Source organism: Pseudomonas sp. ZY71 (genome assembly GCF_036542145.1).
GTDB lineage: Bacteria > Pseudomonadota > Gammaproteobacteria > Pseudomonadales > Pseudomonadaceae > Aquipseudomonas > Aquipseudomonas koreensis_A.
The window spans coordinates 4,874,636-4,930,532 of the sequence record NZ_CP144274.1 but is presented as its reverse complement, the minus strand read 5'-3'; the positions used below and the strand labels follow the sequence as shown (position 1 = coordinate 4,930,532).

59 protein-coding genes (2 of these 59 cut by a window edge) are annotated in these 55,897 nt (G+C 59.8%); 53 read left to right on the top strand and 6 right to left on the bottom strand.

Features of this window, described 5'->3' with window-relative positions:
* From VY732_RS21830 to VY732_RS21775, 12 genes are all read left to right on the top strand, one after another.
* Nucleotides 1–2,110: the 3' portion of a DNA internalization-related competence protein ComEC/Rec2 gene (locus VY732_RS21830; protein ID WP_331691741.1), read on the top strand. The gene continues 125 nt to the left of window position 1, outside the view; only the last 2,110 of its 2,235 coding nucleotides appear in the window; its start codon lies beyond the left edge, outside the window; the stop codon is at nucleotides 2,108–2,110.
* Between the two features lie 101 nt (nucleotides 2,111–2,211).
* Nucleotides 2,212–2,847, top strand: coding sequence for a MotA/TolQ/ExbB proton channel family protein (locus VY732_RS21825; RefSeq protein WP_038364506.1), 636 nt, complete (start codon nucleotides 2,212–2,214; stop codon nucleotides 2,845–2,847).
* Nucleotides 2,844–3,272, top strand: a complete 429-nt coding sequence (locus VY732_RS21820) for an ExbD/TolR family protein (RefSeq protein ID WP_007908223.1) — start codon at nucleotides 2,844–2,846, stop codon at nucleotides 3,270–3,272. The genes VY732_RS21825 and VY732_RS21820 overlap by 4 nt, the downstream gene beginning before the upstream one ends.
* Entirely contained in the window at nucleotides 3,272–4,282 is a 1,011-nt protein-coding gene (lpxK, locus tag VY732_RS21815; RefSeq protein WP_331691740.1) for a tetraacyldisaccharide 4'-kinase, read from the top strand. Before VY732_RS21820 ends, lpxK begins: the two co-directional genes overlap by 1 nt.
* A gap of 21 nt (nucleotides 4,283–4,303) precedes the next feature.
* Nucleotides 4,304–4,489 carry a Trm112 family protein gene (locus tag VY732_RS21810; RefSeq protein ID WP_011060103.1) on the top strand — a complete coding sequence of 62 codons (186 nt, stop codon included), beginning with the start codon at nucleotides 4,304–4,306 and terminating at the stop codon, nucleotides 4,487–4,489.
* The gene (gene kdsB / locus VY732_RS21805) at nucleotides 4,486–5,250 is read left to right on the top strand and encodes a 3-deoxy-manno-octulosonate cytidylyltransferase (protein ID WP_077574085.1); all 765 of its coding nucleotides are present in this window, start codon (nucleotides 4,486–4,488) and stop codon (nucleotides 5,248–5,250) included. The genes VY732_RS21810 and kdsB overlap by 4 nt, the downstream gene beginning before the upstream one ends.
* Nucleotides 5,250–5,714, top strand: coding sequence for a low molecular weight protein-tyrosine-phosphatase (locus tag VY732_RS21800; RefSeq protein ID WP_102900035.1), 465 nt, complete (start codon nucleotides 5,250–5,252; stop codon nucleotides 5,712–5,714). The genes kdsB and VY732_RS21800 overlap by 1 nt, the downstream gene beginning before the upstream one ends.
* The gene (murB, locus tag VY732_RS21795) at nucleotides 5,711–6,730 is read left to right on the top strand and encodes a UDP-N-acetylmuramate dehydrogenase (RefSeq protein WP_331691739.1); all 1,020 of its coding nucleotides are present in this window, start codon (nucleotides 5,711–5,713) and stop codon (nucleotides 6,728–6,730) included. Before VY732_RS21800 ends, murB begins: the two co-directional genes overlap by 4 nt.
* 312 nt (nucleotides 6,731–7,042) lie before the next feature.
* Nucleotides 7,043–7,513 (top strand): (2Fe-2S)-binding protein, encoded by a 471-nt coding sequence (locus VY732_RS21790; protein ID WP_077574083.1) that lies wholly within the window; start codon nucleotides 7,043–7,045, stop codon nucleotides 7,511–7,513.
* Nucleotides 7,510–9,831 (top strand): xanthine dehydrogenase family protein molybdopterin-binding subunit, encoded by a 2,322-nt coding sequence (locus tag VY732_RS21785; RefSeq protein ID WP_331691738.1) that lies wholly within the window; start codon nucleotides 7,510–7,512, stop codon nucleotides 9,829–9,831. Before VY732_RS21790 ends, VY732_RS21785 begins: the two co-directional genes overlap by 4 nt.
* Nucleotides 9,831–10,811 (top strand): XdhC family protein, encoded by a 981-nt coding sequence (locus tag VY732_RS21780; RefSeq protein ID WP_331691737.1) that lies wholly within the window; start codon nucleotides 9,831–9,833, stop codon nucleotides 10,809–10,811. The genes VY732_RS21785 and VY732_RS21780 overlap by 1 nt, the downstream gene beginning before the upstream one ends.
* Complete coding sequence (locus tag VY732_RS21775) at nucleotides 10,808–11,404, top strand: nucleotidyltransferase family protein (RefSeq protein WP_331691736.1); 597 nt, start codon at nucleotides 10,808–10,810, stop codon at nucleotides 11,402–11,404. The genes VY732_RS21780 and VY732_RS21775 overlap by 4 nt, the downstream gene beginning before the upstream one ends.
* A 270-nt stretch (nucleotides 11,405–11,674) precedes the next feature.
* Here the strand turns inward: VY732_RS21775 and rne are convergent, their stop codons facing one another.
* The gene (gene rne, locus VY732_RS21770; RefSeq protein ID WP_331691735.1) at nucleotides 11,675–14,911 is read right to left on the bottom strand and encodes a ribonuclease E; all 3,237 of its coding nucleotides are present in this window, start codon (nucleotides 14,909–14,911) and stop codon (nucleotides 11,675–11,677) included.
* A 699-nt stretch (nucleotides 14,912–15,610) separates the two neighbouring features.
* Here rne and rluC point away from each other — a divergent pair.
* From rluC to sppA, 3 genes are read left to right on the top strand one after another with little or no spacing between them, the layout of a single operon-like run.
* Complete coding sequence (gene rluC, locus VY732_RS21765) at nucleotides 15,611–16,570, top strand: 23S rRNA pseudouridine(955/2504/2580) synthase RluC (RefSeq protein WP_034155359.1); 960 nt, start codon at nucleotides 15,611–15,613, stop codon at nucleotides 16,568–16,570.
* Nucleotides 16,557–17,219, top strand: a complete 663-nt coding sequence (locus VY732_RS21760) for an HAD-IA family hydrolase (RefSeq protein ID WP_077574078.1) — start codon at nucleotides 16,557–16,559, stop codon at nucleotides 17,217–17,219. The genes rluC and VY732_RS21760 overlap by 14 nt, the downstream gene beginning before the upstream one ends.
* Before the next feature lie 24 nt (nucleotides 17,220–17,243).
* Nucleotides 17,244–18,233 (top strand): signal peptide peptidase SppA, encoded by a 990-nt coding sequence (sppA, locus tag VY732_RS21755; protein WP_331691734.1) that lies wholly within the window; start codon nucleotides 17,244–17,246, stop codon nucleotides 18,231–18,233.
* Nucleotides 18,234–18,327: 94 nt separating this feature from the next.
* Here sppA and VY732_RS21750 read toward each other — a convergent pair whose 3' ends face one another.
* Complete coding sequence (locus VY732_RS21750) at nucleotides 18,328–18,906, bottom strand: Maf family protein (protein ID WP_331691733.1); 579 nt, start codon at nucleotides 18,904–18,906, stop codon at nucleotides 18,328–18,330.
* A gap of 105 nt (nucleotides 18,907–19,011) precedes the next feature.
* On the opposite strand from VY732_RS21750, the gene VY732_RS21745 reads away from it, so the two are divergent.
* From VY732_RS21745 to VY732_RS21615, 27 genes are all read left to right on the top strand, one after another.
* A complete protein-coding gene (locus VY732_RS21745) occupies nucleotides 19,012–19,539 on the top strand; it encodes a YceD family protein (protein ID WP_007908248.1) in 528 nt (175 codons plus the stop codon).
* Between the two features lie 13 nt (nucleotides 19,540–19,552).
* On the top strand, nucleotides 19,553–19,735 hold the full coding sequence (rpmF, locus tag VY732_RS21740; protein ID WP_003179396.1) for a 50S ribosomal protein L32: 183 nt from the start codon (nucleotides 19,553–19,555) through the stop codon (nucleotides 19,733–19,735).
* Nucleotides 19,736–19,739: 4 nt separating this feature from the next.
* The gene (gene plsX, locus VY732_RS21735; protein ID WP_116030446.1) at nucleotides 19,740–20,750 is read left to right on the top strand and encodes a phosphate acyltransferase PlsX; all 1,011 of its coding nucleotides are present in this window, start codon (nucleotides 19,740–19,742) and stop codon (nucleotides 20,748–20,750) included.
* A gap of 123 nt (nucleotides 20,751–20,873) precedes the next feature.
* Nucleotides 20,874–21,812, top strand: a complete 939-nt coding sequence (gene fabD / locus VY732_RS21730) for an ACP S-malonyltransferase (protein WP_331691731.1) — start codon at nucleotides 20,874–20,876, stop codon at nucleotides 21,810–21,812.
* A 16-nt stretch (nucleotides 21,813–21,828) separates the two neighbouring features.
* A complete protein-coding gene (fabG, locus tag VY732_RS21725) occupies nucleotides 21,829–22,572 on the top strand; it encodes a 3-oxoacyl-ACP reductase FabG (protein ID WP_008086267.1) in 744 nt (247 codons plus the stop codon).
* A gap of 196 nt (nucleotides 22,573–22,768) precedes the next feature.
* Nucleotides 22,769–23,005: an acyl carrier protein gene (gene acpP / locus VY732_RS21720; protein ID WP_003175607.1), complete on the top strand. Its 237-nt coding sequence runs from the start codon at nucleotides 22,769–22,771 to the stop codon at nucleotides 23,003–23,005.
* Nucleotides 23,006–23,116: 111 nt separating this feature from the next.
* Nucleotides 23,117–24,361: a beta-ketoacyl-ACP synthase II gene (gene fabF / locus VY732_RS21715; protein WP_122604995.1), complete on the top strand. Its 1,245-nt coding sequence runs from the start codon at nucleotides 23,117–23,119 to the stop codon at nucleotides 24,359–24,361.
* Nucleotides 24,361–25,176: an aminodeoxychorismate lyase gene (gene pabC / locus VY732_RS21710; protein WP_116030447.1), complete on the top strand. Its 816-nt coding sequence runs from the start codon at nucleotides 24,361–24,363 to the stop codon at nucleotides 25,174–25,176. Before fabF ends, pabC begins: the two co-directional genes overlap by 1 nt.
* A gap of 3 nt (nucleotides 25,177–25,179) precedes the next feature.
* Nucleotides 25,180–26,355 (top strand): endolytic transglycosylase MltG, encoded by a 1,176-nt coding sequence (gene mltG, locus VY732_RS21705; RefSeq protein WP_116030448.1) that lies wholly within the window; start codon nucleotides 25,180–25,182, stop codon nucleotides 26,353–26,355.
* Between the two features lie 19 nt (nucleotides 26,356–26,374).
* The gene (tmk, locus tag VY732_RS21700; RefSeq protein ID WP_116030449.1) at nucleotides 26,375–27,007 is read left to right on the top strand and encodes a dTMP kinase; all 633 of its coding nucleotides are present in this window, start codon (nucleotides 26,375–26,377) and stop codon (nucleotides 27,005–27,007) included.
* Nucleotides 27,000–27,983: a DNA polymerase III subunit delta' gene (locus VY732_RS21695; protein ID WP_250605979.1), complete on the top strand. Its 984-nt coding sequence runs from the start codon at nucleotides 27,000–27,002 to the stop codon at nucleotides 27,981–27,983. Before tmk ends, VY732_RS21695 begins: the two co-directional genes overlap by 8 nt.
* 42 nt (nucleotides 27,984–28,025) lie before the next feature.
* Nucleotides 28,026–28,382: a PilZ domain-containing protein gene (locus tag VY732_RS21690; protein WP_077574070.1), complete on the top strand. Its 357-nt coding sequence runs from the start codon at nucleotides 28,026–28,028 to the stop codon at nucleotides 28,380–28,382.
* A gap of 15 nt (nucleotides 28,383–28,397) precedes the next feature.
* Nucleotides 28,398–29,189: a TatD family hydrolase gene (locus VY732_RS21685; RefSeq protein ID WP_077574069.1), complete on the top strand. Its 792-nt coding sequence runs from the start codon at nucleotides 28,398–28,400 to the stop codon at nucleotides 29,187–29,189.
* Nucleotides 29,190–29,540: 351 nt separating this feature from the next.
* Nucleotides 29,541–30,179: a TetR/AcrR family transcriptional regulator gene (locus VY732_RS21680; RefSeq protein ID WP_007908276.1), complete on the top strand. Its 639-nt coding sequence runs from the start codon at nucleotides 29,541–29,543 to the stop codon at nucleotides 30,177–30,179.
* A gap of 137 nt (nucleotides 30,180–30,316) precedes the next feature.
* On the top strand, nucleotides 30,317–31,285 hold the full coding sequence (locus VY732_RS21675) for a GTP 3',8-cyclase MoaA (RefSeq protein WP_077574068.1): 969 nt from the start codon (nucleotides 30,317–30,319) through the stop codon (nucleotides 31,283–31,285).
* Nucleotides 31,286–31,455: 170 nt separating this feature from the next.
* Nucleotides 31,456–32,061: a DUF4823 domain-containing protein gene (locus VY732_RS21670; protein WP_007908280.1), complete on the top strand. Its 606-nt coding sequence runs from the start codon at nucleotides 31,456–31,458 to the stop codon at nucleotides 32,059–32,061.
* A gap of 15 nt (nucleotides 32,062–32,076) precedes the next feature.
* Nucleotides 32,077–32,637, top strand: coding sequence for a DUF1285 domain-containing protein (locus VY732_RS21665; RefSeq protein ID WP_053122580.1), 561 nt, complete (start codon nucleotides 32,077–32,079; stop codon nucleotides 32,635–32,637).
* Nucleotides 32,638–32,829: 192 nt separating this feature from the next.
* On the top strand, nucleotides 32,830–33,546 hold the full coding sequence (locus tag VY732_RS21660; protein WP_331691722.1) for a FadR/GntR family transcriptional regulator: 717 nt from the start codon (nucleotides 32,830–32,832) through the stop codon (nucleotides 33,544–33,546).
* Nucleotides 33,547–33,678: 132 nt separating this feature from the next.
* On the top strand, nucleotides 33,679–34,554 hold the full coding sequence (locus VY732_RS21655; protein WP_331691721.1) for an SMP-30/gluconolactonase/LRE family protein: 876 nt from the start codon (nucleotides 33,679–33,681) through the stop codon (nucleotides 34,552–34,554).
* Nucleotides 34,555–34,825: 271 nt separating this feature from the next.
* Complete coding sequence (locus tag VY732_RS21650; RefSeq protein ID WP_331691720.1) at nucleotides 34,826–35,644, top strand: SDR family oxidoreductase; 819 nt, start codon at nucleotides 34,826–34,828, stop codon at nucleotides 35,642–35,644.
* Nucleotides 35,645–35,780: 136 nt separating this feature from the next.
* Entirely contained in the window at nucleotides 35,781–36,785 is a 1,005-nt protein-coding gene (locus VY732_RS21645; protein WP_064120360.1) for a substrate-binding domain-containing protein, read from the top strand.
* A 53-nt stretch (nucleotides 36,786–36,838) separates the two neighbouring features.
* A complete protein-coding gene (araG, locus tag VY732_RS21640) occupies nucleotides 36,839–38,383 on the top strand; it encodes an L-arabinose ABC transporter ATP-binding protein AraG (protein WP_331691719.1) in 1,545 nt (514 codons plus the stop codon).
* Between the two features lie 12 nt (nucleotides 38,384–38,395).
* The gene (araH, locus tag VY732_RS21635; protein WP_042704903.1) at nucleotides 38,396–39,364 is read left to right on the top strand and encodes an L-arabinose ABC transporter permease AraH; all 969 of its coding nucleotides are present in this window, start codon (nucleotides 38,396–38,398) and stop codon (nucleotides 39,362–39,364) included.
* Nucleotides 39,365–39,798: 434 nt separating this feature from the next.
* Nucleotides 39,799–40,512, top strand: coding sequence for a GntR family transcriptional regulator (locus VY732_RS21630; protein WP_212621310.1), 714 nt, complete (start codon nucleotides 39,799–39,801; stop codon nucleotides 40,510–40,512).
* Entirely contained in the window at nucleotides 40,509–41,507 is a 999-nt protein-coding gene (locus tag VY732_RS21625) for an ADP-ribosylglycohydrolase family protein (protein WP_331691718.1), read from the top strand. Before VY732_RS21630 ends, VY732_RS21625 begins: the two co-directional genes overlap by 4 nt.
* Before the next feature lie 199 nt (nucleotides 41,508–41,706).
* Nucleotides 41,707–43,173 carry a purine-cytosine permease family protein gene (locus VY732_RS21620; RefSeq protein WP_116030460.1) on the top strand — a complete coding sequence of 489 codons (1,467 nt, stop codon included), beginning with the start codon at nucleotides 41,707–41,709 and terminating at the stop codon, nucleotides 43,171–43,173.
* Nucleotides 43,166–44,098, top strand: a complete 933-nt coding sequence (locus VY732_RS21615; RefSeq protein ID WP_331691717.1) for a PfkB family carbohydrate kinase — start codon at nucleotides 43,166–43,168, stop codon at nucleotides 44,096–44,098. Before VY732_RS21620 ends, VY732_RS21615 begins: the two co-directional genes overlap by 8 nt.
* A 143-nt stretch (nucleotides 44,099–44,241) precedes the next feature.
* Here the strand turns inward: VY732_RS21615 and VY732_RS21610 are convergent, their stop codons facing one another.
* From VY732_RS21610 to VY732_RS21595, 4 genes are all read right to left on the bottom strand, one after another.
* Entirely contained in the window at nucleotides 44,242–44,499 is a 258-nt protein-coding gene (locus VY732_RS21610; RefSeq protein ID WP_331691716.1) for a hypothetical protein, read from the bottom strand.
* A gap of 44 nt (nucleotides 44,500–44,543) precedes the next feature.
* Nucleotides 44,544–44,885: a hypothetical protein gene (locus VY732_RS21605; RefSeq protein WP_008085503.1), complete on the bottom strand. Its 342-nt coding sequence runs from the start codon at nucleotides 44,883–44,885 to the stop codon at nucleotides 44,544–44,546.
* Between the two features lie 82 nt (nucleotides 44,886–44,967).
* Nucleotides 44,968–46,164, bottom strand: coding sequence for an MFS transporter (locus VY732_RS21600; protein WP_331691715.1), 1,197 nt, complete (start codon nucleotides 46,162–46,164; stop codon nucleotides 44,968–44,970).
* 109 nt (nucleotides 46,165–46,273) lie between these two features.
* A complete protein-coding gene (locus tag VY732_RS21595; protein ID WP_331691714.1) occupies nucleotides 46,274–46,927 on the bottom strand; it encodes an HD domain-containing protein in 654 nt (217 codons plus the stop codon).
* A gap of 227 nt (nucleotides 46,928–47,154) precedes the next feature.
* On the opposite strand from VY732_RS21595, the gene VY732_RS21590 reads away from it, so the two are divergent.
* From VY732_RS21590 to VY732_RS21540, 11 genes are all read left to right on the top strand, one after another.
* Nucleotides 47,155–47,634: a GNAT family N-acetyltransferase gene (locus VY732_RS21590; protein WP_007908312.1), complete on the top strand. Its 480-nt coding sequence runs from the start codon at nucleotides 47,155–47,157 to the stop codon at nucleotides 47,632–47,634.
* 159 nt (nucleotides 47,635–47,793) lie between these two features.
* Entirely contained in the window at nucleotides 47,794–48,456 is a 663-nt protein-coding gene (locus tag VY732_RS21585) for a hypothetical protein (RefSeq protein ID WP_331691713.1), read from the top strand.
* Nucleotides 48,453–48,947 carry a PAAR domain-containing protein gene (locus tag VY732_RS21580; protein ID WP_034155333.1) on the top strand — a complete coding sequence of 165 codons (495 nt, stop codon included), beginning with the start codon at nucleotides 48,453–48,455 and terminating at the stop codon, nucleotides 48,945–48,947. The genes VY732_RS21585 and VY732_RS21580 overlap by 4 nt, the downstream gene beginning before the upstream one ends.
* 5 nt (nucleotides 48,948–48,952) lie before the next feature.
* Complete coding sequence (locus VY732_RS21575; RefSeq protein ID WP_110720357.1) at nucleotides 48,953–49,681, top strand: alpha/beta hydrolase; 729 nt, start codon at nucleotides 48,953–48,955, stop codon at nucleotides 49,679–49,681.
* Complete coding sequence (locus tag VY732_RS21570) at nucleotides 49,678–50,211, top strand: hypothetical protein (protein WP_331691712.1); 534 nt, start codon at nucleotides 49,678–49,680, stop codon at nucleotides 50,209–50,211. The genes VY732_RS21575 and VY732_RS21570 overlap by 4 nt, the downstream gene beginning before the upstream one ends.
* 30 nt (nucleotides 50,212–50,241) lie before the next feature.
* Nucleotides 50,242–51,156 carry a hypothetical protein gene (locus VY732_RS21565; RefSeq protein WP_331691711.1) on the top strand — a complete coding sequence of 305 codons (915 nt, stop codon included), beginning with the start codon at nucleotides 50,242–50,244 and terminating at the stop codon, nucleotides 51,154–51,156.
* A gap of 89 nt (nucleotides 51,157–51,245) precedes the next feature.
* On the top strand, nucleotides 51,246–52,235 hold the full coding sequence (locus VY732_RS21560) for a 2-dehydro-3-deoxygalactonokinase (protein ID WP_331691710.1): 990 nt from the start codon (nucleotides 51,246–51,248) through the stop codon (nucleotides 52,233–52,235).
* A gap of 19 nt (nucleotides 52,236–52,254) precedes the next feature.
* Nucleotides 52,255–52,875 carry a 2-dehydro-3-deoxy-6-phosphogalactonate aldolase gene (locus tag VY732_RS21555; protein ID WP_116030467.1) on the top strand — a complete coding sequence of 207 codons (621 nt, stop codon included), beginning with the start codon at nucleotides 52,255–52,257 and terminating at the stop codon, nucleotides 52,873–52,875.
* 61 nt (nucleotides 52,876–52,936) lie between these two features.
* Nucleotides 52,937–54,085, top strand: coding sequence for a galactonate dehydratase (gene dgoD / locus VY732_RS21550; RefSeq protein ID WP_064391479.1), 1,149 nt, complete (start codon nucleotides 52,937–52,939; stop codon nucleotides 54,083–54,085).
* Between the two features lie 170 nt (nucleotides 54,086–54,255).
* Complete coding sequence (locus VY732_RS21545; RefSeq protein WP_331691709.1) at nucleotides 54,256–55,566, top strand: MFS transporter; 1,311 nt, start codon at nucleotides 54,256–54,258, stop codon at nucleotides 55,564–55,566.
* Nucleotides 55,567–55,627: 61 nt separating this feature from the next.
* Nucleotides 55,628–55,897 carry the 5' end (the start) of an IclR family transcriptional regulator gene (locus VY732_RS21540; RefSeq protein WP_034155326.1) on the top strand. Its footprint extends 534 nt past the window's final position, so the window shows 270 of its 804 coding nt (coding positions 1–270); it begins with the start codon at nucleotides 55,628–55,630; its stop codon lies off the right edge, out of view.

Below are 55,897 nucleotides of genomic sequence, written 5' to 3'. Positions count from 1 at the left end.
CTATCCGTTGGCGTTTTTGCTGTTTGGCTTCTCGTGGGCCAGCGTCGGTGCGCAATGGGCGTTGAATGATCGTTTGCCGACTGAACTGGATGGCGAAACCCGCTGGCTCGAAGGGCAGGTCGTCGGCTTGCCGCAGAGCGCCGAGGGTGTGGTGCGTTTCGAGCTGGCGGATGCGCGCTCGCGTCATGAAAAGCTGCCATCGCTGATGCGCCTCGCCTGGTACGCCGGGCCGCCGGTCAACAGTGGCGAGCGCTGGCGCTTGGCGGTCAAGCTCAAGCGTCCCGGTGGTTTGCTCAACCCGGACGCTTTCGATTACGAGGCTTGGCTGCTGGCGCAACGCATCGGTGCGACGGGCACGATCAAGGATGGTCAACGTCTGAGCGATGCGCGTTGGGCCTGGCGCGACAGCATTCGTCAGCGCTTGCTTGCAGTGGATGCGCACGGTCGGGCCGGTGCTCTGGCCGCGTTGGTGTTGGGCGATGGATCCGGGCTCAGTCGTGAGGATTGGCAGATTCTGCAGGACACCGGCACCGTGCACTTGTTGGTGATTTCCGGCCAGCACATCGGCTTGCTGGCGGCTGTTATGTATTGGCTGGTCGCAGGGTTGGCGCGATTTGGCCTGTGGCCATTGCGTTGGCCGTGGCTGCCATGGGCCTGTGGGCTGGCGTTCGCGGCAGCGTTTGGTTATGGCCTGCTTGCCGGGTTCGATGTGCCGGTGCAGCGGGCCTGCGTGATGGTCGGGCTGGTGCTGTTGTGGCGGCTGCGCTTTCGCCATCTGGGGGCATGGTGGCCGTTGCTGCTGGCGTTCAATGGTGTGCTGTTGCTGGATCCGCTTGCCAGTTTGCGTCCAGGTTTTTGGCTCTCGTTTGCGGCGGTGGCCGTGCTGATCTTTACTTTTGGCGGTCGTTTGGGCGCGTGGCGCTGGTGGCAGACCTGGACGCGGGCGCAATGGTTGATCGCGATCGGCTTGTGCCCGGTGTTGCTGGCGCTGAACCTGCCGATCAGCCTCAGCGGGCCGCTGGCCAATCTGCTCGCAGTGCCCTGGGTCAGTCTTGTGGTGTTACCGCCGGCGCTACTGGGGACGGTGTTGTTGCCTGTTCCTTATGTCGGCGCCGGCCTGCTGTGGCTGGCCGGCGGTTTGATCGACGGACTGTTTCGCGCGCTGGCAATGATTGCCGGGCATTGGCCGGCGTGGATCGCACCCTCGCTACCCGCTTGGGTCTGGGCCATTGGCAGCCTCGGCGCCGTGTTGTTGCTGTTGCCGCGCGGCGTGCCGATGCGTGCACTGGGCTGGCCACTGTTGTTGCTGCTGGCCATGCCACCCCGCGAGCGATTGGCCGAAGGCCTGGCCGATATCTGGCAGCTCGATGTTGGCCAAGGCCTGGCAATCCTGATCCGTACCCGCCATCACTCGCTGTTGTATGACGCGGGGCCACGCTTTGGCGATTTCGATCTCGGCGAACGGGTGGTGTTGCCCGCGTTGCGCAAACTCAGCGTGGGAGACCTCGATCTGATGCTGCTCAGCCATGCGGACGCCGATCACGCGGGTGGTGCGCTGGCGATCATGCGCGGTTTGACCATTGCGCAAGTGATCAGCGGCGATCCGGCGCCACTGCCCGCGCAATTGGGCGCCGAAGCCTGCGAAAGCGGCCGGCAATGGCAGTGGGACGGCGTGCGTTTTCAACTCTGGCAGTGGGCGGACGCCGGCGACAGCAATCAGCGTTCGTGCGTATTGCAGATCGAGGCCAATGGCGAGCGCCTGTTGCTGACTGGCGATATCGACACCCACGCCGAACGCTCGCTGCTCGACAGTCCGCTGGCCGTGCCGACGCAATGGCTGCAAGCGCCTCACCATGGCAGTCGCAGTTCGTCGTCGATGGCGCTGCTCAACGTCTTGAAGCCTGAGTCCGTGCTGATTTCGCGAGGTCATGGCAATTCATTTGGTCATCCCCACCCGACCGTGCTGGCGCGTTATCGCAAACAAGGCCTGCACATTTACGACAGCGCCGAACACGGCGCCATTCATCTGCAATTGGGCCGCTTCAAGCCGCCGTGGACGATGCGTCAACAGCGGCGTTTCTGGCGCGATACGCCTGCGCTCGCCCGTTGATCGGTGCCAGCATGGATGCCACCTCACGGTCGTCGGGGCGGCGGGTCTTAATCGCGGATCGGTATGGTAAAGTGGCGCACTTTTTCGAGGGGACTGTCACTGTGTGGGAATTGGTCAAATCCGGCGGCTGGATGATGTTGCCGATCATTCTGAGCTCCATCGCGGCCATGGCGATCGTCGCCGAACGCCTGTGGACCCTGCGCGCCAGTCGCGTCACCCCCGAGCATCTGCTGGGCCAGGTCTGGGTCTGGATCAAGGACAAGCAGCTCAATAAAGAAAAACTAAAGGAATTGCGCGCCAATTCGCCGCTGGGAGAAATCCTCGCCGCCGGTCTGGCCAACTCCAAGCATGGTCGCGAGATCATGAAAGAGTGCATTGAAGAGGCCGCCGCCCGGGTCATTCACGAACTCGAGCGCTACGTTAACGCGCTGGGCACCATTGCCGCCATGTCGCCGTTGCTCGGTCTGCTGGGCACCGTGTTAGGCATGATCGACATTTTCAGTGCCTTCACTGGCTCAGGCATGACCACCAACGCCTCGGTATTGGCCGGTGGTATTTCCAAAGCGCTGATCACCACCGCTGCGGGCCTGATGGTCGGTATCCCGGCGGTGTTCTTTCACCGGTTCCTGCAACGCCGCATCGATGAACTGGTGGTCGGTATGGAACAGGAAGCGATCAAACTGGTTGAAGTGGTGCAGGGCGACCGTGACGTCGATCTGGCCGAGGGCCGGGTGTGAAATTCCGTCGCAAGCCTCGGGAAACCATCGATATCAACCTCGCGTCGCTGATCGACGTGGTGTTCATTCTGCTGCTGTTTTTCGTCGTGACCACCACGTTTACCCGTGAAACCCAATTGCGTGTCGATCTGCCGGAAGCGGTCAGCGGCTCGCCGGCCGAAGATCAGCAGCTCAAGCAGATCGACGTGGCGATCAGCGCTGAAGGCGTGTTCTCGGTGAACAACAAGATTCTGCCGAAGAACGATCTGGCGACATTGATGGAAGCGATGCAGAAAGAATCCAACGGTGACACCAACATGCCGTTGTCGATCAGTGCCGACGGCAAGACTCAGCATCAATCCGTGATCACCGCCATGGACGCGGCCGGCAAGCTCGGTTTCAGCCATCTGCGCATGACCACGGTCGAGGCGGCGCCGAAATCCTGATGAGCCTGTCCGATCGTTTGCTCGCCGCTTGGTATCAGGGGCATCCGGCCCTGACGCTGCTGCGGCCGCTGGAGTTGTTGTACCGCCGCGTGGTGATCAACAAACGCCAACGTTTTCTCGACGGTGAAGGCGAAATCTATCAGTCGCCCGTGCCGTTGATCGTGGTCGGCAATATCACCGTTGGCGGTACCGGCAAGACACCGATGATCCTCTGGCTGATCGAACATTGCCGGCGCAGCGGTTTGCGCGTCGGCGTGGTCAGCCGTGGTTACGGTGCCAAACCACCGCAGTTGCCGTGGCGCGTTGAGGCCGAGCAAAGCGCTGACATTGCTGGTGATGAACCGTTGCTGATCGTCCAGCGCACAGGTGTGCCGCTGATGATCGACCCCGATCGCAGCGCCGCCGTCAAAGCCTTGCTCGCCAGCGAACCGCTGGATCTGATCCTCTCCGACGACGGCATGCAGCATTATCGTCTGGCGCGGGATCTGGAACTGGTGCTGATCGATGCCGCCCGTGGGCTGGGCAATAAACGTTGCTTGCCTGCCGGGCCGTTGCGCGAACCGATTGAGCGCCTGCAAAGCGTCGACGGCGTCTTGTTCAACGGTGCCACGACTGATCGCGAAGACGGTTTTGCTTTCCATCTGCAACCCACCGCGCTGGTCAATCTGCGCAGTGGCGAGCGCAAGCCGCTCGAGCATTTTTCTGCCGGTCAGGCCGTGCACGCCGTCGCCGGGATCGGCAATCCGCAACGTTTCTTCAATACCCTCGAAGCGCTAGACTGGCGAGCGGTCCCGCACGCGTTTGCCGACCACGCCGAATACAGCGTGCAGGCCTTGAATTTCACACCGTCATTGCCATTGGTGATGACCGAAAAGGACGCGGTGAAGTGCCGTGCCTTCGCTGCAGCCGACTGGTGGTATCTGGCGGTCGATGCCGTGCCGTCGCCGGCCTTCGTGGCCTGGTTCGACACACAGCTGATGCGCCTGTTGCCTGATCGGCTATTGCCTTAACTCTTTACTCAGGGAATGTTCATGGACACCAAATTGCTCGATATCCTCGCGTGCCCGATCTGCAAAGGCCCGCTCAAGCTCAGCGCCGACAAGACCGAACTGATCAGCAAGGGCGCCGGTCTGGCGTATCCGATCCGCGACGGCATCCCGGTGATGCTCGAAAGCGAAGCCCGCACCCTGACCACCGAGGAGCGTCTGGATAAATGACTACCGCCTTCACCGTTGTCATCCCGTCGCGTTTCGCCTCGACCCGCCTGCCAGGCAAGCCGCTGCTGGATATCGCTGGCAAACCGATGATCCAGCACGTCTGGGAGCAGGCGAGCAAAAGCAGCGCGAGCCGTGTGGTGGTCGCCACTGACGATGCGCGCATCATCGAGGCCTGCAAAGCGTTTGGCGCTGAAGTGGTGCTGACCCGTGAAGATCACAATTCCGGCACCGATCGTCTGGCTGAAGTCGCAGCGAAACTTGGCCTGGAACCCGATGCGATCGTGGTCAACGTGCAGGGCGACGAGCCGCTGATTCCGCCAAGCGTGATCGATCAGGTCGCCGCCAACCTGGCGGCTCACACTGACGCGCGTATGGCTACGTTGGCCGAGCCGATCGAAGACATTGAAACCCTGTTCAACCCGAACGTGGTCAAGGTCGTCAGTGACATCAACGGTCTTGCGTTGACCTTCAGCCGCTCCACTTTGCCGTGGGCGCGCGATGCCTTTGCCAAAAGCCGCGAGCAATTGCCCGAAGGCGTGCCGTACCGTCGCCACATCGGCATTTACGCCTACCGCGCCGGTTTCCTTCATGACTTCGTCAGTTGGGGCCCGTGCTGGCTGGAAAACACTGAATCCCTCGAGCAACTGCGTGCCCTGTGGCACGGCGTACGCATTCATGTCGCCGATGCACTGATCGCGCCGCCCACCGGTGTCGACACTGCCGAAGACCTCGAGCGCGTTCGCCGATTGCTGGGGGCCTGATGCGCGTTCTGTTTGTGTGCCTGGGCAACATTTGCCGTTCGCCCACGGCCGAAGGCGTGTTGCGGCACAAACTGCGCGAAGCGGGGCTGGCGGATCAGGTCGAAGTGGCTTCGGCTGGCACCGGTGACTGGCACGTCGGCAACCCGCCGGACAAACGCAGCCAGGCTGCCGCCAAAGTGCGCGGCTATGACCTGTCGGCGCAACGCGCGCAGCAGGTCAGCCGCGCGGACTTCGCCAGTTATGACCTGATTCTGGCGATGGACAACAGCAACCTGCGCAACCTCAAGGCGTTGCAGCCGTCCACCGGCAAGGCTGAACTGGATCTGTTCCTGCGCCGTTATGCTGGGTTGGTTGATGAAGTGCCGGATCCGTATTACGACGGCGATCAAGGGTTCGAGCAGGTGCTGGATCTGATCGAGGCAGCCTGTGACCAACTGTTGATCGAAGTGAAGGGCCGGTTATGAGTTTGCAGGTGCAACCGCAGGTTTCCCTGAAACCGTTCAACAGTTTTGGCGTCGACGTGCGCGCGCAACTGTTCGCCGAAGCCCACAGCGATGAAGATGTCCGTGAAGCGCTGGCTTATGCCACTGCGCACGATGTGCCGTTGCTGGTGATCGGCGGTGGCAGTAATTTGCTGCTGACTGCCGACATTGCGGCGCTGGTGCTGCGCATGGCGACGCGCGGGATCCGCTTGATCAGTGATGATGGCAGCCGTGTGGTGATCGAAGCTGAAGCTGGTGAGCCGTGGCATCCGTTTGTCCAGCACACACTGGCGCTGGGCTTTTCCGGACTGGAAAACCTCAGTCTGATTCCCGGCACCGTCGGCGCTGCGCCGATGCAGAACATTGGCGCTTACGGTGTCGAGATCAAGGATGTGTTTGCCGGGCTCACCGCGTTGGATCGTCAGACCGGCGAGTTGCGCGACTTCACTCTCGAAGAATGCAACTTTGCCTACCGCGACAGTCTGTTCAAGCAGCAGCCGGGGCGTTGGTTGATTCTTCGCGTGCGCTTCAAACTGGATCGTGTTGCGCATCTGCATCTCGAATACGGTCCGGTGCGCCAGCGCCTGACCGAGCAGGGTATCGAGCAGCCGACGCCGACCGATGTCAGCCGCGCCATCTGCAGCATTCGCAGTGAAAAACTGCCGGACCCGGCAGTGCTCGGCAATGCCGGCAGCTTCTTCAAGAATCCGCTGGTGTCGGCGGCCATCGTCGCGCAGATCAAAGCGCAGCATCCGGATGTGGTCGCCTACGCGCAACCGGACGGGCAGATGAAACTGGCCGCGGGCTGGTTGATCGAGCGCGCTGGCTGGAAAGGCTTCCGTGAGGCCGATGCCGGCGTGCATAAATTGCAGGCGCTGGTGCTGGTCAACTACGGCGCGGCAACCGGGCTGCAACTGCTCGATCTGGCGCAACGCATCCAGAAAGACATTGCCGAACGTTTCAATGTCGACCTGGAAATGGAGCCCAATCGGTATTGAAGCAGCGGCGAGCTTCAAGCTTCTAGCAGCAAGCTACAATCTTGATGGTGAGCCAGCTACTGCCTTTACTTGCAGCTTGTAGCTAAAAGCTCATAACTGAAAAGCCCTGTCTCAGCAGGGCTTTTTTGTTAATGCTGGGTTAACTTAGCGAGCTAACGATAACCGTCATTTGCTCCACCAAAGGCCCGGTGCAGACGTTCCCGTCGGCACAAGAGAGCCTCATTAGCCTGAGTCGATCTGTGTGAACCACCGCCGATTCAACGGCGGCAGATTGCTCGACCCGATAACCACTAAAAATATGCGGGCGTGCCCATGATTACCCTGAAACTCAATGGCCAAGACCATTCACTTGATGTCACGGAAGACATGCCGCTGCTCTGGGCTATCCGCGATGTTGCTGGTTACAACGGCACCAAATTCGGCTGCGGAATGGGCCTGTGTGGCGCCTGCACCATTCATATCGATGGCTTGCCGGCGCGCAGTTGCATCACGCCGATCGGCTCGGTGGTCGGGCAGAACGTCACCACCATCGATAACCTGCACGCCGACCCGGTCGGCCAGGTGGTTCAACAAGCCTGGCTGGACACGGCTGTCGCCCAATGCGGTTTCTGTCAGGGCGGGCAAATCATGTCAGCCACCGCGTTGCTCAAGACCAACCCGAATCCGAGCGACGAGCAGATCGAAGAAGCCATGGTCGGCAACATTTGCCGTTGCGGCACGTATAACCGAATCAAGACTGCGATTCGCCAAGCCTCCACCCATTTGAAGGAGGCCAAGGCATGAGCCGTCTTCCGAATGATTTCGCCCTGAGCAATCTCAGCCGTCGCGGTTTTCTCAAAGGCGTCGGCGCCACCGGTGCGCTGGTGCTGGCGGCGAGTTGGGGCTGGCAGGATGCGTTGGCCGAGGACAAACCGAAACAGTTCGGCGCCGATGGCATGCCCAACGGCTGGATCGATGATCCGAAGGTCTACGTCAGCATCGCCGCCGACGGCACGGTCACCGTGGTGTGCAACCGCTCGGAGATGGGGCAGGGTGTGCGCACTAGTCTGACCATGGTCGTTGCCGATGAGCTGGAAGCGGACTGGGCCCACGTCAAAGTGCAGCAGGCGCCGGGTGATGAAGTGCGTTTCGGTAATCAGGACACTGACGGTTCGCGCAGCATGCGCCATTGGTATGAACCGATGCGGCGTTGCGGTGCGGCGGCGCGAACCATGCTTGAACAGGCCGCCGCTGCGCAGTGGAAAGTGCCGGCAGGCGAATGCCATGCGCAGTTGCACAAAGTCATCCATAAACCCTCCGGTCGTGAACTGGGCTATGGCGAACTCGCCGCTGCCGCCAGTGCCTTGCCGGTGCCTGCGCGTGACAGCCTGCGTCTCAAGCAGCCGTCGGAGTTTCGCTACATCGGCAAGGAAGGCACCAAAGCCATTGATGGCGACGACATCGTCAACGGTCGCGCGGTATACGGCGCGGACGTGCATTTCGACGGCATGCTGTACGCGACCATCGCCCGTCCGGCGGTGTACGGCGGCAAGGTCAAATCGCTGGACGACAGCGCCGCGCTGAAAGTCCCCGGCGTGCTCAAAGTAATGCAGATCGAAAGTCGTCCGCTGCCTTCGGAGTTTCAGCCGTTAGGCGGTGTGGCCGTGGTGGCCAGCAATACCTGGGCCGCGATCAAGGGCCGCGAAGCGCTGAAAATCGAGTGGGACGACGGCCCGAACGCCAGTTACGACTCGATCGCCTATCGCAAGGAGCTGGAAGCCGCCTCGCTGAAACCCGGCAAAGTGGTGCGCAACACCGGCGATATCGACAAGGCCTTGAGCGGCGCTGCCAGCACGCTGGAAGCTTCCTACTATTTGCCGCATCTGGCGCAAGCACCGATGGAACCAATGGTCGCCATCGCCCGTTACAAGGATGGCGTCTGCGAAGCCTGGGCACCGAGTCAGGCCCCGCAAGTGACGCGCGAGCGCATCGGTGAGCGCCTTGGTTTGCCGTTCGACAACGTCACCTTTAATGTCACGCTGCTCGGCGGTGGTTTCGGTCGCAAGTCGAAACCGGACTTTGTCGTCGAAGCGGCGATCCTCGCCAAGGAGTTTCCGGGTAAAGCCGTGCGGGTGCAGTGGACGCGTGAAGATGACATCCACAACTCGTATTTTCATACCGTGTCTGCTGAGTACCTCAAGGCGGGCGTGGGCAAGGACGGTATGCCGTCCGGCTGGTTGCATCGCACCGTGGCGCCGAGCATCACCGCGTTGTTTGCGCCGGGGATGAATCATGAGGCGGCGTTCGAGCTGGGCATGGGTTTCACCAACATGGCCTACGCCATTCCCAATGTGCGCCTGGAAAACCCCGAAGCGACCGTGCACACGCGGGTCGGCTGGTATCGCTCGGTGTCGAACATTCCGCACGGCTTCGCGATCCAGAGTTTCGTCGATGAGCTGGCACACAAGGCCGGTGAGGATCCGCTCAAATATCAGATCAAACTGCTCGGCGCGGATCGGCAGATCGATCCGCGTACCTTGAGCGAGGAGTGGAACTACGGCGAATCTCCCGAGCGTTACCCGATCGACACCGGACGCATGCGCACCGTGCTGGAAACTGCGGCCAAGGCTGCCGGTTGGGGGCGCAAACTGCCCAAGGGGCGTGGTCTTGGCCTGGCGGTGCATTACAGCTTCGTCACCTATGTGGCGGCGGTGATCGAAGTCGAGGTCAAAGACGATGGCACGCTGATCGTGCACAAGGCTGATATTGCTGTGGATTGCGGGCCGCAGATCAACCCCGAGCGCATTCGCTCGCAGTTCGAAGGCGCTTGTGTGATGGGCCTGGGCAATGCTGTGCTGGGTGAAATCAGCTTCAAGGACGGTAAGGTTCAGCAGGACAACTTCCACATGTACGAAGTCGCGCGCATGTCGCTGGCGCCGAAGGAAGTTGCCGTGCATCTGGTGACACCACCGGGCGACGTGCCGTTGGGCGGTGTCGGCGAACCGGGCGTGCCACCGATTGCTCCGGCCTTGTGTAACGCGATCTTCGCCGCCACCGGCAAGCGCATCCGTAATCTGCCGGTGCGTTATCAGTTGCAGGGCTGGCAGAAGGCAGAGGCGTAATGGACAGCGTCGACCTCAATGTCCTGCGCAGTGTCCTCGAGTGGCGCCGCGCCGGGCAGCGGGTGGTGCTGTTCAGCGTGGTGCAGACCTGGGGCACCGCGCCCCGCGCTCCCGGCGCCATGTTGGCGTTGCGCGAGGATGGCGTGGTGATTGGTTCGGTGTCGGGCGGGTGTGTCGAGGATGACTTGATCGCCCGCCTGCACGACGGCCGCATCGCCACCGATGGGCCGCCGGTGCAATTGATCACTTATGGCGTCACGCGAGAGGAGGCGGCGCGCTTCGGATTGCCTTGTGGCGGTACGTTGCGCCTGACCGAAGAGCGCGTTGGCGATCCTGCGTGGGTCGCTGAATTGCTGGCCCGTTGCGAGGCCCACGAGATTGTCGCTCGCGAGTTGAATATCGACACCGGTGAAGTGCTTCTGGCGCCGGCAAATAAATCCGATGCGCTGGAATTCGATGGCAAAACCCTGCGCGCCATTTACGGTCCGCGCTGGCGTCTGCTGTTGATCGGCGCCGGCCAGTTGTCGCGCTACGTCGCGGACATGGCGCGACTGCTGGATTTTGAAGTGCTGATCTGCGACCCGCGCAGCGAATTCGTTTACGGCTGGGAAGAGCATCACGGACGTTTCGTCCCGGGCATGCCGGATGACGCGGTGTTGAGCATCCAGACCGATGAGCGCACAGCGATTGTCGCGTTGACTCACGATCCGCGTCTGGATGACATGGCGTTGCTCACGGCGCTGGATTCGCCAGCCTTCTATGTGGGGGCGCTCGGTTCGCGGGTCAACAGCCAGAAGCGACGGGAAAATCTCGCTCAGCTAGGCTTGTCGGTACAGGCGATCGATCGATTGCACGGGCCGATCGGTCTGCACATTGGCAGTCATTCGCCGGCAGAAATTGCCTTGTCCTTGCTGGCGGAAATCGTCGCGATCAAGAACGGCGTCGAGTTGAAGCAGAAGAAAACTTTGGAGGACGCATGAGTCGATCCATTGCAGTGATTGTGCTGGCTGCAGGCGAGGGCAGCCGCTTTCGCCAGGTGGCAGGTGCCGATAAGGACAAGTTGCTGGCGGACTGCACCGGGCGTGATGGCGCGGTGCGTTCGGTGATCGAGCAGGTATTGGTTAATCTGCCGGCCGATCTTGATAAGCGTGTGTTGGTGACGACTGAGGCGCGGCCACAGGCGATGCGCATGGCGCAGGCTTATGGCTGTGACGTGGTGTCGATTGAATCGACCGGGATGGGTGACAGCATTGCCGCAGGCGTTGCCGCTTGCCCGGATGCCGATGGCTGGTTGATTGTGCTGGGGGATATGCCGTTTATCTTGCCGTCGAGTATTGAGCGGGTGGTCGCGGCGATTGCTGATGATGCGGTGAGCGTGCCGGTGCAGGAGGGCGAGTTTGGCCATCCGGTGGGATTTGGGCGCTCGTTTGGTTTGGGGTTGCAGGCGTTGAGCGGCGATCGCGGGGCTCGGCCGTTGTTCAAGCAGGGTAGGGTGGTGGAGATTGCTGTCGATGACCCAGGCGTTCTGTGGGATATCGATGTGCCTGAGGCTTTGGTTTTTACTTCGTCTTGAGAGCTGCGTAAATTCCTAAAAGCCCCTCACCCTAGCCCTCTCCCGGAGGGAGAGGGGACTGACCGAGGTGTTCTTTCGAGCTACACCGACCTGAAACTTCGAGTCGAACTCCGGCCTTGAAGCACACGGAGATCGGCTCCCTTTCCCCCTCGCCCCGTGGGGAGAGGGCTGGGGTGAGGGGGTTGGATCTAGAATCCACCACAAAAAATCGAGGCATAAAAAAGCCCCGCCAGGTTTTCACCGGGCGGGGCTTTTTATTGGCTTTGGAAATTACACGAGTGGTTTAGGCTCGTGCTCTTTTTCCTCGGCCTCTTGGTGTTGCTCGACCGCGTCCTGAACGGAGCGTGGTGCTTCAGCGATCACCGCTTCGACAACCGCTTCTTCAGCGACCGGGGCAGGCGCTGCCTCGACCACTTCAGCCACCGGAGCAGCAGCGGCAGCCAGTTCGGCTTCCTTCTGCAGACGCTCTTCTTCACGCTTGCGACGACGCACTTCACGTGGGTCGTTCGGCGCGCGGCCGCTTGGTGTCAGGGCGCTGACCGGAGCCGGTGCTTCAACCACTGGAACTGGCGCTTCGGCAACGACAGGTGCTTCGACAACCGGTGCTGGTTCAGCAACGACCACTGTCTCGACAACTTTGCTCTCTTCAACCGCAGGAGCTTCAACCGCAGGCGCTTCGAACACTGGCTTTTCAACAACCGGTGCTTCAATCACTGGCGCTGGCGTTTCAGCAACAGCCGGCTCGGCAACCCAGTTGAAAGCGGTCTGCTCTTCGCGAACTTCACGCACGGTTTCGGTCGCGGTTTCAGCGACGCTTTCTACCACCGGCTCGGCCACTACAACTGGCGCAGGCTCTACCTGAGGTAGGGTTTCCTGAACCGGTGCCACTTCGACTTCCGGAGCAGCAACCACTTCCACTGGCGTGGTCGCTTCAACAACTGGCGCTTCCACAGCAGCAGTTTCCTGAACAGCAGCGGTAGCGCGTTCGGCTTGCTCGTGGGCTTGGGCTTCGGCCGGAGCGCTGATCACGGTGCTGGCAACAGCGGCGGTGACAGCCAGACCAGCAGCCAGATCGGCGGTGCTTGGCTCTTCAGCGTTTTCGCCGGCTTCGGATTCTTCCGAACCTTCGATCACGTTGCCGTTGGCATCACGCTGACGCTCACGACGGTTGCTGCGACGACGCTGACCGCGCGAACGACGACGTGGACGATCGCCTTCGGCGTTCTCCGAACCGTCTTCCGGCAGTTGCTCTTCGTTGATGTTCACTTCTTCTTCAGCGACGGCAGCAGCGGCCTGCTCGGCACGCGGTTGACGCTCTTCACGCGGCGGACGCGGTGCGCGCTCTTCACGTGGCTGACGGGCCGGACGCTCTTCAGCGGCAACGGCTGCGGTGGCTGCTGCAACTGGAGCGGCGTCCAGAGGCTCGCGCAGTTCACGTACACGTTCTTCACGCTCGCCACGTGGCTTGCGGTCTTCGCGCGGTGCACTTGGAGCACGTTCTTCACGCGGAGCACGTGGTGCGCGTTCTTCGCGGGCAACTGGCGCTTCGGTACGGGTTTCGCGAGGCTCGCGGACTTCACGGGCTTCACGTGGCGCGCGCTCTTCGCGCGGCTCGCGTGGCGCACGTTCTTCACGTGGAGCACGTTCTTCGCGCGGCTTGCGTTCTTCATCGCGGCGACCGTTACGGTTGCGGCTCTGCTGACGACCGTTGCGACGTTCTTCGTTGCGGGCCGGACGTTCGCTGGCTGGTTTTTCAACCACAACCGGAGCGGCTGGCTCTTCTTTGGTGGCGAACAGGCTGACCAGCGATTTCACCAGGCCTTTGAACAGGCTTGGCTCTGGCGCGGCAACCGGGGCCGGTGCTGGAGCGGCAGGCGCGGCGACTTCGGTCGGAACCGGAGCGTTGGCACGGGCCGGAGCAGTCTTGACCGCGGCTTCCTGGCGAACCAGGGTGCGGGTCGCGGCGGCTGGCTGGACTTCTTCGACTTCGGCAGCGGCAGCAGCGATTTCGTAGCTGGACTGGTTGGTCGCGGCTTCCGGGCTGTCGTCACGCAGACGCTGAACTTCGAAATGCGGGGTTTCGAGGTGGTCGTTCGGCAGAATGATGATGCGGGCACGGGTGCGCAGTTCGATCTTGGTGATCGAGTTGCGTTTTTCGTTGAGCAGGAACGCGGCGACCGGGATTGGCACCTGAGCGCGCACTTCGGCAGTGCGGTCTTTCAGGGCTTCTTCTTCAATCAGGCGCAGGATCGCCAGCGACAGCGATTCAACGTCACGGATGATGCCGGTGCCGTTGCAACGCGGGCAGACGATGCCGCTGCTTTCGCCCAGCGATGGACGCAGGCGCTGACGGGACATTTCCAGCAGGCCGAAGCGCGAGATGCGGCCGATCTGCACGCGAGCGCGGTCGGCTTCCAGGCATTCGCGGACTTTCTCTTCCACGGCGCGCTGGTTCTTGGCAGGGGTCATGTCGATGAAGTCGATGACGATCAGGCCGCCGATGTCGCGCAGGCGCAACTGACGGGCGATTTCTTCGGCGGCTTCAAGGTTGGTCTGCAGAGCGGTTTCTTCGATGTCGCTGCCTTTGGTGGCGCGCGCCGAGTTGATGTCGATGGACACCAGGGCTTCGGTCGGATCGATGACGATGGAGCCGCCGGAAGGCAGTTCAACGACGCGCTGGAAAGCGGTCTCGATCTGGCTTTCGATCTGGAAGCGGTTGAACAGCGGCACGCTGTCTTCGTACAGCTTGATCTTGCTGGCGTACTGCGGCATCACCTGACGGATGAAGGTCAGGGCTTCGTCCTGGGCTTCAACGCTGTCGATCAGCACTTCGCCGATGTCCTGGCGCAGGTAATCGCGGATGGCGCGGATGATCACGTTGCTTTCCTGGTAGATCAGGAATGGCGCGGAGCGATCCAGCGAGGCTTCTTTGATGGCGGTCCACAGCTGCAGCAGGTAATCGAGGTCCCACTGCATTTCTTCACTGCTGCGGCCCAGGCCGGCAGTGCGCACGATCAGACCCATGTCGGCCGGTGCTACCAGGCCGTTCAGCGCTTCACGCAGTTCGTTGCGCTCTTCGCCTTCGATGCGACGGGAGATACCGCCGGCACGCGGGTTGTTCGGCATCAGCACGAGGTAACGACCGGCCAGGCTGATGAAGGTGGTCAGGGCTGCGCCCTTGTTGCCACGTTCTTCTTTTTCGACCTGAACGATGACTTCCTGGCCTTCGCTCAGGACGTCCTTGATGTTGACGCGGCCTTCAGGGGCTTTCTTGAAGTATTCGCGAGAGATTTCTTTGAGGGGCAGGAAGCCGTGGCGCTCGGAGCCGAAATCGACAAAGGCAGCCTCAAGGCTTGGTTCGATGCGAGTGATGCGGCCTTTATAGATGTTGGCCTTCTTCTGCTCGCGTGCACCGGATTCGATGTCCAGGTCGTAGAGGCGTTGGCCATCTACCAGTGCAACACGCAACTCTTCGGGTTGAGTTGCGTTAATCAGCATTCTTTTCATGTAGTACCGTCGGTTTCCGGGCTGCCGGAAACGGCGTTCGGCACACACGACTTCTCACGGTCGGTGTCAGGTGCGTCGGGAGTGGTTGGCCATTCCCGTGTCCAGCGATATGCGGCCAATTGGGCCGATATAGCGACGTACGCGTCCTGCTTGCTGTGGCTACTTAAGCACTCAGTCAGGAGGAGGAATCAACCAGCGGCTGTGGACGAGATGAAGCGTCTTGATAAAGCCTATTGCTACACAGTCCAGCGGTTGTGCATCTCCACCCTACACGTATCCCTGATAATTCGGGTGCTGCCGCGCGCAGAATCCGCAGCGGGTTGGCATTTACCGTGAGCTCCGAAAGGGGAGGTCACGCATCATGGCTAATTCAGGCGTTGTTTCCGAAGCATTCGCTCGGGGTCATCTGCAGCTGACTGCACTTTGTGAACTGGCCTTGAATGTGTGCCTGTCAGGCGAGTAAAAACTCTGCTCGACGGTGTAATTCAGGCCTCATGTCACCTGCGCTTGTTACAACTGCAAACTCCACCGTTACGTAGCGAAAGCCCCGTAGGACGGCCTCGCGTCCTGGTGAATTGCGTTGGTCAGGGCCGGTTTTTGACCGTGGTTCCTCTGTCCAGGCCGCTTTTGGCGGCGTTCGCGACTATAGCAGCAATGATTAAGTGCTTCAATTCCATAAAAATTGTTATCATCCGCGGCATGACAACTACTGCCCCTTCGACTCCAGGCGTTCAATTGCTTGAAGTCTCGCCGGAGTATGCCGGCCAACGAATCGACAATTTCCTCCTCGCCCGGCTCAAAGGCGTGCCCAAGACCTTGATTTACCGCATTTTGCGTAAAGGCGAAGTGCGCGTGAACAAAGGTCGGATCAAGCCCGAATACAAGCTGCAGGCTGGCGATATCGTGCGCGTGCCGCCGGTTCGCGTGCCTGAGCGTGACGAGCCGGTGCCATTGGCCCAAGGCCTGCTGCAGCGCCTGGAAGCCTCGATTGTCTTCGAAGACAAAGCCCTGATCGTGATCAACAAGCCCGCCGGCATTGCGGTTCACGGTGGCAGCGGTCTGAATTTCGGCGTGATCGAAGCCTTTCGTCAGTTGCGTCCCGATGCCAAAGAACTGGAGTTGGTTCACCGTCTCGACCGTGACACCTCCGGCCTGCTGATGATCGCCAAAAAGCGCAGCATGTTGCGCCACTTGCACGAGCAATTGCGCGGCGATGGCGTCGACAAGCGCTACATGGCGCTGGTGCGCGGCAACTGGGCGACTTCTATCAAGAAAGTCAGCGCGCCATTGCTCAAGAGCAATCTGCGTTCCGGCGAGCGCATGGTCGAAGTCAATGACGAGGGCAAGGAAGCCCTGACCATGTTCAAGGTGCTGCGCCGCTTCGGCGATTTTGCCACCATGGTCGAGGCTAAACCGGTTACCGGTCGCACTCACCAGATTCGCGTGCACACCTTGCATGCGGGCCATTGCATTGCGGGTGACAGCAAGTATGGCGATGAGGATTTCACCAAGGAAATTCGCGATCTGGGCGGCAAGCGGCTGTTTCTGCACGCCTACATGCTGACTGTGCCGCTGCCCGATGGCGGCAAGCTGACCTTGCAGGCGCCGGTCGATGAAATGTGGGCCAAGACCGTGGAGCGATTGAGTGCGCCCATCTGATTACAAACTGCTGATTTTCGATTGGGACGGCACACTGGCCGATTCCATCCATCGGATCGTCGAGGCGATGCACTCTGCATCCGGGCGTTCTGGCTTCGAGTTGCGTGATGACTTTGCCGTCAAAGGCATCATCGGCTTGGGTCTGCCCGAGGCGATCCGTACGCTGTACCCCGAAATCAGCGATGCCGAAATGACTTTGTTTCGCGAGTATTACGCCGATCACTACATCGCTGCCGAAGCTGTGCCTTCGCCGTTGTTCGAAGGCGTAGTCGAATCGATGGCGTCGTTTCGTGAGCAGGGTTATCACCTGGCTGTCGCCACCGGCAAGAATCGTCGCGGGCTGGATCGGGTGCTCAAGGCCAATGGCTGGGAAGAATATTTCGATATCACCCGTGCTGCCGATGAAACTGCCAGCAAGCCGCACCCTCTGATGCTGGAGCAGATCCTTGCTCATTGCGGCGTGCGCGCCGAACAGGCGCTGATGGTTGGCGATTCGTCCTTCGATCTGCTGATGGCGCGTAACGCGGGGATGGACTCGGTGGCGGTCAGCTATGGCGCGCAATCGATCGAATCGCTGCAGCAGTTCGAACCGCGCCTGTCGATCGACCGTTTTTCCGAATTGCATGCCTGGCTGGAGAAGCAGGCTTAATACGTTTTTGCTGGGGTGGATGGCATGACCGACGAATGGAAAGCACCGGCCAAGGCAAGTGCCGACGACGGTGATCAGAAAAGCTGGAAGCTATTGGAAAAAACCCTGCTGGCCGGTGTGCAAGAGCAGCGGCGTTCACGGCGTTGGGGGATTTTCTTCAAGCTGCTGACGTTTGTTTACCTGTTTGTGGCGCTGATTTTGTTCACGCCGCTGATGGATATGGAAAAAAGCGCCACCCGTAGCGATAACTACACCGCGTTGATCGATGTCACCGGGGTGATCGCCGACAAGGAGCCTGCCAGCGCCGATAACATTGTCGGTAGTCTGCGCGCCGCGTTTGAAGACAAGAAGGTCAAAGGCGTCGTCCTGCGCATCAATAGCCCGGGCGGCAGTCCGGTGCAGTCGGGTTATGTGTATGACGAGATCAAGCGCCTGCGTGGCCTGCACCCGGATATCAAGGTGTATGCGGTGATTTCTGATCTGGGTGCTTCCGGTGCTTATTACATCGCCAGTGCGGCGGATCAGATCTACGCCGACAAGGCGAGTCTGGTCGGTTCGATCGGTGTGACGGCGGCCGGTTACGGTTTTGTCGGCACCATGGAGAAGCTTGGCGTTGAGCGTCGCACGTACACTTCGGGTGAACACAAGTCGTTCCTTGATCCGTTCCAGCCGCAGAAGCCGGATGAAACGGCGTTCTGGCAGACGGTGCTGGATACCACGCACAAACAGTTCATCAATAGCGTCAAGCAGGGTCGCGGGGATCGCCTGAAGGACAAAGATCATCCGGAGCTTTTTTCTGGGCTGGTCTGGTCGGGCGAGCAGGCGCTGCCGTTGGGTTTGATCGATGGGCTGGGAAATGCCAGCTCGGTGGCGCGGGATGTGATCGGCGAGAAAGAGCTGGTGGACTTCACTGTGCAGGAGTCTCCGTTTGATCGTTTCTCGAAGAAGCTCGGTGCCAGTGTTGCTGAGCAGTTGGCGATGTGGATGGGTTTCCACGGGCCTTCGTTGCGCTGATTCGTTGTAAAGATCAAAAGATCGCAGCCTGCGGCAGCTCCTACGGGGTTTTACAGTCCCCTGTAGGGGCTGCCGCAGGCCGCGATCTTTTGCTTTATGGGATCTGCACACCCTCAGCCAATAACATGTCGATCAGGCGAATCAGCGGCAGGCCGATCAGGCTGGTAGCGTCAGGCCCTTCAGTGGACTGAAACAGACTCACCCCCAACCCTTCGGCCTTGAAGCTGCCAGCGCAGTCATATGGCTGCTCAATGCGCAGGTAGCGCTCAACGCGCGCCTGATCGAGCTGACGCATGTGCACGGTAAACGGCACGCAGTCGACCTGGCATTCGCCGGTCTGGCTGTTGAGCAGCGCCAGGCCGGTCAGGAAGGTCACGCTGGCGCCGCTGGCGGCCATCAGTTGCTCGCGGGCCTTCTCAAAGGTGTGCGGCTTGCCAATGATCTGCTCGCCGAGCACGGCAACCTGGTCGGAGCCGATGATCAAGTGCGCAGGGTAACTGTCAGCCAATGCCCGGGCTTTTTGTTCGGCGAGGCGTTTGACCAGCTCGATGGCTGACTCGCCCGGACGATGGCTTTCATCGATATCCGGAGAGGAGCAGACGAACGGCAGGTGCAGGCGGGCAAGCAATTCGCGACGATAGGTCGAGCTTGAAGCGAGTAATAAAGGCAGCATTCGCGTCTCCTGAGGCAGGTGCGAATTCTAGCGGAGGCACGCAAGTGACGGACAGGGCACAATTTCCTTTGACATGGGTGGGTGCATCCCTATAATGCTGCGCCTATGTTGAATGACCCGATTCCACCTCACGTTGACCCGCGCAAATTGGCTGACCGTGGCACCACCCTTCAAGGTGAAATGCTGCTGGCCGATTTGGAGAGACTCTGCGACCCGCTTTCCGACAATGTCGGTACGGTGCAGGCGAAATTCGTTTTTGAACGAGATGAACGTAAATCTGTGGTAATCCACAGCTTTATCGACACCGAAGTCAAAATGGTTTGCCAGCGTTGTCTTGAGCTGGTCACCCTGCCGATCCACAGCGAATGCAGTTATGCTGTGGTGAAAGAGGGTGCGAATACCCAGTCGTTGCCGAAAGGTTATGACGTGCTGGAACTGGGCGAAGATCCATTGGATCTGCAGTCACTGATCGAGGAGGAGCTTCTGCTCGCCTTGCCCATTGTGCCTGCTCATCATCCGGAAGAATGCCAGCAGCCGGCGGGTCTCGATGAGCCCGAACCGAGCGAGGACGAGTCAACGCGGTCCAACCCGTTCAGTGTATTGGCGCAGTTAAAGCGTGACCCAAACGTTTAGGAGTTAATCAATTATGGCTGTTCAGCAGAACAAAAAATCCCGCTCTGCCCGTGACATGCGCCGTTCGCACGACGCTCTCGAGGCTAGCACCCTGTCTGTAGAAAAAACCACTGGTGAAGTTCACCTGCGTCACCACGTATCGCCAGAAGGCGTATACCGTGGCCGTAAAGTGATCGACAAGGGCGCTGACGAGTAATCACTTGTCCGCTCAAGTCATCGCGATTGACGCAATGGGCGGGGACTTCGGTCCCCGCAGCATTGTTCAGGCCAGCCTTGCTTGCCTTTCTGCTACGCCCTCGCTGCACCTGACCCTCGTCGGTCAACCCTCCCTTCTTGAAGAACTGATCCACGGCCAATCGGCTGCTGATCGCGCGCGCCTGACGATTGTTGCGGCCAGCGAAGTCATCACCATGGACGAAAAACCGACCCAGGCCTTGCGTGGCAAGCCGGACTCGTCGATGCGTGTCGCCCTGGAACTGGTGCGTGATGGCAAGGCTCAGGCCTGTGTCAGCGCCGGCAATACCGGGGCGTTGATGGCGCTATCGCGATTCGTGCTGAAGACGTTGCCGGGTATTGATCGTCCGGCGATGGTTGCCGCGATTCCGACGCAGAAGGGCTATTGCCAGTTGCTCGATCTGGGCGCCAACGTCGATTGCAGTGCTGAGCATTTGCTGCAGTTTGCGGTGATGGGCTCGGTGGCGGCGCAGACGCTGGGTATCCATCGCCCGCGTGTTGCGCTGCTGAATATCGGCACCGAAGACATCAAGGGTAATCAGCAGGTCAAGCTCGCGGCGACGCTGTTGCAGGCTGCTCGCGGTATCAACTACATCGGCTTCATCGAAGGCGACGGTTTGTATCGTGGCGAGGCCGATGTCGTGGTGTGTGACGGTTTCGTCGGCAACATCCTGCTCAAGTCCAGCGAAGGCCTGGCGACGATGATTGCTGCGCGCATCGAAGCGCTGTTCAAAAAGAATCTGGTCTCCCGTGCAGTGGGGGCTTTGGCATTGCCGTTGATGAAGCGTTTGCAGGCGGATCTGGCGCCGGCGCGACACAACGGCGCAAGCTTTCTCGGCTTGCAGGGTATCGTCGTGAAAAGTCACGGTTCGGCCGGGGTTCAGGGCTTTCAGAGTGCTATTTCGCGCGCGCTGATCGAGATTCAGGAGAACCTGCCTGAGCGCCTTCACGGTCGTCTGGAGGATCTGTTGTCTTAGGCGTTTTCGTCGGACAATGCTTAAATGTGACCGCCCGGTTCAAAGGGCCATCCAACTGTCAGTTTCTTGCGTCCCCAAGCGGGGCGTCATTTTCCGACGACAAGATCATTAGGGGCTTGTTACATGTCTGCTTCCCTCGCATTCGTCTTTCCAGGACAAGGTTCGCAGTCCCTCGGCATGCTGGCCGAGCTGGGCGCGGAATATCCGTTGATCCTCGAAACTTTCAAAGAAGCCTCTGAGGCTCTGGGTTATGACCTGTGGGCACTGACCCAGCAGGGCCCGGAAGAACTGCTCAATCAAACCCATAAAACCCAACCGGCCATTCTGACCGCTTCGATCGCTCTGTGGCGCCTGTGGCTGGCTGAAGGTGGTGCGCGCCCGGCATTCGTTGCCGGTCACAGCCTGGGTGAATACAGCGCGCTGGTTGCCGCTGGCAGCCTGACGCTGGCGGACGCGGTGAAGCTCGTTGAGCGTCGCGGTCAGTTGATGCAGGAAGCGGTTCCGGCCGGGCAGGGCGGCATGGCTGCCATTCTCGGTCTGGAAGACGCTGATGTACTGGCTGCCTGCGCCGAAGCTGCGCAGGGTGAAGTGGTCAGCGCCGTCAACTTCAACTCGCCGGGCCAGGTGGTGATTGCCGGTGCCAAGGCTGCGGTCGAGCGCGCCATCGAAGGCTGCAAGGCGCGTGGTGCCAAGCGTGCCATGCCGTTGCCGGTGAGCGTGCCGTCACACTGCGAGCTGATGCGTCCGGCCGCTGAGCGCTTCGCCGAATCCATTGCTGCCATCGACTGGCAGGCGCCGCAGATCCCGGTAGTACAGAACGTCAGCGCGCAAGTGCCGGCCGATCTGGAAACCCTCAAGCGTGATCTGCTCGAACAATTGTACAAGCCAGTGCGCTGGGTCGAGTCGGTACAGACTCTCGCTGCCAAGGGCGCGACCAATCTGGTCGAATGCGGCCCGGGTAAAGTCCTGGCCGGTCTGAACAAGCGTTGCGCCGAAGGCGTGGCGACATCCAACCTCAATACCCCAGACGCTTTCGCTGCCGCTCGTGCAGCGCAAGCCTGAATCAGGAGAAACTTGCATGAGTCTGCAAGGTAAAGTTGCACTGGTCACCGGTGCAAGCCGCGGCATTGGTCAGGCTATCGCGCTGGAACTGGGTCGTCAGGGCGCCATTGTTGTTGGCACCGCGACCTCCGCTTCGGGTGCTGAGCGCATTGCTGCGACCCTGAAGGAAAACGGTATTCAAGGCACTGGCCTTGAGCTGAACGTCACCAGCGACGAATCGGTCAGCGCGGTGCTGGCAAGCATTCAGGAGCAGTTTGGTGCGCCAGTGGCGATCCTGGTCAATAATGCCGGCATCACCCGCGATAACCTGATGATGCGCATGAAAGACGACGAGTGGTACGACGTGATCGATACCAACCTGAACAGTCTGTTCCGCCTGTCCAAGGGCGTTTTGCGCGGCATGACCAAGGCGCGTTGGGGCCGAATTATCAGTATTGGCTCGGTAGTGGGTGCCATGGGCAACGCTGGCCAAGTAAACTATGCAGCCGCCAAGGCCGGTCTGGAAGGTTTCAGCCGTGCAATGGCGCGTGAAGTCGGTTCGCGTTCGATTACGGTCAACTCGGTAACCCCAGGGTTTATCGACACCGATATGACCCGCGAGCTGCCTGAAGCACAGCGTGAAGCCTTGCAGACGCAGATTCCGCTGGGTCGTCTGGGACAAGCTCAAGAGATCGCGTCTGTGGTCGCTTTTCTTGCATCCGACGGTGCGGCATACGTCACTGGGGCTACAATCCCGGTGAACGGTGGGATGTACATGTAAGTAAAATGTGACGGATTGCTTCAAAAAAATGTCATACGAGCTGTCTAAAATCCGTTATAAAGCTGCAATCTATTTATAGGCAGAGGGCTGCAGGGTTTGAGGAGTGAAGCTTTCAGTTGAAAAACTGAAAAGTCTTTCTATACACTTACCCACTGGCCAGCTGCCTGAATTTGTCCATTAGGAGTGAAAACAAGGTATGAGCACCATCGAAGAGCGCGTCAAGAAAATCGTTGCCGAGCAACTGGGTGTTAAAGAAGAAGAAGTGGTCAACACCGCTTCCTTCGTAGAAGACCTGGGTGCCGACTCCCTTGACACCGTTGAGCTGGTGATGGCTCTGGAAGAGGAATTCGAGACCGAAATCCCTGACGAAGAAGCTGAGAAGATCACTACTGTACAAGCTGCAATCGACTACGTTACTAGCCACCAGGCGTAATAGTTTGTAATCGTTGTTTGCTGTCATGGAAAAACCGCACTGCCATCATGGCGTGCGGTTTTTTCTTTAGGCCTGATGCAAAGTCGTCGTCATTTGAAAAAGGAGAGTGCTGTGTCGCGTAGACGCGTCGTAGTCACCGGTATGGGTATGTTGTCGCCACTGGGCACGGATGTGCCGAGCAGTTGGCAGGGCATTCTGGCTGGCCGCAGTGGCATTGGTCTGATCGAACACACCGACCTTTCTGCCTATTCCACCCGCTTTGGCGGCTCGGTAAAGGGCTTCAATGTCGAGGAATACCTGTCGGTCAAGGAAGCGCGCAAGCTCGACCTGTTCATTCAGTACGGCCTCGCCGCAGGCTTTCAAGCCGTGCGCAACGCCGGTCTGGAAGTCACTGACGCCAACCGTGAACGCATTGGCGTGGCCATGGGTTCGGGGATCGGCGGTCTGACCAATATCGAAGAAACCAGCCGTACTCTGCATGAGACGGGCCCGCGTCGAATCTCGCCATTCTTCGTGCCAGGCTCGATCATCAATATGATTTCCGGTTTTCTGTCCATCCACCTGGGTGCACAGGGACCTAACTACGCTATCGCCACCGCATGTACCACCGGTACGCACTGCATTGGCATGGCCGCGCGCAACATCATGTACGACGAAGCCGACGTGATGATTGCCGGCGGTGCCGAAATGGCCGCTTGCGGTCTGGGCATGGGCGGCTTCGGCGCGTCCCGTGCGCTGTCGACGCGCAATGACGAACCAACCCGCGCCAGCCGTCCCTGGGACAAGGGCCGTGATGGCTTCGTCCTGTCCGACGGTGCCGGTGCCCTGGTTCTCGAAGAGCTGGAGCACGCCAAGGCGCGCGGTGCGACCATCTACGCCGAGCTGATCGGCTTCGGCACCAGCGGCGATGCGTTCCACATGACCTCGCCACCGGCCGACGGCGCCGGTGCCGCACGCTGCATCACCAATGCGTTGCGCGATGCGAAGATCAACGTCGATCAAGTGCAGTACATCAACGCTCACGGCACTTCGACCCCGGCCGGCGACCTCGCCGAAGCCAATGCGATCAAAACCGTGTTCGGTGATCACGCCTACAAACTGGCGGTCAGCTCGACCAAGTCGATGACAGGTCACCTGCTGGGTGCGGCGGGCGCAGTCGAAGCGATCTTCAGCGTGCTGGCGATCAACAGCCAGGTAGCACCGCCGACCATCAACCTCGATGAGCCGGACGAAGGCTGCGATCTCGATTTCGTGCCGCACACTGCGCGCAACATGGATATCGATGTCGTGCTGTCCAACTCCTTCGGTTTTGGCGGTACCAACGGCACCTTGGCTTTCCGCCGGTTCGCAGGCTGATGGACAGCTGGGTCGACGGTCAACCGGCTGACGCTCTGTCGCTGAAAGATCGCGGCCTGGCTTACGGCGATGGTCTGTTCGAGACCATCGCCGTGCGTAGCGGCCAGCCGATCCTGCTGGATCGACACCTGACGCGCCTGGCCGACGGCTGCTCGCGTCTGGCCATCGCGGCGGATATCGAACTGATCCGTCACGAGCTGCTGAGCTATGCGGCAGCGATGGGCGAGGGCGTGCTCAAGCTCATCCTCACCCGTGGCGATGGTTTGCGCGGTTATGCGCCCGACCCGACGGCGCCGGGCCGCCGCATTCTGCAAGGCAATCCTCCTGCGGCTTATCCTGCTGTGCATGCTGAACAAGGCGTCCGCCTGTTCCCGTGCAGCACCCGCCTGGCCAAGCAGCCGTTACTCGCCGGACTCAAACACCTCAATCGCCTTGAACAGGTTCTCGCCCGTGCCGAATGGCAGGACAGTGAACATGCCGAAGGCTTGATGCTCGATCAGGTCGGTCGAGTGATCGAAGGTGTATTCAGTAATCTGTTTCTGGTGCGTGACGGCGTGCTGATCACTCCGGACCTGAAGCGCTGTGGCGTCGCCGGTGTGATGCGCGCCGAAATATTGTTTCAGGCCGAGTCATTGGCCATCCCCACGCAAATCGCCGACATCAGCCTCGATCAGCTGCAATGGGCTGATGAAGTGTTTGTCTGCAATAGCGTGTATGGCGTCTGGCCGGTACGCGCCTGTGCTGCACTGAGCTGGCCGGTTGGCCCGCTCACCCGTAAACTGCAAACCATTGCCCGCGCCCTACTGGATGCCTGATTTGTGAGACGTAAACTTTTGCTGCTGCTGGAAACCGGACTGGTTCTGGCAGGGCTGTTGATGGGCGCCAGCGCCTGGAAGATTCACTCTGCACTGGAACAGCCTCTGAACATCACGCAGGAAGAACTGCTGGATGTGCCGAAAGGCTCCACTCCGACCCGTACGTTCCTTTCCCTCGAAACCGATGGCGTCATCAAGGACGCGTTCTGGTTGCGGGTTTACTGGCGTTTCAATCTCGCCGGCACGCCGATTCACAGCGGTGAATACCGCATGCAGCCGGGCATGACCGTCAATGGTCTGATCGACTTGTGGAAGCGTGGCGAAGTGGTGCAGTACAGCCTGACGCTGGTCGAGGGCTGGAATTTCCATCAAGTGCGCGCCGCCTTGGCCAAAGATGAAAAGATCGAACAGACCCTGAACGGTTTGAGCGACAGCGACGTCATGGCGAAGATTGGTCATAAAGGGTTGTTCCCGGAAGGCCGTTTCTTCCCCGATACCTACCGCTTCGTGCGTGGCATGTCTGATGCCGAGTTGCTGAAGAAAGCCTTTGACCGCCTCGATGAAGTTCTGGCGAAAGAGTGGGAGAGTCGTTCTGCCGATGTGCCGTACACCGAACCTTATCAAGCGCTGATCATGGCGTCGCTGGTCGAGAAGGAAACCGGCGTGCCGCAGGAGCGTGGGCAAATTGCCGGTGTCTTCGTGCGTCGCATGGCTCTGGGCATGCAGCTGCAGACCGATCCGACCGTCATCTATGGTCTGGGCGATCGCTACACCGGCAAGTTGACCCGTGCACATCTGAAAGAGCCGACGGCGTATAACACTTACGTGATCCCCGGCCTGCCGCCGACGCCGATCGCGATGGTTGGCCGCGAAGCGATTCACGCGGCATTGAACCCGGTGGACGGCACCAGCCTGTACTTTGTTGCGCGTGGTGACGGCAGTCATGTGTTCTCTGACGATCTCGATGCGCACAACAATGCGGTGCGTGAGTATCAGCTCAAGCGCCGTGCGGATTACCGCTCCAGCCCTGCGCCAGCGGTAACGCCTGAAGCGGCTCCCGCTGCCGAGGATGCGATTCCTGCGGCCTCTCCGGACACAGCGCCAGAGTCGATGCCACAAGTTGCACCACAGGAGCCAGCGCCGACTCCAGAAGCCGCCGCCCCACAAAATACGCAATGACGTTGATTAAGGACTGCCTGTGACTGGCTTGTTTATTACTCTTGAAGGCCCTGAAGGCGCCGGCAAAAGCACCAACCGCGAATACCTCGCCGAGCGCCTGCGCGCCGCCGGTATCGAAGTGGTGCTGACCCGCGAGCCCGGTGGCACGCCGCTGGCCGAGCGGATCCGCGAAGTGCTGCTGGCGCCGGCCGACGAAGTCATGAATCCGGACGCCGAGCTGTTGCTGGTGTTTGCTGCGCGTGCCCAGCATCTGGCAGAGGTGATTCGACCGGCCATGGCCCGAGGCGCGGTGGTGCTGTGTGATCGCTTTACCGATTCCACTTACGCCTATCAGGGCGGCGGTCGCGGTCTGTCGCTGGAGCGTATCGCCGCGCTGGAAACCTTTGTGCAAGGCGATCTGCGCCCGGATCTGACACTGATTTTCGATCTGCCGGTGGAAATCGGTCTGGCCCGCGCCAGTGCCCGTGGTCGTCTGGATCGTTTTGAACTGGAAGGCCGGGCATTTTTCGAAGCCGTGCGCAGCGCGTTCCTCAAACGCGCCGAAGCCGATCCTGCGCGTTATGTGCGCATCGATGCCGGTCAGCCACTGGTCAAGGTTCAACAATCGCTGGATACCCTGATTCCTAACTTGCTGGAGCTGGCCCGTGGCTGAGGCCTATCCATGGCAGGACAGCCTCTGGCAGCAACTGGCCGGGCGTAAGCAGCACGCGCACGCCTATCTGCTGCACGGGCCGGCCGGTATCGGCAAGCGCGCGTTGGCCGAGCGCCTGATGGCCAGCCTCTTGTGTCAGCGGCCGACGCCGGAAGCCTGCGGCGAATGCAAATCCTGCCTGCTGCTCAAGGCTGGCAGCCACCCGGATAATTACATCCTCGAACCGGAAGAAGCCGACAAGGCGATCAAGGTCGATCAGGTGCGCGATCTGGTCAGCTTCGTGGTGCAGACCGCGCAGCTCGGCGGGCGCAAGGTGGTGCTGATCGAGCCGGTCGAGTCGATGAACATCAACGCCGCCAACGCCTTGCTCAAGAGCCTTGAAGAACCGTCCGGCGACACGGTTCTGCTGTTGGTCAGCCACCAGACCAGTCGTCTGCTGCCCACTATCAAGAGCCGTTGCGTGCAGCAGGCCTGTCCGTTGCCGGGCGAGGCGATGAGCCTGCAATGGCTGGCTCAGGCGCTGCCGGACTGCTCGGAAGAAGAACGAGTCGAACTGCTGACGCTGGCCGCCGGCTCGCCGTTGATGGCGGTCAGTCTGCAATCGCAGGGCGTGCGCGAACAGCGTGCGCAAGTGGTCGAAGGCGTGAAGAAGTTGCTCAAGCAGCAGCAATCGCCGACGCAACTGGCGGAAGAATGGAAAAGCATTCCGATGCTGCGGCTGTTCGACTGGTTCTGCGATTGGTCGAGCCTGATCCTGCGTTATCAATTGACTCAGGATGAAGCCGGCCTCGGTCTGACCGATATGCGTAAAGTCGTGCAGTACCTGGCGCAGAAAAGTGCGCAAGGCAAAGTCCTCGAAATTCAGGACTGGATTCTCGCCCAGCGCCAGAAAGTCCTGAGCAAGGCCAACCTCAACCCGGCCTTGCTGCTGGAAGCGTTGTTGGTGCAATGGGCGGGATTGCCTGGCCAAAGATAAGAATGTGTACCTAGACTCTGAACATCAGCAGTGGAGGTCAACATGAATGAATCTGTCAGCCCGGGGCCGCGTAACGGCATTTTGTCCCTGACCATCAAGGACAAGTCGGTGCTCTACGCCGCCTACATGCCGTTCATCAAGAACGGTGGCCTGTTCATCCCGACCAACAAGAGCTACAAGTTAGGCGACGAGGTGTTCATGCTGCTCAACCTGATGGACGAGGCCGAGAAGATTCCGGTGGCCGGCAAAGTCGCCTGGATCACCCCGAAAGGGGCGCAAGGCAATCGCGCTGCCGGTGTCGGCGTGCAGTTCAACGACGGCGACAACACCGCGCGCAGTCGCATCGAAACCCATCTGGCCGGAGCGCTTAAATCCGACCGTCCCACTCATACGATGTAAGTAGCCGTCTTTTTTATGCTCGTAGATTCCCATTGTCACCTTGATCGCCTCGACCTCGCCGCCCATGACGGCTCGCTGGATGCTGCACTCGATGCGGCCCGTGAGCGCGGAGTAGGGCACTTCCTGTGTATCGGCGTGAGTGCCGACAACGCCGCCGACGTCAAAGCCCTGGCTGAGCGTTATGACGATGTCGATTGTTCGGTCGGCGTGCATCCGCTCGATGTGCAACCCGGCGCGGCACCGGCGCTGGATTGGCTGTTGCACGAACTCAATCACCCGAAAGTGGTGGCGATCGGTGAAACCGGTCTGGATTATCACTACGAACCGGAAGCCGCCGAGCTGCAGCAGGAGTCGTTCCGTCTACACCTGCAAGCGGCCCAGCAGACTGGCAAACCGGTGATCATCCACACCCGTGGCGCCCGTGCCGATACCCTTGAATTGCTGCGCGAAGCGGCGTTGCCTCAGGCCGGTGTGCTGCATTGCTTCACCGAAGACTGGGATATGGCCAAGGCTGCACTGGACATGGGTTATTACATTTCCCTGTCGGGCATCGTCACCTTCCGCAATGCCGATGCGTTGCGCGATGTCGCGAGCAAGGTCCCGGCGGATCGCCTGCTGGTGGAAACCGATTCACCGTATCTGGCGCCGATCCCTTATCGCGGCAAGCCCAACCTGCCGCAGTACGTGCGCGAAGTGGCTGAATTCCTGGCGATGCTGCGCGGTGAGAACTACGAGCGTTTTGCCGAACAGACCACTGAGAACTTCAAGCGGCTGTTCCCGCTGGCGAGTGTTAAATCTGCCCTGTAAGCGCTAGCCAAATCGCAGGCAAAAAAAACCCGGGTTCTGGGGGGTGAATCCGGGTTAAGACCATTAGGAGTAAAACAAAGGCACGCGGTCCCTTGGTACCTTTATCGGCGCGACACTTGGGGGAGATGTCGCCCGACAGTTCAAGTATTGATCAGTCTGGCGTGCAGTCCAGTTAGCCGGTCGGGGTTTTTAAACAAATTTGGAATACGTTCGCTTCAGTTGAGTTCTCATTGCGCCCAAAACGTTCTCAAAATGAACAAGAAACACAGATATGGTCGGATGATCCGTGCATTTTTGCGCAAGTTAGGCATAATACGCGGCTTCGAATTTTGACCCTTCAGACCTTTTCTTATGCACAAAGAACCTCGTAAGGTCCGTGAGTTTCGTCGCCGCGAGCAAGAAATTCTCGATACCGCGCTCAAGCTGTTCCTCGACCAAGGTGAAGACAGTGTCACCGTCGAGATGATTGCTGATGCCGTGGGTATCGGCAAAGGCACGATCTACAAGCACTTCAAATCCAAGGCCGAGATCTATCTGCGCCTGATGCTCGATTACGAGCGCGATTTGAACGAGCTGCTGCATTCGGCCGATGTCGACAAGGACAAGGAAGCGCTGTCCCGCGCCTACTTCGAATTCCGCATGCGCGACCCGCAGCGCTATCGCCTGTTCGACCGTCTCGAAGAGAAGGTCGTTAAAGGCAATCAGGTGCCGGAAATGGTCGAGGAGCTGCACAAGATCCGTGCCTCGAACTTCGAACGCCTGACCCTGCTGATCAAGGGCCGCATCAGCGAAGGCAAGCTCGAAGACGTGCCGCCGTACTTCCACTACTGCGCATCCTGGGCGCTGGTGCACGGCGCTGTGGCGCTGTATCACTCGCCGTTCTGGAGCAATGTGCTGGAAGATCAGGAAGGTTTCTTCCAGTTCCTGATGGACATCGGCGTGCGCATGGGCAACAAGCGCAAGCGCGACCCGGAAACGCCGAGCAGCTGAGCCATTCAGCTGCCTTATTGCGCCATTATTTCGCTACATGTCGCAGTACCGCAGGAATATACTCAGGCATAGGGCTTGCTAAAACTTGATTTGTGAGTCAAGTTTTAGCGGCTCGAAATTCTTTCGCCGGAGTGATCATGATCGTTGACCGTCAAGGCAGGCGTTTTCGCAATTTGCGCATCAGCCTGACCTCAGCCTGCAATTACGCGTGTACCTACTGCGTGCCCAACGGCAAGCGGCTGGTGGCTGCGCAGGATGAACTGTCGGCCGAAGCCATGGCCCGCGGCGTGGCGTATCTGATCGAAGCCGCCGGCATCGAACGGCTGCGCATTACTGGCGGCGAGCCGCTGGTCAGCCCCAAACTCGAATCGTTCATGACCGCCGTCGGCAAGATGGGCCTGGACGACATCAGCCTGACCACCAACGGTCAACTCCTCGCGAAAAAACTCCCGCTGCTGGTGGATGCCGGTCTGCGCCGGATCAACGTGTCCCTCGATACCCTCGACGCCAGCGCGTTCCGCAGCATCGCCCGTGGTGGCGATCTGGCCACGGTGCTCGATGGCATGGATCAGGCGAAAGCGGCGGGGATGAAGATCAAGGTCAACATGGTGCCGTTGCGCGGGCAGAACCTTGATCAAGTCATGCCGCTGCTGGATTACTGTCTGGAGCGTGGATACGAATTGCGCTTCATCGAGCTGATGCGCATGGGTCACTTGGCCAAGGACAACAATGCGTTCCTGCAACAGTTCGTCAGCCTGCAACAGCTGCTGGCGTTGATTGGCGAGCGTTATGAGTACGCGCAAACCGACGCACCAGTGGATGCTACGGCCGTGCGTTACGCAATTCCCGGTCTTGGCAATTTTGGTGTGATCGCCAACGAGAGCGTGCCGTTCTGCCGGACGTGCTCGCGCTTGCGCCTGTCGTCGACCGGTTGGCTGCATGGCTGCCTGTCCTCGAGTAACCGCCACTATGTCGGTGATCTGCTCGACAAGCCGCGCCATCAGGCGTTGCCGGCGCTCCAGCGTTTGCTGGTCAAAGCGTTGGGCGACAAGCAGGAGGTGGCGTTCTCCGGTGGCGCGACAGTGATGAAAATTATCGGCGGCTGATCAACCGCTTTCGCGAGCAGGCTCGCTCCCACCTTGGAATGTATTCCCCCTGTGGGAGCGAGCCTGCTCGCGAATACGATTTAACCATCAACAAATTTCTTGAGCTGGCGCAAAAGCTGCATCCAACGGCCATTCGCCGGTTTTCCGTCACCGGCCTCTGGAGGAATAGGATGCGTAGCCTGGTTTTGCTGCTGGCCGTTTTGGCGCTTGGCGGCTGTATGACTGTCAGCGATATGGCCGAAGGCACTCGCTATCAGATGAGCGACGCGGGCCTGCTCGATCACAGCGACAGCCGCCGCGTGAACAACTTCCGCATTCAGCCGGACTCGTTCATCTACATCGCCCAGGGCGCCTTTGCGCCGCCGGGTGGTTCCTACCCGCGCCCCAACGTCGTGGCTGAAGAAGCCTTCAAGGGCTTCGTCGAATACTTCCCGATGGTCCGCCGTGCTCGCGCGCCGGAAGGCCTCGATCAGGCGATGGGCGAAGCTCGCGATGCCGGTGCGCACTATCTGCTGTACACCCGTTTCGCCAAGGCTGACGACCGCATCGGCAACTCTGATGAGTGGCTTGATGAGGAGGCGGTTGATCGTCTCGGCATCGACGGCGGCGTGATTCAGATCATGTTGATCGAGACCAGCACCCAGTATTTGATTGATACTGCACGGATCAAGAGTCGTGGCGGTTTACTGACGTTCCACGACAGCAAGCCCGAAGACCTGATCGGCCCGCCGCTGGCACAGTACGCGCGCAGCCTGTTGGGAGTCGGCGACCAATAATTCAAGGAGAACGCCATGAGTGGCCCGCAAAAAGCCAATGACCTGTTGGGACAGATCCCCAAAACCAAAGGCTTGCCGCCGGTGCACTTGTGGAACCCGGACTTCTGCGGCGACATCGACATGCGCATCGCCCGCGACGGCACCTGGTATTACCTGGGTACGCCGATCGGGCGCAAGCCGATGGTCAAGTTGTTCTCAACGATCATGCGCCGCGATGGCGATGATTATTTCCTGATCACCCCGGTCGAGAAGGTCGGGATCAAGGTCGACGATGCGCCGTTCGTGGCGATTGCGGTCGAGGTTGAAGGCGAAGGGGAGGCGCAGCTGTTGCGCTTCACCACCAACGTTGATGAAACCGCCGAGGCCGGGCCTGAGCATCCGATTCGGGTCGAGATTGATCCTACGACGCAAGAACCCGCACCCTACGTACATGTGCGTACCAACCTTGAAGCGCTGATTCATCGCAATGTGTTCTACCAACTGGTGGAACTGGCGGTGAGCCGCGAAATCGACGGGCAGCGTTGGCTTGGCGTGTGGAGCGGCGGCGAGTTCTTTCGCATCGGCCTGGAACCCTGAAACACAACCCCTTGTAGGAGTGAGCCTGCTCGCGATAGCGGTGGATCAGTCAATACTTATGGTGACTGACATACCGCTATCGCGAGCAGGCTCACTCCTACACTGATTTGTGTTCCTGCAGTAAATCCTTATTGACGCGCAATCGTATGATGATTAGCTTGATCACCCATCGCGATCCGCTTTGAGGTGTTCATGTCCAGCAGCTTTCATGCGTCGACCGTTGACTGGCTGGGTAGCTGGATCGCCGCTGGCCAGGTCAAACCCGGGCAGACCATCAAGGTCGAGGCCGATCTGGGCGAACAGCTCGGCGTCAGCCGCACGGTCATCCGCGAAGCGATCAAAACCCTCGTCGCCAAAGGCATGCTCGAAGTCGGGCCGAAGGTCGGCACCCGCGTGCTGCCGGTACGGCGCTGGAATCTGTTTGATCCACAAGTGGTCGGTTGGCTTTCGCGCAACGGCTTGCCGGAAAACTTCGTCGATGACTTGCTCGACCTGCGCCGCACCATAGAGCCGATGGCCGTGCGCTGGGCATGCGAGCGGGCGACCCTGGAACAGATCGAAGCGGTGCAACTGGCCTATAACGCCCTTGAGCATGCGGTCGACAGCGGCATCGATTACAACCGCGCCGATCAGGTCTTCCACGAATGCATTCTCGCCGCCAGCCATAACCAATTCATTGAACAAATGGTCCCGGCGCTCGGCGCGTTGCTCGCTGTGTCGTTTGAAGTTTCTGCGGCCGACCCGGATGAACTGCGCCGCACTTTGCCGATCCACAAAGACATGGCCGACGCCATCGCCGCCCGGGATTCTGCGCGGGGCGTGTGGGCGTGCATGACCCTGATCGACAACGCAGACCTGGCGATCAAACGCTTTTACCCGAAAGTCATGGCCGACAAAAAAGCCGGCTAACACCCAGATCCCCTGTGGGAGTGAGCCTGCTCGCGATAGCGGTAGATCAGTCGCATTGACGTCAACTGACACTACGCCATCGCGAGCAGGCTCACTCCTACAGAAAATCACAAGAACAATGGAGACTGTTATATGCCGTGGACCGCCCTGACCCAACACCGCGCCCAGCTCGGTGAAGGCCCGTTCTGGGACGCGCCAACCCAGGCGCTGTACTGGGTCGATATCGCCGGCAAACAGGCCCTGCGTCTGATCGGCCAGAACGTGCAGATCTGGCAAATGCCCGAGCACGTTTCCGCGTTCATCCCCTGCGCCAGCGGCGATGCGCTGGTGACCCTGAGCAGCGGCGTCTACCGCCTCGATCTCGACTCCCCAGGCCTCGAACCGCGCCTGACACTTTTCTGCGTCGCCGACCCGCAGCCCGGCAATCGTCCCAACGAAGCCCGCTGCGATGGCCAAGGTCGTCTGTGGCTCGGCACCATGCAAAACAACATCGGCGAGCAGGGCGAAGATCTGCCGATCACCCGTCGTTCCGGTGGTCTGTTCCGGATCGATCCGGATAAACGTGTGACGCCGTTGTTGCGCGGCCTGGGTATTCCCAACACGCTGCTGTGGAGCGATGACGGCACCACAGTTCTGTTCGGCGACAGTCTCGATAGCACGCTGCACCGCTATTTCATTCACACCGACGGCAATCTCGATGTCGCGCAAGTCTGGTATGGCCCCGATCAGCAGGGCGGCCCGGACGGTTCGGCGATGGACGCCGAAGGCTATATCTGGAATGCCCGCTGGGATGGCAGTTGCCTGCTGCGGCTGACGCCGGATGGCAAAGTTGATCGCAGAATCGATCTACCGGTCAGCCGCCCGACCAGTTGTGTGTTCGGCGGCGAAGACCTCAAAACCCTGTTCATCACCAGCGCCCAGAGCCCGCACAACCATCCATTGGATGGTGCAGTGCTGTCGATGCGCGTGGATGTCGCAGGAAAACTCTGTACGCGCTTTGCGGATTAAATCCCAAAATATGGGATGCAAAATTATATATTGAGATTATTTGGCGGTCGGGTTTATAGTCGGCTCCAGCAGTAACACGCACTCACACTTAAAAAGAACAAAACAGGTGAAGTGATGCAGCGAATGTCTATCGCACTCCCGCGTGGAGTCCGCGTCTCGCAACGGCTCGATGCCGTCGGCCGCGCCTGCCTGTTTCGTTCAAACCGCCTTCCAGACCGGACATCGGCAGATGCCCGGTTTTTTTGTGCCTGCGAAACAGGAGTCCTGATCCATGGCTGAACCCCTTTCCCTGCCGCCGGTGCCCGCGCCGCCGAAGGGCGCGCGTCTGAAAAACAAGGTCGTGCTGCTGACCGGCGCCGCGCAAGGCATTGGCGAAGCAATCGTCGCGGCCTTCGCCTCGCAGCAAGCGAAGCTGGTGATCAGCGATATCCAGGCTGAGAAAGTCGAGCAGGTTGCCGCGCACTGGCGTGGGCAAGGCTATGACGTGCAGGCGCTGAAGGCGGATGTCTCGCGTCAGTCTGATCTGCATGCCATGGCCAAACGCGCTGTTGAACTGCATGGGCGCATCGAAGTGCTGGTCAACTGCGCCGGGGTCAACGTATTCCGCGACCCTCTGGAGATGACCGAAGAAGACTGGCGTCGCTGCTTCGCCATCGATCTGGACGGCGCCTGGTTTGGCTGCAAAGCGGTGCTGCCGCAGATGATCGAGCAGGGCGTTGGCAGCATCATCAACATCGCCTCGACCCATTCCAGTCACATCATTCCTGGCTGCTTCCCGTACCCGGTGGCCAAGCACGGTTTGCTCGGCCTGACCCGCGCACTCGGCATCGAATACGCCGCGAAGGGGATTCGCGTCAACGCCATCGCGCCGGGCTATATCGAAACGCAACTGAACGTCGATTACTGGAACGGTTTCGCCGACCCGCACGCCGAGCGTCAGCGTGCTTTCGATCTGCACCCGCCGAAACGCATCGGTCAGCCGCTGGAAGTGGCGATGACTGCGGTGTTTCTGGCCAGTGATGAGGCGCCGTTCATCAATGCTGCATGCATCACCATCGATGGTGGGCGCTCGGTGATGTACCACGACTGAGCACAGTGGCTTTCATGCGGATAAATCCGTTTGCAATCCAATCATCATACGATATGACTATTGTCAGAAGATTTTGCAGGAACACGCTTTAACGCTTTTCAAACATTGCTCAAAAAAAATAACAAGGAGTCAGCTTATGAAACGTCGTTTCGGGATTCGTACCCTGTGCAGTACCGCCCTGGCGGTTACCGCGTTCAGCCTGAGCAGTGCGCTGCTCGCTGCCGACACCGTGAAAATCGGTTTCCTGGTCAAACAGGCGGAAGAACCGTGGTTCCAGACCGAGTGGGCCTTTGCCGAGAAAGCCGCCAAGGACAAGGGCTTCGAACTGATCAAGATCGCAGTGCCGGATGGCGAGAAAACCCTGTCGGCCATCGACAGCCTTGCCGCCAACGGTGCCAAGGGCTTTGTGATCTGCCCGCCGGACGTCTCGCTCGGCCCGGCGATCATGGCCAAAGCCAAACTCAATGACCTGAAGGTGATTGCTGTCGACGACCGTTTCGTCGACGCCAACGGCAAGTTCATGGAAGACGTGCCATACCTCGGCATGGCCGCGTTCGAAGTCGGTCAGAAACAGGGCAACGCCATGGTCGCCGAAGCGAAGAAGCGTAACTGGGACTGGAAAGACACCTACGCGGTGGTCAACACCTACAACGAACTCGACACCGGCAAGAAGCGCACCGACGGTTCGGTGAAATCCCTGGAAGACGCCGGTATGCCGAAGGATCACATTCTGTTCGCCGCGCTGAAAACCCTCGACGTACCGGGCAGCATGGACGCCACTAACTCGGCGTTGGTGAAACTGCCGAGCGCGGCGAAAAACCTGATCATTGGCGGCATGAACGACAACACCGTGCTCGGCGGCGTGCGCGCCACCGAAGCCGCCGGTTTTGCCGCGGCCAACGTGATCGGTATCGGCATCAACGGCACCGACGCCATCGGCGAACTGAAGAAACCTAACAGCGGGTTCTTTGGCTCGATGCTGCCAAGCCCGCACATCGAAGGCTACAAGACCGCAGAGATGATGTACGAGTGGGTGACCACCGGCAAAGAACCGCCGAAGTACACCGCGATGGACGACGTCACCCTGATCACCCGCGAGAACTTCAAGCAAGAGCTGGAAAAAATCGGCCTGTGGAACTGATGCCGCGACGGCCCGGGCAGCCGGGCCGTGTTTCGGTGTGAAGAGGTGGCTTTATGCACGCGCAAGTACAAACACAACAACACAGCGCCAGCGGCAGCCTGCGCTTCAACGGGATCGGCAAAACCTTTCCCGGAGTGAAGGCGCTGGACGCGATCAGTTTCGTCGCCCATCCGGGGCAGGTTCACGCCTTGATGGGCGAGAACGGCGCCGGCAAGTCGACCCTGCTGAAGATCCTCGGTGGTGCTTACATCCCGAGCAGTGGCGAGTTGCAGATCGGCGAGCAGACCATGGCGTTCAAGTCGACGGCTGACAGCATCGGCAGCGGTGTCGCGGTGATTCACCAGGAGCTGCATCTGGTGCCGGAAATGACCGTCGCCGAGAACCTGTTTCTCGGCCATCTGCCGGCCAGTTTCGGTTTGATCAATCGCGGCGCGCTGCGCCAGCAAGCGTTGAATTGCCTTAAAGGTCTGGCCGATGAAATCGATCCGCAGACCAAAGTCGGGCGCTTGTCCCTCGGCCAGCGGCAATTGGTGGAAATCGCCAAAGCGCTGTCGCGTGGTGCTCACGTCATCGCTTTCGACGAACCGACCAGCAGTCTTTCGGCCCGTGAGATCGACCGCTTGATGGCGATCATCGGCCGCTTGCGCGACGAGGGCAAAGTCGTGCTCTACGTTTCGCACCGGATGGAAGAAGTGTTCCGCATCTGCGACGCGGTGACGGTGTTCAAGGACGGTCGCTACGTGCGCACCTTCGACGACATGAGCCAGTTGAGCCACGATCAACTGGTGACCTGCATGGTCGGGCGCGACATTCAGGACATCTACGATTATCGCCATCGTCCACGCGGCGCCGTCGCGTTGAAGGTATCTGGGCTGCTCGGCCCGGGCCTGCGTGAACCGATCAGTTTCGAGGCGCACAAAGGCGAAATCCTCGGCCTGTTCGGACTGGTCGGGGCAGGGCGCACCGAGCTGTTTCGTTTGCTCAGTGGTCTTGAGCGCAACACGGCCGGACGCCTCGAATTGCGCGGTCATGAATTGAAACTGCGTTCACCGCGCGACGCGATTGCGGCGGGGATTCTGCTGTGTCCGGAGGATCGCAAGAAGGAAGGCATCATCCCGCTGGCCAGCGTTGCCGAAAACATCAACATCAGTGCACGCGGCGCACATTCCGGCCTCGGTTGCCTGATTCGTGGTTTGTGGGAAAAGGACAACGCCGACAAACAGATCAAAGCGCTGAAAGTGAAAACCCCGCACGCCGGTCAGCAGATCAAATTCCTCTCCGGCGGCAATCAGCAGAAGGCCATTCTCGGTCGCTGGCTGTCGATGCCGATGAAGGTCCTGCTGCTCGACGAACCAACGCGCGGCATCGACATCGGCGCCAAGGCTGAGATCTACCAGATCATCCATAACCTCGCCGCCGAGGGTATTTCGGTGATCGTGGTGTCCAGCGATCTGATGGAAGTGATGGGCATTTCCGACCGCATTCTGGTGCTCTGCGAAGGCGCCCTGCGCGGCGAAATCAGCCGTGACCAGGCCAATGAATCCAACCTGCTGCAACTGGCTTTGCCGCGCCACCGCGCTGACGGCGTGGCGAACTGAGAGGTGACTATGATGACAACCCAAAACGAAACCCTGCCCAAAGAGCGCAAACCTCTGGACATGCGCCGCTTCCTTGATGACTGGGTCATGTTGCTGGCGGCGATCGGCATCTTCATCGCCTGCACGCTGCTGATCGATAACTTCCTTTCGCCGCTGAATATGCGCGGTCTGGGCTTGGCGATTTCCACCACCGGGATCGCCGCGTGCACGATGTTGTACTGCCTGGCATCGGGGCACTTCGACTTGTCGGTGGGCTCGGTGATTGCCTGCGCTGGCGTGGTCGCGGCGGTGGTGATGCGTGACACCAACAGCGTGTTTCTCGGGGTCAGTGCGGCGTTGGTGATGGGCCTGATTGTCGGGCTGATCAACGGCATTGTGATTGCCAAGTTGCGCGTCAATGCCTTGATCACGACGTTGGCGACCATGCAGATCGTTCGTGGTCTGGCGTACATTTTTGCCAACGGCAAAGCGGTGGGCGTGTCGCAGGAATCGTTCTTTGTCTTCGGCAATGGCCAGTTGTTCGGCGTGCCGGTGCCGATTCTGATCACCATCGTCTGCTTTCTGTTTTTTGGCTGGCTGCTGAATTACACCACTTACGGGCGCAACACCATGGCCATCGGTGGCAACCAGGAAGCGGCGCTGCTGGCGGGTGTGAACGTTGACCGGACCAAGATCATTATCTTTGCCGTGCATGGCGTGATCGGTGCGTTGGCGGGGGTGATTCTGGCGTCGCGGATGACCTCCGGGCAGCCGATGATTGGTCAGGGGTTTGAGCTGACGGTGATCTCGGCTTGTGTGTTGGGCGGGGTGTCGTTGAGCGGCGGGATTGGCATGATCCGGCATGTGATTGCCGGGGTGTTGATTTTGGCGATCATCGAGAATGCGATGAACCTGAAGAATATCGACACGTTTTATCAGTATGTGATTCGTGGGTCGATCCTGCTGCTGGCCGTGGTCATTGACCGACTGAAGCAACGCTAGAATCAAGAGCCCCTCACCCCAGCCCTCTCCCGGAGGGAGAGGGGGCCGACCGAGGTGTTTTGCGTCCTGCATCGACTTGAAAGACCTGGTCGATTATGGAATCGGAAAAGCACTTTCGTGTCGATTGTGGATTCGGCGAAGCACTTTCAGGTCGGCGAACTTCTTGAGCATCCCCCATTCAGTCCCCTCTCCCTCCGGGAGAGGGCTAGGGTGAGGGGAAGGGTCGACCGAGGTGCTCCGTCGACTGAAAAACCTCGTCGATTATGGATTCGGTAAAGGACTTTCAGGTCGGCGTACTTCTTGAACATCCCCCATTCAGTCCCCTCTCCCTCCGGGAGAGGGCTAGGGTGAGGGTGCTTTTGACTTTCAACCTTCTGTCTCTTCCCCTAAATTTCCCTTGCTCGCCCACACCCGTTTCAGGTATCAATTTGTACATGATTAGACAGGTACGATTTGACAAGAAACAACGGGTGGTCGACGAACTCGTCCGGCGCATCGAAAGCGGCCTCATGGAGGACGGCTTTCTGTTGCCCGGCGAACATCAGTTGGCTCAAGAATTCCAAGTCAGCCGCGGCACGCTGCGCGAAGCGCTGGCCGAACTGAAACGGCGCAATTACATCGCCACGCAAAGCGGCGTCGGCTCCATAGTCACCTTCGACGGTGTCGCGCTGGATCAGCGCAGCGGCTGGGCGCAGGCGCTGGCTGACAGCGGCGTACTGATCAACACCGAAGTGCTGCGCCTGGAAGCCGTGACCCGACCCGATCTGCTCTCGCGGTTCGGCACCGACCAATTCATCACCCTCGACCGCCGTCGTCGCTCCAACGACGGCACGCTGGTCTCCCTCGAACGCTCATTGATGCCGGCCACCGGCGGCCTGGAAAGCCTGCCGCGCGTCGGCCTGATCGACAATTCCCTGACCATCACCCTGGCCGCCTACGGCTACATCGGCGAGCGCGGCGATCAATGGATCGGCGCCGAACCGTTGAATGCCGAAGACGCCGCTTTGCTTGGCCGCCCTGAGGGCACGGTATTCCTCAAAGCCCTGCGCACCACCTACGACCGCCAGAACCGTTTCATGGAGCTGGTCGAAAGCCTCCTCGATCCGGTGCATTTCCGTCTGCACCTGCAATTCGGAGAATCGAAATGACCGCGCTCAACCGTGCCCTCGGCGCTTTCTACGGCCTGGCCCTCGGTGATGCGCTGGGCATGCCGACCCAATCGATGAACCGCGAAACCATCAAGACCCGCTTCGGCCAGATCACCGATTTGCAGGATGCCGGCCCCTTGCAGCCGATCGCCGCGAACATGCCCAAAGGCTCGATCACCGACGACACCGAACAGGCGATTCTGGTCGGCGAGTTGCTGGTTGAAGGCAAGGGCCGCATCGAGCCGGCAATCCTCGCGCAACGCCTGATCGAGTGGGAAGCCGAGATGCAGGCCAAGGGCTCGCAGGACTTGCTCGGGCCGTCGACCAAACGCGCGATCGAAATGATCCTTGCCGGGCACTCGCCGGAAGAGGCCGGGCGTTACGGCACCACCAATGGCGCGGCGATGCGCATCACGCCAGTGGGGATCGCGGCAGATGTTGCCGATCCTCAACGCTTTATTGCGGCGGTTGTGCAGGCTTGCCAGGTCACGCACAACACCACGCTGGGGATTTCCAGTGCGGCGGCGGTGGCAGCGGTGGTATCCGCTGGCATCAATGGCATGGACCTCGGCGAGGCGTTGAACCTCGGTCAGCAAATCGCTCAGCAAGCCGAGGCGCACGGGCACTGGGTCGCCGGTGGGCGTATTGCTTCGCGCATCAGTTGGGCGCGCACCATCAGTGTCGATAGCGACAAGGCTTTACTGGCCGATCTGCTCTACGACGTGATTGGCACTTCGGTGGCGTCGCAGGAATCGGTGGTGGTTTCGTTTGCACTGGCACAGCAAGTCGCGGTGGGTGAGATGAGCGCGTTTGATGCGCTGTGCATGGCCGCCAGTCTTGGTGGTGACACTGACACCATCGCGGCGATTCTTGGCGCGATGCTGGGGGCCTGCCTGGGTCTTGAGAGTTGGCCTGTCGAGATGATCGAGACGGTTAAGGCCGTTAATCATCTGGAGCTTGAGCCGTTGGTGCAGGGGCTGTTGGCTTTGCGCTGATTGGGCTGACGCCTTCGCGAGCAGGCTCGCTCCCACATTGGATTTGTGGCGTTCACATAACCCTGCTCGCGAAGGCCGCACCGCAAATTTCGAATTTTCAACCCGCAATGGATCGCGCAGACAGGCCGAGGACGGCCGCGATGTCTTGTCGTTTTGCATCATTGCCACAACCACAAAAAAGGCAAACAGGAGCACCTTCATGAGTTCATCAAACGCCGGGCAAAGCGCCGGGCAACTGGAAACCCGCGGCATCGAACCGGTGCCGGAAGCCGAGTGCAATGGCCATCCGCTGCAACTGTTCTGGGTCTGGTTCGCCGCCAACATTTCCATCCTCGGCCTGCCGCTGGGCGCCACGCTGGTGGCGTTTCGCGGGCTGGCGATCTGGCAGGCGATCATCGTCGCGATCATCGGTGCTGCCGGTTCGTTCGCGGTGGTCGGGATCATCTCGATTGCCGGTCGCCGTGGCCGCGCGCCGAGCCTGACCTTGTCGCGGGCGATCTTCGGCGTACGCGGCAATATCGGCCCGACACTGGTCTCGCTGATGTCGCGTCTCGGTTGGGAAACCGTCAACACCACCACTGCCGCATTCGTGCTGTTGTCGCTGTGCTCGATTCTGTTCGGCTCACCGGTCGAAGCGAAAAGTGCGCCGATACTGACGCTGATCTTCATCGCCATCTTCGTGCTGCTGACTCTGTCGGTGTCCGGCCTCGGCCATGCGACCTTGCTGGTGATCCAGAAGTGGGCGACCTACGTGTTCGGCGCGCTGAACATTCTCGTTGGCGGCTTCCTCTGCGCGACCATCGACTGGAGCGCGGTATTCAACGCCACGCCGGCGCCGATGAGCGCAATGATCATCGGCATTGGCACCATGGCCGCCGGCACTGGCATCGGTTGGGCCAACGCTGGCGCCGACATGTCGCGTTATCAGCACCGCAGCGTCAAGGCTGTGCGTCTGGTCGCGTCTGCCGCATTCGGCGCGGGTATTCCGCTGGTGCTGCTGATCACCCTCGGCGGCTTGCTCTCGGTGGGCAACAACGACCTCGCCTCGGCGACTGACCCGATCGTGGCAATTCGCGACATGCTGCCAACCTGGATGGCCGTGCCGTACCTGATCACCGCATTCGGTGGCTTGCTGCTGTCGAACAACCTGTCGGTGTACTCCGCCGGGCTGACCACGCTGACTCTCGGCCTCAAGGTCAAACGCGTCTACGCGGTAGTGGTCGATATCGTCGCGATCTTCGCCGGTTCGATCTACTTCATGCTGATCGCCGACAGCTTCTACGGCCCGTTCATTACCTTCATTTCCCTGCTGGCGGTGCCGATCACTGCGTGGGTCGGGATCTTCGTCGTCGACCTGATTCACCGTCATTATTACAGCCCGAAAGACCTGCTCGACGTCAGCCCGAGCAGCGCCTATTGGTATCGCGGAGGCATCGAGTGGCGTGCGTTCGGTGCATGGGCGATTGCCATCGTCCTCGGCTTCAGTTTCACCACCATCGGCACCACCGCTGAAAACGTCTGGTTCAAAGGCTTCCTGTCCGACTCTTGGCTGGGCCACAACGGCCTCGGCTGGATCGTGACCTTCGTCGTCGCCGGTGGCATTTACTTCGTCCTCGGCGGGGCGAAAGATCGCCGCGCCGCGCAAACCGAGAATGCTCATGCCTAAGATGTTGCACACCGGCCAGGTCATCATCGACCTGGTCATGGCCGTGGATAAACTGCCGCAGATTGGTGGTGACGTGCTGGCGCAGTCGGCGGGTTTCGAAGCGGGTGGCGGTTTCAACGTGATGGCGGCGGCGGTGCGCAATGGCCTGCCGGTGGTGTATCTCGGTCGCCATGGCACTGGGCGTTTCGGTGATCTCGCGCGCCAGGCGATGAACGCCGAGGGGATTCACATCGGCATCACCGAACCCGCACAGAAAGACACCGGTTTGTGTGTGGCGCTGACCGATGCGTCGGCCGAGCGCAGTTTCATTTCCTACATCGGCGCTGAAGGTGAAGTGACTGAGGCGGATCTGAACAGCGCGCCGGCCGAGTCGGGCGATTACGTTTATCTCAGCGGCTACAGCTTGCTTCACGAAGGCAAGGCCCAAGCGTTGCTTGACTGGACGTTGGCGCTACCGGACTCCATCAATGTTGTGTTCGATCCGGGCCCGTTGGTGGAATCGCCGGACTCGCCGCTGATGCAGGCGCTGTTGCCGCGCATCGATGTGTGGACCAGCAACAGTGTTGAAGCACTGCGGTTTACTGGTGCTGATGATATTGGCGTGGCGCTGGATCGTCTCGCTGAGCATTTGCCCAAAGCAGTGCTGATGGTGGTGCGGGACGGGCCGCAGGGTTGCTGGATTCATCAGGGCGATGAGCGTCGGCATGTGCCGGGGTTTGCCGTGAAAGCGCTGGACAGCAACGGCGCCGGTGATGCTCATGCCGGGGTATTTGTCGCCGGGTTGGCGCAGGGCTTGTCTGCCCATGAAGCGGCGCGGCGGGCGAATGCGGCTGCGGCTTTGGCGGTGACGCGCTGGGGGCCGGCGACCTCGCCGGGGGCGGCTGAGGTGGATGCGTTTATCCGCGAGTCCGGCGGCGCTTGGTAGATAGCTTTCGCGAGCAGGCTCGCTCCCACAATGGAATGCATTTCAAATGTGGGAGCGAGCCTGCTCGCGAAAGGGCAATTAGTTTCAACACAAAATTCAATCCTGGATACCGCTCGCCGCATCGGCAACGAGCGGCCGCAGGACTACTGCAGATCCAGCTTGCGCGCCGCCTCAACGCCAGCCGCACTGAGCTTGATCGGCAGGTTCAACGAATGCTCGCCGGCCTCGTTGCAGGTCACATGACCGTGATGAATCAGTCCGCGATCCTGCAGGGCGGCGAGGGCGCTGGCCACGACTTTCTCGCCCCGGTAATTGTCCAGCACCTCCTTGCCCAGACCAGTCGGATGGGCGTGCAGCAGGCGGGTGAGGACTTCTTTTTCCAGGTTTTTATCGACGTTCATGGTTACCTCTTCATTGGATTGAATAGGACGCTCGCGTCGGCGAACTACTGACCGGAGCCTTCGGAACCGGAGCCACCGGTGGTGGTTTTCGAGCCGATGCCGGGGCCAGCATTGTCTGGCGTTGCGGGGGCATCGGGGGTGTTCATGCCGCCCTGACGGCCCGGATCACTGCCCTGAGTGCGCGGATCGGTACCGGTCGCAGGAGGCTGATTGATCAAAGGCACGCCGGAGCCATCGGTATTCATGCCGGGGGCACTGTTGATGGCGGGGGCGCGTGGCGGGGTCGGGTCGGTAGGGCCAGTGCCCGCAGCGGTGGCGGATGCGGCGAAAACCGCAGGGCAGAGCAGGGCGCTGAATACGAAAGCGGTCAACCTTGACGGGATCATAGGGCGTCTCCAGTGATTGGAATCCTTACCTGTCGTTGGTCTGCCCTGTGATCGGATTGGTGCCTGATGAGCGACGAACGGTCTAGGTTGCCTGCGCGGCTTTCAGACTGATCCGCCGCCAGAGCAAGCGGCCAAGGGTAATCAACCAGTTGGCCAACGCGACGATCAAAACCGTCAAAAGCAGCGTGCTCATGCCGTGCTCAACGATGATTTTCCCGGCCAGCAACGGGAAACCAAACACACCGATAAAGTACGCCAGACTGAACAGCAACAAGGCCTGTGAAGTGGTGCCGGCCGGTGCTTCGTTGGCCGCCAAACCGTTGATCACCGAATAGGTCAGGCCATAACCGACGCCGAGCATCACCGCTGCCAGCAGATAACTGAAGCCGCTGTGCACGCCGAACGCGAACAGCACAATCGAAGCCAGCATCAGTCCGGACAACAGACACGACGCGCGCAGCGGATCACGTTTGACCACATAACCTGCGATCAACATCCGGCTGCTGATGGCCGCCCCCATGAAACCCAGAAAGAACAGTGAGTAATCCAGCGAGCGGGCGGTGGCATAGCTGGTTTGGAAACTCGACAGACCACCGAACACGCATCCGCCGAGACCGACCATGATGATCGGGAACAGTGCGCGCGAGCCGAGCACTTGGGTGGTCGCTCGCCAAGTGATTCTTGCGGCCGAGGTTACTTGCGTGCTTTTCAATCGAGCCCCGAGTTGCCAGAACAACAGCACGCCAACCAGGCTCGCCAGTGCCGCCAGGTAAAACGCCGAGGTCACTGGCAACCCCAAGGCACTGGCTGCACGCCCGAGTAATGGGCCGCTGCCAATGCCGGTCATCATGCTGCCCGACAACAGCGCGAAGTATTTCGCTCGTTGCGCCGGCGTCACCAGACTGGCGACGATGATCGGCCCCAACGTATAGAAAACGCCCCAACCCAATCCCAACAGCAAGCCGAAAAACAACAGCAGATGACCGAACCCCTGCGTCAGCGCAAAGCCCAGACTCGCCACCACCAGCAACAGCCCGAACACTGCAATCGAGCGCGCCGCCCCGAGCCAGTCCGACAAATGCCCGGACACCAGCACCGCGACAAACGTACTGAGCATCGCCGCCGAAATCACACTGCCGGCATCGTGTTCATTGCCGCCGCGAGAAGCGATCAGCAGCGACAACAAAAACGTCGAGCCATAGGACAGCGACAGCAGATAACTGGCGAGACAGAACAAGCCGAACAGCTTGCCTGAAACCTTGGATGTTACTGGCGACATGACGCGGTTCCTTGACCGGAAAAATTCAGCGCCGTCTGTTTAACACGTCAGGCAGGCGGCTTAGGTCTGAGGTTGGCGAAGTCAGGATCACTGCACGCCGGAGTAATGCTCAAGCGAGACCGATCTCCTCCTTGAACTGCTTCATGAAGCCCTTCAGACGATGATGACGGACCTGCGCCAGACGCTGGCCGGCGGCAGTCTGGAAACCGTCGGCGAGGTGCAGCAACTTGGTCTGGAAGTGATCGAGGCAAAAACGTTTGTCGTCATAGTCGCGCTGTTTCGCTTCGGGATCCTGCGGGTCGTACAGCGCCGAGCCCATGCGCCCGGCGATGTAGAAGGTACGAGCGACGCCGAGCATGCCCAGTGAGTCGAGGCGGTCGGCGTCCTGGACGATCTTGGCTTCGAGGGTGAGCGGAGTGAGGTTGGCGGAGAAACTGTGGGCTTCGATGGCGTGGGCGACGGCCATGATTTTTTCTTCCGGCCAGTTCAGATCGGCCAGCACTGACGAAGCTTTATCTGCCGCCAGCCGCGAAGCCTGCGAACGCAGCGGTGAATTCTTCTCGACGGCCACGCAATCGTGCAAGAGCACGGCGGCCAGCAGCACCTCAAGATCTCCACCTTCTTCTTCATGCAACGTACGCACGTTGTGCCAGACCCGTTGCAGGTGGGCGAGGTCGTGGGCGCCGTCGTCGGACGGCTCCAATGCGTGCGGCAGCAACTCTGCTGCCAGTGCCGCCACGGGTGTAAAAAACTCAAGGTTCATAAGCATCCTTTCAGATTGTCTCAGTTCCTGTGGGAGCGAGCCTGCTCGCGAAGGCATCCTTACAGTCACCGGCATTGTTGAATGACAGAATGCATTCGCGAGCAGGCTCGCTCCCACAGGGAACTGCAATGTTTGTAACAGTGCGCAGGGTAGTGTGTGTTTTGCCATGTGACGAGCGCCGCGCACGGCCTTAGTATGGCGTTTTCCTTTTCCGACAAGGCCCGTCCATGACGATCGAAATCCGCCCGGCGACCCCCAGCGATGCCCCGCAAATCCTCGCCTTCATTACTGAACTCGCCGATTTCGAAAAGGCCCGCCACGAAGTCATCGCCAGCGTTGCCGACATCGAACGCAGCCTGTTCGGCGAAGGCGCCACCGCTCACGGTCTGATTTGCCTGCGCGATGGTCTGCCGATCGGTTTCGCGGTGTTCTTCTTCAGCTACTCGACCTGGCTCGGCAGCAATTGCCTGTACCTCGAAGACCTCTACATCACCCCGGAGCAACGCGGCGGCGGTGCCGGCAAAACCTTGTTGCGTCACCTGGCAAAAATCGCCTGCGACAACGACTGCGGCCGCTTCGAATGGAGCGTGCTCGACTGGAACACGCCGGCGATCGAATTCTACAAATCCCTCGGCGCACAACCTCAGGAAGAGTGGGTGCGCTACCGCATGGATGGCCAGGTTCTGCGTGAGTTTGCCGAGGGCTGAACACGATGATGGCAATCCGGAAGTAATTCGATTGTCGCCAGCCCTCTAGTCCGGCATTCTACGCGCCATTTTTGCGCGCTCACGGACGACACCTGCAATGCCTCTGGCACAACTTCTCCACGCCCGTGGAGCCTTCGCTGCGTCAACGAGTGACCGGCGATGAGCGGACTACGGGCGACAATGCGTCTGTATGGCCTGGTGAAAAACTCAGGCTTGAGCGACAACCCCCAGCGCCAACCGGTCGATATTCTGTGCATGACAAACCGCACGGGCGGCAGCGCCATTCGTGCGTTCGTGTCACGCCTCGATGCTGAGTTGATGACGCGCAGTGCCGGGCTCGCCGATTACCGCGTGATACCGCTGCGCACTTTCGATCCGACGGCGTTTATCGACGCCCATCAAGGCTGGCTGACACTGCATGTCTGTTGCGGTTTTGTCGCCCCTGCCGGGCATTCGCTGCTCAAGGACGGCGGGTTGATGCCGATGGGCTGGTACGTCTATTCCGAGATCGGCCAGTGGACGGCCCAGCATCATCTCGACTTCGGCGCACAAATGGCCGAACTGCTGCAATCGACTTACGAGCGTAATCACCTGCGCAACTACAACGCCTGGCTCAACGAACTCGACGACGCCTCGCCGGCTGAACTGGCCTGGCAAACCGACGAAGCCTGGCAACACCTGCAAACCGCCGCATCACTCGACAGCCGTGAGCATTGTCACGCCCTGTTCGACCCCGTCGATAACCGCTGGCGCTTCGCCGCGACCGACATCGATATTCATCAGCCGCACCCGGAACCCCTGAAGCAAGGAGCTTTGAATTGAGTGGTAAACCCGCTGCACGCGTCACCGACCCGACCGCCTGCCCATTGCCAGGCCATGGCACCAACCCGATTGCTTCCGGCTCGCCGAACGTCTTCTTCGACGGCCTCGCCGCCGCGCGCATGACCGATAAATCGGCGTGCGGCAGCCCGATTACCGGGGCCGTTTCCGGCACCGTTTTTATCAACGGCTTGAACGCGGCCACGCTCGACAGCACCGGAGGCCACGGCAATGTCGTGGTAGGTGGTTCGGGCACTGTGATTATCGGCCAGAGCGGCGGAGGGGCAGCGTTTAGTGGGCTGTTGCCGATGCCTGTGCATTTCAATGATCGAATGCAGATCGTTGATGAAAACAGCGGTGAACCGCTTTCCTATATTGCCTACGTCATCGAACGGGCAGATGGAACGCTGGAACGAGGCGTCACTGATGCCAAGGGTCATACCCACACGGTCAGTTCGCACCTCAAAGAAACCATCAAACTGTACGTGGAGTAATACCGATGGGAGCTCAATCCGGAGCCGTTCAAGGATGCATCGGGAGACTGGTCGCCAGCCATGAGTTGACGACAAAAGAGGATCAGACGGTCAAACCCGTGACACTTGCCAGAGAGGTTGTGGCTTTTTTCATTGGCGGTGCTGGCGATTCGGAAAGTTACTACGGAGACGGGCCTAGCAACTACACCTTGCGGGCCATGGAAGCTTTGCAGATCCGTTTGGGCTCGAGCTATGGCGGCAAATTCCAACCCTATTACATGGGATACAACGATGTAAAAGGGGATGCCGACCTCGAAGAGTTTGTATTCTCTAAGCTGCCTCACAAGTCCGCACATGTCTACATTGTGGGTCATAGTCTGGGCGGGTGGAACGGCGCGCATTTGTCGCAGATTCTCACCGATAAAGGTTATATCGTGAAAATGCTCGTTACTCTGGATCCTGTGGGGGAAGGTGTGATGGTGGCGTTGATTTCGGATATTTACTGGTCGGAGCCAACGCCCAAGGCTGAAACTTGGATCAACGTTCGGGCAGAGCCTGACGAGATGGATCGAACCGACGTAGTCGCTTGGGTAGGGGGCAAGTGGGATATCGAATCAGGTCCCGATGTTATGGGGATCGTCAAATTCAACCATTACTCGGCCTTGAGATTGTATGAGTCCCGTCTGGAGTGCGGGCAGTCGGCATTGGATTTGTCGGCGAGTTCAATTGCTGGTTACTTGAGGGAAGGTGCATGAGATGGGTATTGCTGATCGCTGTGTCGTTATTGTGCGTTGCCTGCGCAAAGTCTCATGACATCACCCCCGCGTCATTGGGCTATGAATCGGTTACGCCGCGCTCGAATAGCGTTTTTTTTGAGGTCAATTTCAATTCGGATGTGGAACTGCTGGAGATTTTCTGGCGGGAAAAGAAAGCGAACAGCTTTGACCAGGTATTCATTTGCGCCCTGGGTGATGACACTGACTTTTCCGTGGAACATACGATATCGAAAGCAGCAATGGGTCTGGTCAGAGAAAACAAGGAGCATTTGAACAAGGCCGGATTCGGATACACCGCGAGCATTGCTTTCAAGGACGTTGGTGAAAAGAAAAGGACCTCGAAGTACTTGAGTCGTGACGCCATAAAAGGCTTGTTGAAAGACAAGCAGATGATTCCGTGCAAAGTGGTGGTTACGGCAACGGGTTATAAGGCGTATTACACCAAATCACTGTTCATCCCCGTTGCAGATGTTTTTTCTGCCCTGTCGGACTACGACAGTTTTCGATGACGTGCCCAGCAGTTGATTTTTGGAGTGGTAATGGCAAGGTTGCTTTTGGTTTGTTTGTTTGCGTTGTGTTCCTCTTGCATGCACTTGGATGTTCCCCCCGCAAGGCTTGAATTTGTCTCGATCAATCACGAGATATCTTCCTCTTACGACCTGCGTTTCACCTCAGACCGAAACCTGATTGACCTGTATGAGGATCATGGGCGACGAGGGCAGATTGGTACCTGGATCCATTGCTCGTTGAATGGCGATGCGGATTTTTCCATCGAACATGAAATCGTCCTGGAAGCCTCGGGAATCGTCAGCGGCATGCGCTTGATCGAAGGCGATCGTCGTTATGAGATGTTCGCGAATATCAGTGTCGAGAATCACGCCGTCAACGACGGCCGTAACCACATCCGACCGGTTGAGTTGGTGCAGATCCTCAAACCGCAGGAATACATTCCGTGCAAGGTGGTGATCACCGCGTTCCCGTTCGTGGCGTATTACTCGAAAGTCATGTACATGCCCACGTCGCGGTTCATTGCCGCAATAGAACATCCGCGCGTGGCACCCGCGCGTATTTCGCTCAAACAGCCCGACCAACCAAGGTCGTTGCTGCCTTTTGCCTCAGTGTGCATCGTGCGCTGGCGCTATGACCTGGCGCTCGGCTATGACCAGATTGACAGCCTCGGACTCTGTAGCGACGTGCCCTATGCCGGCATGTTGGCTTCGTTTGCACCGAACAACACGAAGCTGAAGGTTGTTTCAGGTTCAGAGGAAAACCCGGCGCCCTTCGCGGCTTACACCATTATTCGCGCTGACGGACGCCGGGAGCCTGGAATAACTGACGACAAGGGCCACACGCATGAGGTGGGATCCAGCGAGGACGAAACAGTGAGGATCCTGATCAACAATGATCTGGATGTCGTTCAGCGTTGGACAAAATGGACTGATGATGTCCCATAATATGGGATGTAAAATTACATATTGAGATTTAGCGCCTGAGAGGTCTATAGTCCGTCGCACTCACTGCCAAAAACAAAACAGGTGAAGCGATGCTGGCGCAATTGATCGCGCTCGACTGGGGGACGACCTCATTACGTGCTTACAAACTCGCGGCGGGTGGTGTGGTGCTGGAGCAGCGCGCGCTGTCGTCCGGGATCATGCAACTGCCGAAGACTCCGCGAGTCATCAACGGTCGCGAATGCGCCGATGGTTTTGAACTGGCGTTCGATGAGGCGTGCGGCGATTGGCTCGATGCGCAGCCGGATCTGCCGGTGATTGCCTGCGGCATGGTCGGCAGTGCGCAGGGCTGGCGTGAAGCGGCCTACTGCGAGACGCCGGCGAACGTCGCCAATCTCGGAAACTCCCTACAAACAGTTGTCAGTCTGCGCGGCACCCGCGTGCATATCGTGCCGGGTGTGATTCAGCGTTCGCGTCTGCCGAATGTGATGCGCGGCGAAGAAACCCAAGTGCTCGGCGTGCTGCAGAATCTGCCGATTGAGGCGGGTGCTGATCTGTTGATAGGCCTGCCGGGCAGCCACTCGAAATGGGTCGACGTGGTCGGTGGCTGCATCACTCATTTCGATACCTTCATGACCGGCGAAGTGTTCGCCGTGCTCAGCGAGCACAGCATCCTCGGCCGGACCCTGAAGCAAGGCGCGATCTTCGATGCTCTGGCATTTGACCGTGGTGCGCAGGTTGCTCTGTCGGCGGACGGCGAACTCGGTGTGCTGTCGACGTTGTTCAGCGCCCGTACCCTGGGCTTGACCGGCGAACTCAGCCCGACCGAGCAGGCGGATTATTTGTCCGGCCTGATGATCGGCCATGAACTGGCGGCGCTCGCCACGGTTCAGCGCCGTCGCCGCAACAACCCGAATCTTCCTTCGATCATCCTCATCGGCAACGCGCAACTCTGTGCGCGCTACAGCCGTGCCCTCGATGCCTGCGGTTTCGCCAACGTGACGCTGGCCGAGCAGGCCACCGAGCGTGGTCTGTGGCAACTGGCGCTGGCCGCCGGACTGATCGACACCTCATCCCGTTAACCCTGACTGGAGGCCTGACATGCTCAAGCAAGCACTGGCACAAAACGGTCTGATCGCGATTCTGCGTGGCCTGCACCCGCAGGAAGCCGCGGCTGTCGGAGAAGTCCTGTATGCCGCCGGATTTCGCGTCATCGAAGTACCGCTCAATTCCCCTTCGCCGTACGAAAGTATCCGCATCCTGCGCAAGACCTTGCCCGCCGATTGCCTGATCGGTGCCGGCACGGTGCTGACCCCGGAACAGGTCGGGTTGGTGAAAGAAGCCGGCGGCCAAGTGATCGTCATGCCGCACAGCGATGCCAAGGTTTTACGCGCTGCAAAAGCGGCGGGGCTGTTTCTGTCGCCGGGTGTCGCCACGCCCACCGAAGCCTTCGCGGCGCTGGAGGAGGGCGCGGACATTCTCAAGCTGTTCCCGGCCGAGCAGATGGGCCCGGCGGTCGTCAAAGCCTGGCTCGCAGTGTTGCCGGCGGGAACGGTTCTGGCGCCGGTCGGCGGCATCACGCCGGACAACATGCAGGCGTTTATCGACGCAGGCGTGAAAGGTTTCGGCCTCGGTTCCGGCCTGTTCAAACCGGGCATGACGCCGGAGCAGGTGGCAGTGAATGCCAAGGCCTACGTGGCCGCGTGGAAGGCGCTTCGCTAAGACTTTCTGGCGCTGCGTGCGCTGCATCTAATAAGAGCTGCATTTACAAAAGAGAGCAGAGATGAAAATCACCAAACTCACGACCTTCATCGTCCCGCCGCGCTGGTGTTTCCTCAAGGTCGAAACCGACGAAGGCGTGACCGGTTGGGGCGAGCCCGTGGTCGAGGGCCGCGCGCACACTGTCGCCGCTGCCGTTGAAGAATTGTCCGACTACCTGATCGGCAAAGACCCACGCAACATCGAAGACATCTGGACCGTGCTCTATCGCGGCGGTTTCTACCGTGGCGGCGCGATTCACATGAGCGCACTGGCCGGTATCGATCAGGCGCTGTGGGACATCAAAGGCAAGGCCCTCGGTGTGTCGGTGAGTGATCTGCTCGGCGGTCAGGTGCGTGACAAGATTCGTGTGTATTCGTGGATCGGCGGCGATCGTCCGGCCGACACCGCGCGTGCGGCGCAAGAGGCGGTGAGCCGTGGTTTCACTGCGGTGAAAATGAACGGCACCGAAGAGCTGCAATTTCTCGATACCTTCGAAAAAGTCGATCTGGCGCTGGCCAACGTCGCCGCTGTGCGTGATGCGGTCGGGCCGAACGTCGGCATCGGTGTCGACTTCCATGGCCGCGTGCACAAGCCGATGGCCAAGGTGCTGATGAAGGAACTCGATCCGTACAAACTGATGTTTATCGAAGAGCCGGTGCTCAGCGAAAACTATGAAGCGTTGAAAGAACTGGCGCCGCTGACCAGCACGCCGATTGCCCTCGGTGAGCGGCTGTTCTCGCGTTGGGACTTTAAACGCGTGTTGAGCGAAGGCTACGTCGACATCATCCAGCCGGACGCCTCGCACGCCGGCGGCATCACCGAAACCCGCAAGATCGCCAACATGGCCGAAGCCTACGACGTGGCACTGGCGCTGCACTGCCCGCTGGGGCCGATTGCGCTGGCGGCGTGTTTGCAATTGGACGCGGTTTGTTACAACGCGTTTATCCAGGAGCAGAGCCTGGGCATCCATTACAACGAGAGCAACGATTTGCTCGACTACGTGAAGGATCCACGGGTGTTCGATTACGACAAAGGCTTCGTGAAGATTCCGAACGGCCCGGGGTTGGGCATCGAGATCAACGAGGAGTACGTGATCGAGCGCGCTGCGGTCGGGCATCGCTGGCGCAACCCGATCTGGCGTCATGCCGATGGCAGTTTTGCCGAGTGGTGATTCCCTTCTGATTCACCACAGTTCAAATGTAGGAGTGAGCCTGCTCGCGATTCGATGTGACATCCAGAATTGATGTTACAGACAAGACGCTATCGCGAGCAGGCTCACTCCTACAGGGATTTGTGCAGGCCTCAGGCCGACCTCAATAAACATAAAAAGAGGCTCTCCCCATGCAACCGCAAACCCTCACCGGGCAGGCGTCTTTAGTCACGCCCAGTCGCAAGCGGTTTTTCATCATGGTGTTGCTGTTCATCACCGTGGTCATCAACTACCTCGATCGCAGCAACCTGTCGATTGCCGCGCCGGCGCTGACCAGTGAGCTGGGCATCGACCCGATTCACGTCGGCCTGATCTTCTCTGCGTTCGGCTGGACCTACGCCGCCATGCAGATCCCCGGCGGCTGGCTGGTCGATCGTGTGCCGCCGCGCATTCTTTACAGCGTCGCGTTGCTGCTGTGGTCGCTGGCCACGGTGATGCTCGGTTTCGCGGCCAGTTTCATTGCGCTGTTCGTGCTGCGCATGGCGGTCGGTGCACTGGAAGCGCCGGCGTATCCGATCAACAGCCGCGTAGTGACGACCTGGTTTCCCGAACGTGAACGCGCCACGGCGATCGGTTTCTACACCTCCGGGCAGTTCGTTGGTCTGGCATTCCTGACCCCGGTGCTGGCCTGGCTGCAGCACGAATTCGGCTGGCACATGGTCTTCGTCGCGACCGGCGCGGTGGGCATCATCTGGGCGGCGATCTGGTACGCGGTGTATCGCGAGCCACGGGATTTCAAAGGTGCCAACGAAGCGGAAATCGATCTGATCCGCGAGGGCGGTGGTCTGGTCGATATTCAGCAGGAGACGGCCAAGGTCAAAGCCAAATTCAGCTGGACCGATTTGGGCATCGTTCTGACCAAGCGTAAGTTGTGGGGCATCTATCTCGGCCAGTTCTGCCTGAACTCGACGCTGTGGTTTTTCCTCACGTGGTTCCCGACCTACCTGGTGAAATATCGCGGGATGGATTTCATCAAGTCCGGCCTTTTGGCGTCGCTGCCGTTTCTCGCAGCGTTCGTTGGGGTGCTGTGTTCGGGGTTCTTTTCCGACTTTTTGATTCGTCGCGGTTGCACCGTCGGCTTTGCGCGCAAGTTGCCGATCATCGGCGGGCTGCTGATTTCCACCTCGATCATCGGCGCCAACTTCGTTGAATCGACGCCGCTGGTGATTGCCTTCCTGGCGTTGGCGTTCTTCGGCAACGGTCTGGCCTCGATCACCTGGTCGCTGGTGTCGACCTTGGCGCCGGCGCGTTTGCTAGGGCTGACCGGCGGGGTGTTCAACTTCATCGGCAACCTGTCGGCGATTGCCACGCCGATCGTCATCGGCTTCCTCGCCAGTGGCGATTCGTTCGCGCCGGCGATCACCTATATCGCGGTGCTCGCCTTGATCGGTGCTTTGTCCTACGTGCTGCTGGTCGGCAAGGTCGAGCGTATCGAGTTGTAGTGGTCTGCGTCGGGCGACCATAATGCCGCCCGTTCCTTCGCTCAACGGTAAAAGGCTGGATATGCAGGAAGACGCTCCGGAAAAAACCAAGGACGCCGCGCCCACCGGCACGCAGACGCTATTGCGAGGCCTCGGCGTGGTGCAAGCGGTGGCCAGTGGCGCCCGCGATCTCAAGGAGATTGCCCGGCTGATCGGCACCACGCGCAGCACCACCCATCGTCTGGCCAGTTGCCTGGTTGATGAGCGTTACCTGCGCGTGGTGCCGCAAGTCGGTTACCTGCTCGGGCCGAAGCTGATCGAGCTGGGTTTTCAGGCGCGCGAAGAGTTGCCG

What these genes read in the sequence shown, in the direction of transcription:
- lpxK (WP_331691740.1), top strand. Translation starts at nt 3,272, where the DNA reads ATGAGCCTGTCCGATCGTTTGCTCGCCGCTTGGTATCAGGGGCATCCG.
- VY732_RS21810 (WP_011060103.1), top strand. Translation starts at nt 4,304, where the DNA reads ATGGACACCAAATTGCTCGATATCCTCGCGTGCCCGATCTGCAAAGGC.
- kdsB (WP_077574085.1), top strand. Translation starts at nt 4,486, where the DNA reads ATGACTACCGCCTTCACCGTTGTCATCCCGTCGCGTTTCGCCTCGACC.
- VY732_RS21800 (WP_102900035.1), top strand. Translation starts at nt 5,250, where the DNA reads ATGCGCGTTCTGTTTGTGTGCCTGGGCAACATTTGCCGTTCGCCCACG.
- murB (WP_331691739.1), top strand. Translation starts at nt 5,711, where the DNA reads ATGAGTTTGCAGGTGCAACCGCAGGTTTCCCTGAAACCGTTCAACAGT.
- VY732_RS21790 (WP_077574083.1), top strand. Translation starts at nt 7,043, where the DNA reads ATGATTACCCTGAAACTCAATGGCCAAGACCATTCACTTGATGTCACG.
- VY732_RS21785 (WP_331691738.1), top strand. Translation starts at nt 7,510, where the DNA reads ATGAGCCGTCTTCCGAATGATTTCGCCCTGAGCAATCTCAGCCGTCGC.
- VY732_RS21780 (WP_331691737.1), top strand. Translation starts at nt 9,831, where the DNA reads ATGGACAGCGTCGACCTCAATGTCCTGCGCAGTGTCCTCGAGTGGCGC.
- VY732_RS21775 (WP_331691736.1), top strand. Translation starts at nt 10,808, where the DNA reads ATGAGTCGATCCATTGCAGTGATTGTGCTGGCTGCAGGCGAGGGCAGC.
- rne (WP_331691735.1), bottom strand. Translation starts at nt 14,911, where the DNA reads ATGAAAAGAATGCTGATTAACGCAACTCAACCCGAAGAGTTGCGTGTT.
- rluC (WP_034155359.1), top strand. Translation starts at nt 15,611, where the DNA reads ATGACAACTACTGCCCCTTCGACTCCAGGCGTTCAATTGCTTGAAGTC.
- sppA (WP_331691734.1), top strand. Translation starts at nt 17,244, where the DNA reads ATGACCGACGAATGGAAAGCACCGGCCAAGGCAAGTGCCGACGACGGT.
- VY732_RS21750 (WP_331691733.1), bottom strand. Translation starts at nt 18,906, where the DNA reads ATGCTGCCTTTATTACTCGCTTCAAGCTCGACCTATCGTCGCGAATTG.
- VY732_RS21745 (WP_007908248.1), top strand. Translation starts at nt 19,012, where the DNA reads ATGTTGAATGACCCGATTCCACCTCACGTTGACCCGCGCAAATTGGCT.
- rpmF (WP_003179396.1), top strand. Translation starts at nt 19,553, where the DNA reads ATGGCTGTTCAGCAGAACAAAAAATCCCGCTCTGCCCGTGACATGCGC.
- fabD (WP_331691731.1), top strand. Translation starts at nt 20,874, where the DNA reads ATGTCTGCTTCCCTCGCATTCGTCTTTCCAGGACAAGGTTCGCAGTCC.
- fabG (WP_008086267.1), top strand. Translation starts at nt 21,829, where the DNA reads ATGAGTCTGCAAGGTAAAGTTGCACTGGTCACCGGTGCAAGCCGCGGC.
- acpP (WP_003175607.1), top strand. Translation starts at nt 22,769, where the DNA reads ATGAGCACCATCGAAGAGCGCGTCAAGAAAATCGTTGCCGAGCAACTG.
- pabC (WP_116030447.1), top strand. Translation starts at nt 24,361, where the DNA reads ATGGACAGCTGGGTCGACGGTCAACCGGCTGACGCTCTGTCGCTGAAA.
- VY732_RS21690 (WP_077574070.1), top strand. Translation starts at nt 28,026, where the DNA reads ATGAATGAATCTGTCAGCCCGGGGCCGCGTAACGGCATTTTGTCCCTG.
- VY732_RS21685 (WP_077574069.1), top strand. Translation starts at nt 28,398, where the DNA reads ATGCTCGTAGATTCCCATTGTCACCTTGATCGCCTCGACCTCGCCGCC.
- VY732_RS21680 (WP_007908276.1), top strand. Translation starts at nt 29,541, where the DNA reads ATGCACAAAGAACCTCGTAAGGTCCGTGAGTTTCGTCGCCGCGAGCAA.
- VY732_RS21675 (WP_077574068.1), top strand. Translation starts at nt 30,317, where the DNA reads ATGATCGTTGACCGTCAAGGCAGGCGTTTTCGCAATTTGCGCATCAGC.
- VY732_RS21670 (WP_007908280.1), top strand. Translation starts at nt 31,456, where the DNA reads ATGCGTAGCCTGGTTTTGCTGCTGGCCGTTTTGGCGCTTGGCGGCTGT.
- VY732_RS21665 (WP_053122580.1), top strand. Translation starts at nt 32,077, where the DNA reads ATGAGTGGCCCGCAAAAAGCCAATGACCTGTTGGGACAGATCCCCAAA.
- VY732_RS21660 (WP_331691722.1), top strand. Translation starts at nt 32,830, where the DNA reads ATGTCCAGCAGCTTTCATGCGTCGACCGTTGACTGGCTGGGTAGCTGG.
- VY732_RS21655 (WP_331691721.1), top strand. Translation starts at nt 33,679, where the DNA reads ATGCCGTGGACCGCCCTGACCCAACACCGCGCCCAGCTCGGTGAAGGC.
- VY732_RS21650 (WP_331691720.1), top strand. Translation starts at nt 34,826, where the DNA reads ATGGCTGAACCCCTTTCCCTGCCGCCGGTGCCCGCGCCGCCGAAGGGC.
- VY732_RS21645 (WP_064120360.1), top strand. Translation starts at nt 35,781, where the DNA reads ATGAAACGTCGTTTCGGGATTCGTACCCTGTGCAGTACCGCCCTGGCG.
- araG (WP_331691719.1), top strand. Translation starts at nt 36,839, where the DNA reads ATGCACGCGCAAGTACAAACACAACAACACAGCGCCAGCGGCAGCCTG.
- araH (WP_042704903.1), top strand. Translation starts at nt 38,396, where the DNA reads ATGACAACCCAAAACGAAACCCTGCCCAAAGAGCGCAAACCTCTGGAC.
- VY732_RS21630 (WP_212621310.1), top strand. Translation starts at nt 39,799, where the DNA reads ATGATTAGACAGGTACGATTTGACAAGAAACAACGGGTGGTCGACGAA.
- VY732_RS21625 (WP_331691718.1), top strand. Translation starts at nt 40,509, where the DNA reads ATGACCGCGCTCAACCGTGCCCTCGGCGCTTTCTACGGCCTGGCCCTC.
- VY732_RS21620 (WP_116030460.1), top strand. Translation starts at nt 41,707, where the DNA reads ATGAGTTCATCAAACGCCGGGCAAAGCGCCGGGCAACTGGAAACCCGC.
- VY732_RS21615 (WP_331691717.1), top strand. Translation starts at nt 43,166, where the DNA reads ATGCCTAAGATGTTGCACACCGGCCAGGTCATCATCGACCTGGTCATG.
- VY732_RS21610 (WP_331691716.1), bottom strand. Translation starts at nt 44,499, where the DNA reads ATGAACGTCGATAAAAACCTGGAAAAAGAAGTCCTCACCCGCCTGCTG.
- VY732_RS21605 (WP_008085503.1), bottom strand. Translation starts at nt 44,885, where the DNA reads ATGATCCCGTCAAGGTTGACCGCTTTCGTATTCAGCGCCCTGCTCTGC.
- VY732_RS21600 (WP_331691715.1), bottom strand. Translation starts at nt 46,164, where the DNA reads ATGTCGCCAGTAACATCCAAGGTTTCAGGCAAGCTGTTCGGCTTGTTC.
- VY732_RS21595 (WP_331691714.1), bottom strand. Translation starts at nt 46,927, where the DNA reads ATGAACCTTGAGTTTTTTACACCCGTGGCGGCACTGGCAGCAGAGTTG.
- VY732_RS21590 (WP_007908312.1), top strand. Translation starts at nt 47,155, where the DNA reads ATGACGATCGAAATCCGCCCGGCGACCCCCAGCGATGCCCCGCAAATC.
- VY732_RS21585 (WP_331691713.1), top strand. Translation starts at nt 47,794, where the DNA reads ATGAGCGGACTACGGGCGACAATGCGTCTGTATGGCCTGGTGAAAAAC.
- VY732_RS21575 (WP_110720357.1), top strand. Translation starts at nt 48,953, where the DNA reads ATGGGAGCTCAATCCGGAGCCGTTCAAGGATGCATCGGGAGACTGGTC.
- VY732_RS21570 (WP_331691712.1), top strand. Translation starts at nt 49,678, where the DNA reads ATGAGATGGGTATTGCTGATCGCTGTGTCGTTATTGTGCGTTGCCTGC.
- VY732_RS21565 (WP_331691711.1), top strand. Translation starts at nt 50,242, where the DNA reads ATGGCAAGGTTGCTTTTGGTTTGTTTGTTTGCGTTGTGTTCCTCTTGC.
- VY732_RS21560 (WP_331691710.1), top strand. Translation starts at nt 51,246, where the DNA reads ATGCTGGCGCAATTGATCGCGCTCGACTGGGGGACGACCTCATTACGT.
- VY732_RS21555 (WP_116030467.1), top strand. Translation starts at nt 52,255, where the DNA reads ATGCTCAAGCAAGCACTGGCACAAAACGGTCTGATCGCGATTCTGCGT.
- dgoD (WP_064391479.1), top strand. Translation starts at nt 52,937, where the DNA reads ATGAAAATCACCAAACTCACGACCTTCATCGTCCCGCCGCGCTGGTGT.
- VY732_RS21545 (WP_331691709.1), top strand. Translation starts at nt 54,256, where the DNA reads ATGCAACCGCAAACCCTCACCGGGCAGGCGTCTTTAGTCACGCCCAGT.